We start from the raw sequence: 47,028 nt of genomic DNA, 5'->3' as shown, positions 1-47,028 counted from the left end.
TCCGGCACGCCGTCAACAGGTTTTAACACACTGCCTAACCTGCCTGCGCCGCGAAAACCCCCTGCCATCCAGGGCCTCCCGCTTCCCCGTGCCCCGCTGGGCGGAACACGAAAGAGCGGAATTCTAGTCGCCGCTATCAGGACTTGCAAGCAATATTTTGACAAGCGTATTAACGGTGCTTGAAAACCGGTTTGCGCTTCTCCACGAATGCGGCCATTCCCTCCTTCTGATCTTCGGTAGCGAAGAGCGAATGGAACAGGCGACGCTCGAAATGCACGCCCTCCGCGAGCGTCGTTTCATAGGCGCGGTTGACCGACTCCTTGACCATCATCACTGCCGGTAACGGGAATTCGGCAATAGTCGCGGCTGCAGCGACCGCTTCGTCAAGCAGCGACGCGGCCGGAATCACGCGCGAAACCAGTCCGGCACGCTCGGCCTCGGCTGCGTCCATAAAACGGGCCGTCAAGCAGAGATCCATCGCCTTTGCTTTCGACACCGCGCGCGGCAATCGCTGCGTGCCGCCCGCGCCCGGCATGATGCCGAGCTTGATTTCCGGCTGACCGAACTTCGCCGTGTCGGCAGCAAAAATGATGTCGCACATCATCGCGAGCTCGCAGCCGCCGCCTAGCGCGAAGCCCGCCACCGCAGCAATGATCGGCTTACGGATCGAACGCACCGCTTCCCAGTTGCGCGTGATGTAGTCGCCTTTGTAGACGTCCATATAGGTATAGGTCGCCATCATGCCGATGTCGGCCCCCGCCGCGAACGCCTTCTCGCTACCGGTCACGACAATCGCGCCGATCGCCTCATCGGCATCGAACTCGCGCAACGCGGTGCCCAGTTCGTCCATCAACGCATCGTTTAGCGCGTTCAGTGCCTTCGGACGATTCAATGTGATCAACCCGACCCGTCCTCGCGCCTCAACCAGAATGTTTTCGTAAGCCATGCCGCCTCCAGAGGGTTAATTTGCACGCGAAAAACGCTTCGCGCGGCTCTCTTAATAATGCTACCATTCACAAACCAACCGGTCGGTCAATTATTCGACGGGTTTTCCCCCAACGTATAGCCAAGCCCTCCCTGCCATGAAACATCCGCTATTTGCAAAGCACGAAGACACGCTGCACAAGGCGCTCGCCGCACTCGAAACGCGTGGCTACTGGAGCCCGTTCGTCGAGATTCCCAGTCCGAAAGTGTACGGGGAAACAGCGAACGCGGACAGCGAAGCCGCGTTCAAAGCGCTGCTCAATACGACTTTCGCGCTGGACCAGCCGTCGACCGGAGAAACGGTCGGCGCCGAAGTCTCACCGTTTGGTTTTCCGCTAGGCATGCGTTATCCCAAAGCCACCCCGGACGCGTTGATCGCAGTGGCCGCCGCTGCGCAGCGCGACTGGCGCACGGCCGGCCCGCAAGCGTGGGTCGGCGTATGCCTCGAAATCCTCGCGCGCCTGAATCGCGCCAGCTTCGAGATTGGCTATAGCGTGATGCACACCACCGGCCAGGCGTTCATGATGGCGTTTCAGGCCGGCGGCCCGCATGCGCAGGATCGCGCGCTCGAAGCCGTGGCTTACGCATGGGACCAGTTGCGCCGCGTTCCCGCCGACGCGCACTGGGAAAAACCGCAAGGCAAGAACCCGCCGCTCGCCATGCACAAGCGCTATACCGTCGTGCCGCGCGGCACCGGTCTCGTGCTGGGGTGCTGCACATTCCCGACCTGGAACGGCTACCCGGGCCTTTTCGCCGATCTGGCCACCGGCAACACCGTCATCGTCAAGCCGCATCCGGGCGCGATTCTGCCGCTCGCATTGACCGTGCGCATCGCGCGTGAGGTTTTGCGCGAGGCAGGCTTCGATCCGAACGTTGTCACACTGCTTGCCACTGACCCGAACGACGGCTCCCTCGTCCAGAACCTCGCCCTGCGTCCGGAAATCAAGCTGATCGACTTCACCGGCAGCACCCAGAACGGCACCTGGCTCGAGCGCAACGCGCATCAGGCTCAGGTCTACACCGAAAAAGCCGGCGTCAACCAGATCGTGATCGACTCGGTCGACGACATCAAGGCCGCCGCGCGCAACATCGCCTTTTCTCTCGCGCTGTACTCGGGCCAGATGTGCACCGCGCCGCAAAACATCTATGTGCCGCGCAACGGCATCCGCACGGCCGACGGCGCGCTCGGTTTCGACGACGTCGCCCAGGCGCTTGCCGGCGCCGTGCAAAAGCTCGTTGCCGACCCTGCCCGTGCTGTCGAACTGCTCGGATCGATCCAGAACGATGGCGTCGCGCAGCGCATTGACGAAGCCGCGAAACTCGGCCGCATTCTCGTCGAGAGCCAGACGCTCGAGCATCCGTCCTTCCCGGGCGCTCGCGTGCGTACCCCGCTCGTGCTGCAACTCGACGCCGCGACCGACCACGCGCAGTTCACCCGTGAATGGTTCGGACCGATCTCGTTCGTGATCGCAACGGATTCGACCGCGCAGTCGCTCGATCTCGCCGGTGCCATCGCCGCCGAACACGGCGCACTGACACTATCGGTCTACAGCACGGACGCAGCCGTACTCGACCGCGCACACGAAGCGTCGATTCGTGGCGGCGTCGCGCTCTCGATCAATCTGACCGGTGGCGTGTTCGTCAATCAATCCGCGGCCTTCTCCGATTTCCACGGCACCGGCGCCAACCCGGCCGCCAATGCCGCGCTGGCCGATGCGGCGTTTGTCGCCAATCGCTTTCGCGTCGTTCAAAGCCGTGCCCATGTTGAACCGAAAACGGCGCCGGCGGTAGCTGGCTGAATGGCGTAGGACAACGCACGATTCCTATGCCTTCTGGCCGAATGGACCGGGTCGCGCGCGCTCACTAACATGAGACAGCAGGCCGACATTGCGCGCCGCCGCATTGCCCGGCTCTCGCTAACCGCGTGCTGTGCCCATCGGTCAATGAGATTTCGAGGAGATACCCAATGTCATATGAAGCGATCCGGCTGGACGTCGACACATCGAGCCGCGTAGCCACCATTACGCTGAACCGCCCGGACAAGCTCAACAGCTTTACGCGCGCGATGCATCGGGAACTGAGCGACGCGCTCGATCGGGTCGCAACGTCAGGCGCCCGGGCGCTCGTGCTGACCGGGGCGGGCCGCGGCTTCTGCGCCGGCCAGGATCTCGCCGATCTCGACTTCACGCCAGGCGCCATGACCGACCTGGGCGACCTGATCGACGAACATTTCAACCCGTTGATTCGCCGTCTGCAGGCGTTGCCGATTCCGGTCGTCGCGGCGGTCAACGGCACAGCCGCCGGCGCGGGTGCCAACCTCGCGCTCGCCTGCGACCTCGTGCTCGCGGCGCGCTCCGCGAGCTTCATCCAGGCGTTCGTGAAGATCGGCCTCGTGCCCGACTCGGGCGGTACATGGTTTCTGCCGCAGCGCGTCGGCATGGCACGCGCGTTGGGGCTCGCTCTCACCAGCGACAAACTCGGCGCCGAGAAAGCCGAGAGCTGGGGCTTGATCTGGCAAGCGGTCGACGACGCGGATCTCGCCAGCACCGCGGCGAAACTCGCGTCGCAGCTCGCTCAGCAACCGACGCGCGCAATCGCCGCAATCAAACAGGCCATGCGAGCAAGCACGACGCAAACGCTCGACCAGCAGCTCGACCTCGAACGCGATCTGCAACGCGAACTCGGCGCCTCGCACGATTACGCGGAAGGTGTGCAGGCGTTCATCGAAAAGCGCGCGCCGCGCTTCGAGGGGCGCTGACATGACCGCTCATCAAACCCGCCGCCCCGACCAGATGACACCCGACGAACTTGCCCGCGCGACCGCCGCCGCGATGTACGAGAACGATGCCTGCAGCCGCGCGCTCGGGCTCGAAATTCTCGAAGTCCGTCCAGGCTATGCGCGGCTGCGCATGGCCATACGCGACGATTTCTTGAACGGCCATCAGATCTGCCATGGCGGCCTGATCTTCACACTTGCCGATTCGACGTTCGCGTTCGCCTGCAACACGTACAACATCAATACGGTCGCGGCTGGCTGCTCGATCGAGTTTCTGCGGCCGGTGTACGGCGGCGACGCGCTAGTGGCGGAAGCGGTCGAGCAGACACTGAGCGGGCGCACCGGTATCTACGACATCCGCGTGACGAATCGAGCCGGCGAAACCGTCGCGATGTTTCGCGGCAAGTCGGCGCAAATCAAAGGCAATCTGATTCCGACCGGCGACTAGACAAGCACACGAACCGCAGGCCCAGGCAGTACCTCAGGCGACGCCCTCCCAAAGACAACAGATCGCCGCGGATTTCTGGCGCGCAAGCGCGCCGCACATCAGACTCAGGCATTGAGGCAGCAAGGAGACATTCGATGACCACCGCTCTTCCGATCGATCCGATCGAGACCGCCAGCCGCGACGAACTCGTCGCGCTTCAACTTGAACGGCTCAAATGGTCGCTGAACCATGCGTACGAGAACTCGCCGGTCTATCGGCGCAAGTTCGACGAAGCCGGTGTTCATCCGGGCGAAGTGACATCCCTCGCTGACCTCGCCCGCTTTCCGTTCACGACGAAGCAGGATCTGCGCGACAGCTATCCGTTCGGGATGTTCGCCGTGCCGCAGGAGCGGATTTCGCGCATCCACGCGTCGTCGGGCACGACGGGCAAGCCGACCGTGGTGGGCTATACCGCGCGCGACATCGATACATGGGCCAATCTCGTCGCACGATCGATCCGCGCCGCCGGCGCGAAGCGCGGAGACAAAGTACACATAAGCTACGGCTATGGCCTTTTCACAGGCGGCCTCGGCGCGCACTACGGCGCCGAGCGCGCCGGGCTCACCGTGATCCCGTTCGGCGGCGGTCAAACCGAGAAACAGGTGCAGTTGATCCAGGACTTCCGGCCCGACATCATCATGGTGACACCGAGCTACATGCTCTCGATTGCGGACGAACTCGAACGTCAGGGCATCGATCCGGCCAACTGCTCGCTGCGCCTCGGCATCTTCGGCGCGGAACCGTGGACCAACGACATGCGCCAGGCCATCGAAAAACGCATGGGCATCGACGCGGTCGATATTTACGGGCTGTCCGAAGTGATGGGCCCGGGCGTCGCGTCGGAGTGCGTCGAAACCAAAGACGGCCCGACCATCTGGGAAGATCATTTCTACCCGGAAATTATCGATCCCGAAACCGGCGCAGTGCTGCCCGACGGCGAACTCGGCGAACTCGTGTTTACCTCGCTCACGAAGGAAGCGCTGCCGATCATCCGCTATCGCACGCGCGATCTCACGCGCCTGCTGCCGGGCAGCGCACGCACGATGCGGCGCATGGAGAAGATCACCGGCCGCTCTGACGACATGATGATCGTGCGCGGCGTGAACGTATTCCCGACGCAAATCGAAGAACTGCTGCTCCGCCAGCACGCGCTCGCGCCGCACTACCAGATCGTGCTCACGAAGGAAGGTCCGCTCGACGTATTGACGCTGAATGTCGAGCCGTGCCCGGAAAGCGCGCCAGACACCACCGCGCTAACCACAGCGAAAAACGCGCTCGCTTATGACATCAAGGCCTTGATCGGCGTCAGCGCGGTAGTGAATGTGCTTGCCGTGAACGGGATCGAGCGTTCGGTCGGCAAGGCACGGCGCGTAGTGGATAAACGCAAAGCGGGGCTTTGATCCCTGCGCGGGGCGAGGACCGCTCGCGCCACCTCACGAATTCGGCAGCAACAGCCACATCCGGCCGCCCTGCTTCATCTTGCCGGCCAGATCGCCTGCGTCGTCGCCGAGCCCCCAGAAGTAATCGGCGCGCACGCCGCCCTTGATCGCGCTGCCCGTGTCCTGTGCGAACACGAGGCGGTTCATCGGCGAGTTCGTGAGCGGACGCGTGGTTTGCAGAAACACGGGCGTACCCAACGGAATCGCGCTCGGATCCACCGCGATCGAGCGCTCCGGCGTCAACGGCACGCCGAGCGCGCCGATCGGACCATCGGCACCGCCGCTCGGCGCGCTTTCCGCAGACGGCATCTCGCGGAAAAACACGAAGCGCGGGTTCGTATCGAGCAAGGCCTCGACGCGCGTCGGGTTCGCGCGCGCCCATGCCTTGATGCCCTGCATCGTCGCCTGCGCCGGCGTGACCTCGCCATGATCGAGCAGCCAACGCCCGATCGACTTGTACGGCTGGTTGTTAGTGCCGCCGAAACCGACGCGCATCACGCTGCCGTCTTCCATCACGACACGTCCGGAGCCCTGCACCTGCAGGAAGAATGCTTCGATCGGGTCGTCGACCCAGACAAGCTCATTGCCGTTGAGCACGCCCGAGCGCTCGAGCTGCGCGCGCGCCGGCAACGGCGCGCCCGCGCGATAGCCGGCGGGCCAGCGGTACAGTGCGGTCTGATACACGCCGTGCCGCGTGCGCGAACCGCGCAGCAAGGGCTCGTAATAGCCGGTGACGAGACCGTCGAGCGTGCCGTCGTTATTGGCGAGCTGGAACGGCGTGAAATAGGCTTCGAAGAAAGCCCGCGCGCTCGTGACGTCGAGGTCGTCGATCTGCGAGGCGGCCGCGCATGCACGGGACCAGCTCGGCTGACGTGCGAGCCGCACGCAGTTTTGCCGCAACGCGGCGGTCGCGCCGATCAGCGAGTCATCCTGCCAGCCCGGCACCTGCTGCCACGCGACCGCGGTCAATCGCGCCGAAGCAATCTGACCGGGAATGATCGCCGCACCGCTCGGCGGCGATGGCCGGATCGCGCCGCCGCCACCGCAGGACGCGAGCAATACCGCGACTGAAAGCGCACCGAGCCAGGCGCCGGCGCGGCGGACAAAACGCATACAATGTTCGTTCTTGATGGAAACCGCCATGTCTGATCTGTTCGACGAATACCCGATGCTCATCTTCGCGCTGGAATCGCTTGTCGCGCTTTTCCTGCTCATCTTTATCGTTGTATGGACGTCGTCCGGCAAAAAGAAAACGACGCGCGCCAGGTCAGCGGAACAACCCAAGCAGCAAAAACCGCAGTGACGCGCAGTAACCGTCGTGGGGTTATCCAGCCGGCCGCGCGCTGAAGCACGCATCGGCCACTCGCCTGCCGCCGGTCACAACGCCTCACCCGCTTCACTCTTCATCCCGCCACGCACGCCACTTCGCGCCCGCACGAAGTCAGTAAAGACAGCGCGCCTTGGCAGCGGTTCAATGCAAGGTACGCGGCATGCGCAACACGAACTCCGGCACGGGCGCATCGAAGCGCTCGCCGTCCTCGGCCACGCAGAAGTAATCTCCGCGCATGGTGCCGACCGGCGTCGCGATAACGGCCCAACTCGTGTACTCGAAATGCTCGCCCGGCTTGAGCAACGGCTGATGGCCGACCACGCCCAAGCCTTTGACTTCCTGCACGGTGTTGTCGCTGTCGGTAATCACCCAATGACGCGCGATCAGTTGCGCGGGTACCTGGCCGGTATTACGGATAGTCAGCGTGTAGGCAAATGCGTACTGGCGGCGCTCCGGGTCGGATTCTTCGGGCAGGTATTGCACCTGCGCCGAGACGCTGAATTCATACTGGCTCATCCTGATTCCGGTCTGATAAACGGCTGTGAAAAACGCGGGAAGGCCCGAACGCCAATGGTTTGCGGGGGCATCGGCGATGCGGCGCTCATGGATTGGCATTCTGCTTGATGCGCGGCACGCCCGCAACCGGGTACACCCTTTGGCCAGGAGTGTTCAAGACGCTGGGGCGTGGCACGCTTCGGAGCCTCACTTCATTCAGAACCTCACTTCGGGGCCCGCTTTCCGACGTCCAGTTTCCTGCCGCCAGGTTTTTCCGCCATAGCTTTCAAAGCGCTTATGCCGCACAGCTCTTTCCCATCGCTTCTTCATCGCTGCTTCGCCGCTCCGTTTCTTCCCGCTCCCGGCGCGGTCCACGGTCACAGTCCACCTCTTCCGCCAAGCCCCGAACAAACCGGCACGACCCGCCGAGGCCCACGCCCCGGCACCACCACGCAAAACGGTAAAATGGCGCTTTCCCGCTTGCATCCGCCCCTTGCCATGACGCAATTCCGCATCGCCCCCAGCATTCTGTCCGCCGATTTCGCCCGCCTCGGCGAAGAAGTCCGCAACGTCGTCGCGGCCGGCGCCGACTGGATTCACTTCGACGTGATGGACAACCACTACGTGCCGAACCTGACCATCGGCCCACTCGTCTGCGAAGCGATCCGCCCGCACGTCGACGTGCCGATCGACGTGCACCTGATGGTGCGTCCCGTCGACCGCATCGTGCCGGACTTCGCGAAAGCCGGCGCGAACCTGATCAGCTTCCACCCGGAAGGCTCGGACCACATCGACCGCACGCTCTCGCTGATCCGCGACCACGGCTGCAAGGCCGGCCTCGTGTTCAACCCGGCCACGTCGCTGAGCTATCTCGATCACGTCATGGACAAGGTCGACCTCGTGCTGATCATGTCGGTGAACCCGGGCTTCGGCGGCCAGGCGTTCATTCCCGAGGCGCTCAACAAGCTGCGCGAGGCGCGCAGGCGCATCGACGCATACGAGGAGCGCACCGGCCGCGAGATTCATCTCGAAGTGGACGGCGGCGTGAAGGTCGACAACATCGCGGAAATCGCGGCGGCCGGCGCGGACACGTTCGTGGCCGGCTCGGCGATCTTCGGCCAGCCCGATCACAAGGTGGTGATCGACAAGATGCGCGCGGCCCTCGCCGCCGTGCAGCACTAACGCCCAGCCTTAACACCCGACATCCGGACCCGCGCCCCATGACCGCTCCGTTCCCCGCCCCGACTTTCACCGGCCCGCGCCTCGCAGCCGCGATCATCGACCTCGACGGCACGATGATCGATACCGCCGACGACTTCACCGCCGGCCTGAACGGCATGCTCGCCCAACTCGACGCAGCGGAAACCTCGCGCGAGGAAGTGGCCGGCTATGTCGGCAAGGGTTCGGAGCATCTGATCCGCAGCGTGCTCGCGCCGCGCTTCGAAGCGGACCACGCGCAGGAGCGCTTCGAAGAGGCGCTCGCGATCTATCAGGCCGAATACGCGAAGATCAACGGCCTGCACACGCGGCTTTATCCCGACGTCGAAGCCGGCCTGCACGCCATGCGCGAGGCCGGCCTCAAGCTCGCGTGCGTGACGAACAAGCCGCACCGCTTCGCGCTCGAACTGCTGCAACAGTACGGGCTCGCGCCGTATTTCAGGGTCGTGCTCGGCGGCGACAGTCTCGCGAAAAAGAAGCCCGACCCGTTGCCGATGCTCACCGCCGCCGCGCAACTCGGTGTCGAGCCGCAAGCCACCGTCGCGATCGGCGACTCGGAAAACGACGCGCTGGCGGGCCGTGCGGCCGGCATGGCCACGCTCACCGTGCCCTACGGCTACAACCATGGCCAAGCTATACAAACGATAAAATCCGATGGTATAGTTGCCTCGCTGCTCGACGCCGCCAAGGCAATCGCAGCACACCAATCCACGACTTGAACAGTCCTTCATCCTCATGTTTCTGAATAAAAAACGGAGTCTGATTAGCATCGACCGGGGAGCCTGGCCCTGGCGTCGCTGGTCGCGCTAACCTCGCCTGAGGTACGCTGAAGATCGTCTTCGGCAACCGTTTTTTACTTCGCTGCGCTCACGCGCTTTTTCCATCGCTCTGTTTCGCTGCTGCATCGGCTGATTCGGCCCGCGCGTACCCGCAAAGTACCGCGACGGACCGGTCAACGTTCGCATGCGTCGATGGGAAACTCGCGCCGGTCGGTATCATCGGGTCGAAACCGTCGACTCGCGTCCCGGCCAGAAGCGCCTGGCCTCGCTTTGCCCGACACTCGCTGCCGCCGGATCACCGTACAGGATCGGAACATGACCGAACTCGAATTCCAGTCCCTCGCCAACGAGGGTTTCAACCGCATTCCGCTGATCGCCGAAGCGCTCGCCGACCTCGAAACACCGCTCTCGCTCTACCTGAAGCTCGCGCAGAGCGAGCGCAACGGCGCGAACTCGTTCCTGCTCGAATCGGTGGTGGGCGGCGAACGCTTCGGCCGCTATTCGTTCATCGGACTGCCGGCGCGCATGTTGCTGCGCACGCGCAACGGCGTCACGGAAGTGGTGCGCGACGGCAAGGTGATCGAGACGCACGACGGCGATCCGCTCGCCTTCATCCAGCAGTTCCAGGCGCGCTTCAAGGTCGCGCAACGCCCGGGGCTGCCGCGCTTCACGGGCGGTCTGGCCGGCTATTTCGGCTATGACGCCGTGCGCTACATCGAGAAAAAGCTCGCGCACAGCGCACCGAAAGACGACCTCAATCTGCCCGATATCCAGTTGCTGCTGACCGAGGAAGTCGCGGTGATCGACAACCTCGCGGGCAAGCTCTACCTCGTGGTCTACGCCGATCCGACGCAGGCCGAGGCGTACACGAAAGCGAAGCACCGTCTGCGCGAGTTGCGCCAGCGTCTGCGCGCGAGCGTGCAGCCGCCCGTCATTTCGTCGAGCGTGCGCACCGAGATCTATCGCGAATTCGCCAAGGACGACTACCTCGCCGCCGTGCGCAAGGCGAAGGAATACATCGCCGCCGGCGAACTGATGCAGGTGCAGGTCGGCCAGCGCCTGACCAAGCCGTACCGCGACAACCCGCTGTCGCTGTATCGCGCGCTGCGCTCGCTGAATCCGTCGCCGTACATGTATTACTACAACTTCGGCGACTTCCACGTGGTCGGCGCGTCGCCGGAAATTCTCGTGCGCCAGGAAAAGCGCGGCGAGGACCGCCTCGTCACGATCCGCCCGCTCGCCGGCACGCGGCCGCGCGGCAACACGCCCGAGCGCGATGCGCAACTCGCGACCGAGCTGCTCAACGATCCGAAGGAAATCGCCGAACACGTGATGCTGATCGACCTCGCGCGCAACGACGTGGGCCGCATCGCGCAGATCGGCTCGGTCGTCGTGACCGACAAGATGGTGATCGAAAAGTACTCGCACGTGCAGCACATCGTCAGTTCGGTCGAAGGCAAGCTCAAGCCCGACATGACCAATTTCGACGTGCTGCGCGCCACGTTCCCAGCCGGCACGCTGTCGGGCGCGCCGAAGGTCCGCGCGATGGAGCTGATCGACGAGCTCGAACCCATCAAGCGCGGCCTGTACGGCGGTGCGGTCGGCTATCTGTCGTTCACGGGCGAGATGGATCTCGCCATCACGATCCGCACCGGCGTGATCGCGAACGGCAATCTGTACGTGCAGGCGGCCGCGGGCGTGGTCGCCGATTCGGTGCCCGAATCCGAATGGCAGGAGACCGAGAACAAGGCGCGCGCGGTGATGCGCGCGGCCGAACAGGTGCAGGACGGCCTCGATAGCGACCTCTGAGCCAGGCACGCGATACGGCTCATGATCGACAACGCGCGCAATGCGATGGCGCCGATCATGAGCGTGATCGGGCTATCAGAAGCTCCTTTTGCGGGCCATCGTGCGCGCACTCGTACGCGTCGCGCTCCATTGGGCCGGCCCTCGGAAATGGCGTGCGCCCCTTATCGTGCCCGGGTTATGGCACATAGCGCTCGCTCGTGAGCCTGGCGCAACAGCAACAACGACAACAACGGACCACCGCCACCCGCCATCTCCCGGTGCCCTCGATCATGCCCCCCATTGGCCGTATTCGCTGTCCGCGCGTCCCAGCGCATTGCCGAACCATTCGGCGAGAAAGTCGATAAACGCCACCACCTTCGCCGATACGTTGAGCCGTTCGCCATACACCGCGTACACGTCCGCGACCGGCAACGACCATTCCGGCAACACGACACTCAACGCGCCCGAGCGCAAATGCGGGTACACGTCCCACTCGGAGCGCATCAATATCCCGTGACCGTCCAGCGCCCAGACGAGCGCGGTCTCGCCGTCATTGGTACTCAACGCGCCACGCACCTTGACCGTCTCCTGCTTGCGGCCGCGGCTCAGATGCCACGTACCGTAAGCCGCGTCGTTCTCGCGTAGCACGATGCACTTGTGCGCCTGCAGGTCGCGCGGCGTATCCGGCACGCCGGCCCTCTCGATGTAGGCCGGCGACGCGCACAGCAAACGCCGGTTCGGCGCGATCTTGCGCGCGACGAGCCGCGAATCGGGAATCTCGCCGAACCAGATGCCGACGTCATAGGCTTCGTCAGCGAGGCGGATCGAGCGATCGGTCAGCGTCAATTGCACTTCCACTTCCGCATAGCGCCGCGCGAACTCGGAGACCGCCGGCGCGATATGACGCCGCCCGAAACCGAATGTCGCGTTCACGCGCAACAGGCCTTTCGGAATCGCCCGCGCGCTCGACACCATCCGGTCGAGCTCTTCGAGTTCGACCAGCAGCCGCGCGCCATGCGACAGATACAGTTCGCCCTCCTGAGTCACGCTGATGCGCCGGGTGGTGCGATTCAGAAGCCGCACGCCGAGGCGCGCTTCCATTCGCGCGAGCCGCGCGGTAACCGCGGGCGGCGTGACGCCGAGTTCGCGAGCCAGCGCCGACAGATTGCCGTGTTTGACCAGCTGCACGAAAAACGCAAGATCCGAAATGGAATCCACTGGCGGGCCTATCTATAAATTTAACTTAAAAATAGATTAAAGAAAAACGCATTATATGCATTAACCATCTCTGTAGACTGTTTCGCATAGAAACGTTGCCCGTTTTCGCCGCCCTTCGCGGACGCGTCATCGGGCCCTCACACCATCGGAGGAGATGTGCCGAGCACGCTGTATCAGAAGCTCGTCGAGTCGCACACGGTCGCGAAACTCGACGCCCAGCACGTCCTGCTTTATGCGGACCTGCACATCATGAACGAATACACCAGCCCGCAGGCTTTCAACGGCCTCGTCGAGCGCGGCATCGGCGTCCTGCGGCCGGAGCAGCAGATGGGCGTGGTCGATCATGTGATTCCGACGCGCCCCGATCCGGTCGGCAAACGCGTGATCGCGATCGACGCCGCCGCGCGCCAGGCCGCGAATTTCACGCGCAACTGCACGAAATACGGCATCAAGCTGTTCGACGTCAACGATCCGCTGCAAGGCATCGAGCACGTCGTCGCGCCCGAATCGGGCCTGATCCGCCCCGGCATGGTCGTGCTGTGCGGCGATAGCCACACGACCACTTACGGCGCATTCGGCGCGCTGGGCTTCGGCATCGGCACGTCGGAAATCGAGCATGTACTGGCGACACAAACGCTGTCGTACCGTCTCGCGAGCACGATGCGCATCCAGATCAACGGCAGCCGGCCGGCCGGCACGACCGCGAAGGACCTCGTGCTGTGCGTGATCGCGAAAATCAGCGCGCAAGGAGCGCGCGGCTATGCGGTCGAATACACCGGCGAGGCGATCCGCGCGCTGTCGATCGAAGCGCGCATGACCCTGTGCAACATGACCGTCGAGGCCGGCGCTCGCGCCGTGCTGATCGAGCCGGACGACACGACCTTCGCGTATCTGCGCGCGCATCGCGGCAATCTGGGCGAAGCGCAAATGGAAGCGGCGATCGCGGCATGGCGCACGCTGCGCACGGACCCCGGCGCGCAGTTCGACGCCGACCTCGCCATCGACGCCGCCGACGTCGCGCCCTACGTCACCTGGGGCACGAGCCCCGACCAGGCGATCCCCGTCGATGGCCTGATTCCCGCGCCCGAAGACAGCGCCGATCACGTCGTGAGCGCGGCGACCGCGCGCGCACTGGACTACATCGGCCTCGCACCGGGTTCGAGCATCGAGGGCACGCCGATCGATCGCGTGTTCATCGGCTCGTGCACCAACGGCCGCATCGAAGACCTGCGCGCGGTCGCGGCGATGCTGCGCGACGGCATGCACGTCGCCCCCACCGTGCGCGCGATGATCGTGCCGGGCTCCGGCGCCGTGCGCGCGCAAGCGGAACAGGAAGGGCTGTCGGATACCTTCATCAAGGCCGGCTTCGAATGGCGCCAACCCGGCTGCTCGATGTGCCTCGCGATGAACGACGACGTGCTGCGCCCCGGCGAGCGCTGCGCCTCGACCACCAATCGCAATTTCGAAGGCCGTCAGGGACGCGACAGCCGCACGCATCTGATGAGCCCGGCAATGGCCGCCGCCGCCGCGATCACCGGACGCATCACCGACATCCGCAAATGGGAGCACCACGATGCCTGATTTCTCGCGCATGGACGGCGTGGCCGCACCGCTGCCGATCGCCAATCTCGACACCGATCAGATCATGCCGAAGCAGTTCCTGCTCGGCACCGACAAGTCCGGCCTCGCCGCCGGCCTGCTGTACGACCTGCGCTTCCTGCCGGACGGCAGCCGGCGCGACGACTTCGTGCTGAACACGCCGGCCTATGCGGGCGCGAAAGTGCTGGTCGGCGGCGCCAACTTCGGCTGCGGATCGAGCCGCGAGCACGCGGTATGGGGGCTGCTGCAAAGCGGCATCGAAGCGGTGCTCGCGCCGAGCTACGGCGAAATCTTCTACTACAACGCGGCGAACAACCGGCTGCTCGCGATCATCCTGAAGCCGGAAGAGATCGACGAGATCAGCGCTGAAATTTCGAACCCGGCGGCGAACCGTCTGTCGATCGACGTTGCCGCGCAAACGGTGCGCACCGCGTCGGGCCGCACGTATTCGTTCCGGATGGACGAGCGGCACCGGCAGATGTTCCTTGAAGGTCTCGACGTGCTCGGCGCATCGCTGAAGATGCTGCCGCACATCGAAGCATTCGAAGCGCGGCATCGCGCGGAAAACCCCTGGGCGCGCGTGCTGCCGCTGCCTGCCGGCGCGGCCTGATCGAGCCCGCGCGGCGCTGCTGCATTGCCCACTTCTCTCAACTACAACCGATATGGAGAACCCCCACATGAAACCGCTGATCGGCCTGATGCTCGGCGACGTCACCGGGATCGGCCCGGAACTGGTCGTCAAACTGCTGTCGCTTCCCGAAACCCGTGAAAAAGCGAACGTCGTGATCATCGGCGACGAGCGTGTGCTCGAACTCGGCATGAAAGACGCCGGCCAGCGCATTCCGTACGTGAAGATCGCGAACGTGAAGGACGCGGTGCACGACGCGGCGGAGATTCCGCTGATCGATCTGCACAACGTCGACCCGGCGCTGTACCCGCGCGGCGAGTTGAATGCCGAATCGGGCCGCCTCACCGGCGAGACGCTCAAGTACATGACGGACCTCGCGCTCGCGGGCGAACTCGACGGCATCTGCTTCGCGCCGCTCAACAAGGCGGCCCTGCATCGCGGCGGCTGGAACTATCACGACGAACATCAGATGTTCGCCGCCTGGACGAAGCACGAAGGCTACTTCGGCGAAGTCAACATCATTCCGCAGTTCTCGACCTTCCGCGTAACCTCGCACGTCGCGCTGCGCAAGGCCGTCGACATGGTGAAGCCCGACCGCATCGAAGGCGCGCTCACGCTCGCGCACGACACGATGCGCGCGTTCGGCAAGACCGCGCCGCGCATCGGCGTCGCGGCGCTCAATCCGCACGGCGGCGAAAACGGCCTGTTCGGCGACGAGGAAATCACGATCATTCGCCCGACCCTCGAAGCGCTGCGCGCGAAAGGTCTCGCGAGCGAAGGTCCGTTCCCGTCCGACACCGTGTTCATCAAGGCGCGCCGCGGCGATTTCGACGCGGTGGTGATCATGTATCACGACCAGGGGCAGATCGCGACGAAGCTGCTCGGCTTCTCGCAAGGCGTCACGCTGACGGGCGGCCTGAAGACCGTTTATGCGACGCCGGCGCATGGCGTGGCGTACGACATCGTCGGCACCGGCACCGCGGATGTCGGCGCGACCGCCGCCGCATTCGACGTCGCGACGCGCACCGCGGTCGCCCGCAAGAGCGCACGCGCGGCGCTCGCGCACTGAAGCACACGCACCACGATCGCATCGAAAGCCCGCCGCGCCGCCTGGAGACGGCGCGCGCGGCGGACCCGCAATAACCTGCTTACGCATTGCCATAGAGGTCAGTCATGCCCATGTTTGAGAATTTCACCAAAACGACGATCAAAACGAGCGGCGCCGAGATTGTGACGGTCAAGGGCGGCGAAGGCCCGCCGCTGCTGCTGATGCACGGCAACCCGTTCAATCACCTGTCCTGGCACAAGATCGCGCCGCGCCTCGCGAAAGAGTTCACGGTGGTCTGCACCGACCTGCGCGGCTACGGCGACAGCTCGAAGCCGCCCGGCGGCGGCGATCACTCGGACTACTCGTTCCGCGCGATGGCGCAGGACCAGGTCGAAGTGATGGCGGCGCTCGGCTTCGACAAGTTCTATGCGGCGGGCCACGACCGCGGCGCGCGCGTGCTGCACCGCATGTGTCTCGACCATGAATCGACGGTGCTCAAGGCGGCCTTCGTGGACATGCTGCCGCAACACCATCTGCTCAACAACGTGACGCGCCAGTGGGGCAAGTTCTCGTGGCACTGGTTCTTCATGATTCAGGACTATCCGACGCCGGAAAAGATGATGGGCGCGGACCCCGAATTCTTCATCCGCCGCAAGCTGTCGAAGACCGACCAGGGCACGAGCTTCTTCGGCCCGGAAGCGCTCGCGGACTACATCCGCTGCATCAGGAATCCGGACGTGATCCACGCGATGTGCGAGGACTACCGCGCGACCTTCGGCATCGACCTCGACATGGATACCGCCGACTTCGACGCGGGGCGCCGTGTCACCACGCCGTCGATGATCCTGTGGGGCGCGAAAGGCGGCGTCGGACGCAATCACAACGCGGCCGAAGTGTGGAGCCGCTACGCGACGAACATCGTGCGAACCGCAACCGTGCCGTCGGGCCACTATCTGCAGGAAGAATGCCCCGACGAGACCTACGAAGAGCTGAGCAGCTTCTTCCGCCAGTAAATCCCGTGCCATGACCGCCGCGCGCGCGGGCTCCGCTGGTCAGAGAGCCGCGCGCGGCGCGATCGCGCCGTAAAACAATGAATGGAGGAAGACATGTCCCCTTCGCAGCCTACGCGAAGCAGGGCAAGGATCACGTTCGTCCTGCTTTGCATCATGGCGTTCATCATGTACGTCGACCGCACCAATATGTCGGTCGCCGCCCCCGTGATGAGCAAGGAACTCGGTTTTAGCAACACCCATCTCGGCTTCATCTTCTCCGCCTTCGCCCTCGCCTACAGCTGCTTCATGATTCCGGGCGGCTGGCACAGCGACCGTATCGGCTCCCGCAAAGGCCTGTTGCTGTACGGCTCGCTGTGGGCAATCGCGACGATCGCCACCGGGGTCGTCGGCAGTCTGTACGCGCTGGTCGCCGCGCGCTTCTTCGTCGGCGTGGGCGAAGCGCCGATTTACCCGACCGCCGCGCGGATGATCGCCCGCGTGATTCCGGAAGAGCGCCGCGGCGCCGCGCAAGGCGTCATGCACGCGACCGGCCGCATCGCGAACGCGCTTGCTCCGCTGATCGTCACCGGCCTGATCGTCACGTTCTCGTGGCGGCTCACGTTCATCATTCTCGGCGCGGTCACGCTCGTTTACATGATCGTGATGTATATCGGGCTCAACGAGGCGAAGCGGCATGGCGCAACCCCGGGCGACACCGCGGCCGCGACTGCGGCTCCGGCGCGCAAGCCGATCAACTGGCCGGACATGATCCGCCGCGTATGGCCCGCGACTGCCGCGTGCTTCTGCCATGGCTGGGTCTTGTGGTTCTTCCTCAACTGGATTCCGACGCTCTTCTCGCAACGCTACGGCATGAAGCTCTCGCACAACGCGATCTTCTCCACGCTCGTGCTGCTCGGCGGCTCGCTCGGCACGGCGGTCGGCGGGATGATGACCGACTGGCGCCTCAAGCGCACCGGCAACCGGCTGCGCGCACGCCGCGAAGTCATCATTTTCGGCTTTCTCTCGTCGATCGTTTGCCTGATTCCGCTTCTGCTCACCCGCGATATCACCGTCAGTTCGATCTGCCTCGGGCTCGCCTTCTTCTGCTCGGAACTCGCCGATTCGCCGCTGTGGGTGGTCGGCACCGAGGTTTCTCGCGAACACTCGGCCACGTCGAGCGCATGCACGTTCACCGGCATGGCGTTGGCCGGTGCCGTCTCGCCCATCGTCGTCGGCCTGCTGCTCGACGTGTCGCACGGCAGATGGGTCGTTGCCTTCGCCGCCTCGATCGTCGTGCTGCTGCTCGGTCCGCTTTTCACGTTCTGGATCAAGCTCGACGACGAACCCTCCGCGGCCACCGACCACGCCGACATTCAGGCCATGACATCCCGGCCGGACGTTTCGCACGCCGCGTCGCGCTAACGCGCGGCACGGGAATCCTCAACGCGAACACCACCCGCCGGGTTCGCTGATTCCACACGGCGCGGGCCCGAACCGGCAGCGAACGGCACGCGCCGCACCGCACTACCGAAACGGTGTATCGCCGTTTCGGTAGTGCCAGGTACAACTATCTATCCACCGAAAATCGATCCGTCCCGCCATCAGCTCGGGCGAGCCGGCTATCGACCCCATAAGGAGAACAAGAATGCGTCATCAAGGGATCTTCACCGGAATAAAACCGCTTTTTCTGGGAGCGCTTCTGGCATCGCTGAGCGCGGGTGCCCATGCGCAGTCGAGCGTGACGCTGTATGGCATCGCGGACGCCGGCGTGGAATTTCTCACCGGTGTCCCCAATAGCTCGGGCAAAGCGTCGAATCTGCTGCACATGGAGTCGGGCGGCGTCAAAAGCAGCCGGATCGGACTCAGGGGCGTGGAAGATCTCGGCGGCGGTCTGAAGGCGATCTTCACGCTCGAGGGCGGCATCGACATTACCACGGGCAAGTCGCAGCAAGGCGGACGGCTGTTCGGCCGGCAGGCGTTCGTCGGCCTGAGCAGCCGCTACGGGGCGCTCACCTTCGGCCGGCAGAAGGTGCCGATGTATGACTTCTCGGTACGTTACGACCCGCTCAACTACACCGTCTACGGCCTGAAGCAGACCGACGCGCAATTCGCGGGCAGAGCCGACAACTCGGTCAAATACCAGGGCAGTTTCGGCTCGATCCACTATGAGGCGCTGTATAGCACCGGATACGACTCGACGATTGCGAACGGCAGCCAGGTGCCGGGCGAATTCAAGGTCGGGCGGGAAATCGGCGCCGCCGTCGAATATGCGGCCGGCCCATTCGCGGCGATGGTGGTCTACGACCTGCGCAACGGCACTTCTATCGCCACACAATCCGGCAAGGAGCAGCATCTCGCGGCGGCCGCGACCTACCGGATCGGCAAGGCCAAGGGTTTTGTCGGCTACCGGTGGTTGAGCAGCACCTTACCGCTCGATGCGAGCACGCAGGGTCATGCGAACGAGTTCTGGACCGGCCTCGAATATCGCGTGTCCGGCCCGCTCACGCTTGCCGGCGCCGTCTTCTGGACCGACATTACTTCGGCGGGACAGCGGCCGCTGTATCTGGCCGCGACCGCGAAATATCAGTTGTCGAAACGCACGGCACTGTATTCCGAACTCGGCTACGTGAAAAACAGCCATGGCTCGAACCTCGGCCTGAACGGCTACGACACCGACGTCGTCGCGGGCCACAACCAGACCGGCGTGATGATGGGCGTCGTCCATTACTTCTGAGAGCGGCACCGAAACGAGCGAATGCCCAAGCCCCCGGCTCGGGCATTCGTGGCAAGCCCTTGGTCACACCGTTTTCCCGTCGCTTCTTCCTACAGATCTTTCCTCAGTTCTTTCTTCCGTAGACGGCATTGCGCAGCGCCCGTATTCCTGCTGTTAGAATGCTGCTCATGCGACACAGCGCTCGATTCCCCTCCGTTCTCCTGCTCTTTGGTTGGCGTTAAGCCAGCCAACCTTCCTTTGCGGCCCCACCGCGGGCATCCGCGTAACCCCGTGCGACCGGGGCGACAGCGCGGCAAATTTATCCAGGCCCCCAATCCACAGGGGAAAACCCCGGTTCTCTCAGGAATCCAGGAGCAATCATGCTGCTCATGATCGACAACTACGACTCGTTTACCTACAACCTGGTGCAGTACTTCGGCGAACTCGGCGAAGACGTGCGCACCTACCGCAACGACGAAATCACGCTCGACGACATCGCGAAACTCAACCCCGAGCGCATCTGCCTGTCGCCGGGACCGAGCAATCCGCAACACGCGGGCATCACCCTCGACGTACTGCGCGAATTCGCCGGCAAGACGCCGATTCTCGGCGTGTGCCTCGGCCATCAGGCGATCGGCGAGGCGTTCGGCGGGCGCGTCGTGCGCGCGCAGACCATCATGCACGGCAAGGTCAGCACGATCGAAACCGACTGCAGGGGCGTATTCGCAGACCTGCCGAAGCACTTCACGGTGACGCGCTACCACTCGCTCGCAATCGAACGTGAATCGCTGCCCGACTGCCTCGAAGTATCGGCATGGACCGAAGACGGCGAAATCATGGGCGTGCGCCACAAGGAACTCGCCGTGGAAGGCGTGCAGTTCCACCCGGAGTCGATCCTCTCCGAACACGGCCACGCGCTGCTCGAAAACTTCGTCAAGCAGTCGAAGCTCGCCGCCGCCGGCAAGACACCGGGTCACGCCGCGTCCGGTCACGCCTGACACACAAAGAGAGGAGACCATGTCTATTACGCCCCAGGAAGCCTTGCAGCGGACCATCGAGCACCGCGAGATTTTTCACGACGAAATGCTGCACCTGATGCGCCTCATCATGCGCGGCGAACTCTCGCCCGTGATGTCGGCGGCGATCATCACCGGCCTGCGCGTCAAAAAAGAGACCATCGGCGAAATCACCGCGGCCGCCACGGTGATGCGTGAATTTGCCCGGCACGTCGAGGTGCAGGACAACTCGAACTTCGTCGATATCGTCGGCACCGGCGGCGACGGCGCGCATACGTTCAACATTTCCACCGCGACGATGTTCGTCTCGGCCGCGGCCGGCGCGAAGATCGCGAAGCACGGCAATCGCGGCGTGTCGAGCAAGTCGGGCAGCGCCGACGTGCTCGAAGCGCTCGGCGTCAACATCGATCTGCAACCGGAGCAGGTCGCCGCGTCGATCACGGAAACGGGCATGGGCTTCATGTTCGCGCCGAACCATCATCCGGCCATGAAGAACGTCGCGCCGGTGCGCCGCGAACTCGGCGTGCGCACGATCTTCAACATTCTCGGCCCGCTCACCAATCCGGCCGGCGCGCCGAACCAGTTGATGGGCGTGTTTCACGCGGACCTCGTCGGCATTCAGGTGCGCGTGATGGAGCGTCTCGGCGCAAAACATGTGCTGGTCGTGTATGGTATGGACGGCATGGACGAAGTCTCGCTCGGCGGGGCCACGCTGGTCGGCGAGTTGCGCGACGGCGAGGTCCGCGAATACGAGATCCATCCGGAAGACTTCGGCATGCAGATGGTGTCGAACCGCACGCTCAAGGTCGCCGACGCGAGCGAATCGAAAGTCATGCTGCTCGAAGCGCTCGACAACAAGCCCGGCGTCGCGCGCGAAATCGTCACGCTGAACGCGGGCACGGCGCTCTATTCAGCGAATGTGGCGGCATCGATCGCGGACGGCATCCAGCTTGCGCGCGAGGCGATCGCGAGCGGCAAGGCGCGCGCGAAGGTCGACGAACTCGTGCGCTTTACCCAGCAATTCAGGCAGTAATCACGTAGGGAAATATTGATGAGTGACATCCTCAACCGCATCATCGCGGTCAAACGCGAAGAAATTCGGGCGGCCGAACAAAGTGCGCCGCTCGAAGCACTGCGGCTCGAAGCCTCGTCGCGCGACGTCCGCGACTTCGTCGGCGCGTTGCGTGCCAAGCACGCGGCGGGTCTCGCCGCGGTGATCTCCGAGGTCAAGAAAGCCAGCCCGTCGAAGGGCGTGCTGCGCGAGCACTTCGTGCCGGCCGACATCGCGCGCTCGTACGAGAAGCACGGCGCGGCGTGTCTGTCGGTGCTGACCGACGTGCAGTTCTTCCAGGGCAGCGCCGCGTATCTGCAGCAGGCGCGCGCGGCATGCAATCTGCCGGTGCTGCGCAAGGACTTCATCGTCGATCCGTACCAGATCGTCGAAGCGCGCGCGATGGGCGCCGACGCGATCCTGCTGATCGCCGCCGCGCTCGACACCGCGCAGATGCAGGACTTCGAAGCGCTCGCGCATTCGCTCGGCCTCGCGGTGCTCGTCGAAGTGCACGACAACCACGAACTGAAGGAAGCGCTCACGCTGAAGACGCCGCTGATCGGCATCAACAACCGCAATCTGCGCACGTTCGAAACCTCGCTCGACACGACGCTCGGCATGCTCGACGCGATTCCGGACGACCGCATCGTCGTGACCGAATCGGGCATCCTGTCGCGCGAGGACGTGGAGCGCATGCGCGCGCGGGACGTGCATACGTTCCTCGTCGGCGAGGCGTTCATGCGCGCGGACGAGCCTGGCGTGGCGCTTGAGCAGATGTTTTCCTGAGCGTTGCCGTCTCGAAGTATCGACGTCGACGTATCAACGTATCGGCCGCGCATAAACGCTCGCCACAAGGACACGCATCATGGGCATGGAACGCGAAATCAAGCTGGCGCTGCCGCCCGCGCAGGTGCAGGCGGCGACGCAGTGGTTTGTCGCACGCGCCGGCAAGGACGGTCAGGCGATCAGGCTCGTGAACCTTTACTTCGACACGCCGCAGTTGACGCTGGCGTCGTCGAAGAGCGCGCTGCGTTTGCGGCAGACGCCGGACGGCTGGCTGCAAACCTTCAAGACGGTCGGCCACGCGACGAACGGTTTGCATAGCCGGCACGAATGGGAATTGCCGGTGGCCGATGCGAAGCTCGACATCGACGCGTTGCTGCGCGTCTGCGACGAGCCGGCTGCTGCGGCGGCGTTGCAGCAGGCGGCGCCGTCGCTGATCGAGTTGTTCCGCACCAATTTCACGCGCACGCTGTGGCTGCTCGAAGTGGACGGCGCGCGGATCGAGGCGGCGATCGATCAGGGCGACGTGCTCGCGGAAGTCGGCGGTGAGACGCGTCGCGCGCCGATCTCCGAAATCGAACTCGAACTGAAATCCGGCGACGAAGCGGCGCTTCACACGCTCGCGGCGGAACTCGGTCAACACATTGCCGGCCTCGCGCCGGACGATATCAGCAAGGCGCAGCGCGGCTACCAGTTGCGGGCCGGCTGAATGACGCCGACGCGGCGGCGCGAGTCAGTGCTTTAGGCGCTTTAGGCGCTGCTCGCGGTCGAACGCCGTGCACTCATGGCAATCACGGCCAGCCCCGGCAACCGGATTCCCGGCCACGCAATCCCCGCTCCGCCGCACCTTGAGCTAGCCACCGTTTGCTGCGACACTTCCCCGCCATGACATCCGCGTCCCGTACCCGCTCCAATCCATCGCAGGCTTCGCTGTTCGGCGATGCTGAGGCCGCGCCCCCGACGCCGGCCATGCCCGCCACCGCACCGCAACAGCCGGCCGACCCCACTGCCCCGCCCACGCTCGAAGCCCAGTTCGAGGCCCTGCCCGCCGCGTGGCACGCGCATCTGAAGCCGTTCATCGACAGCAACGCCTACGCGCCATTGTGCCGTTTCGTCGACGGCGAGCGCGCCGCCGGCAAAACGATCTACCCGGCCGACGTGTTTCGCGCGCTGCGCCTGACGAGCCCCGATGAAGTCAAAGTCGTGATCCTCGGCCAGGACCCGTATCACGGCGAAGACCGTGGCACGCCGCAGGCGCACGGGCTCGCGTTCTCGGTCGCGCCGCACGTGCGCCCGCCGCCGTCGCTGCGCAACATCTTCAAGGAAATCGCCGCGAGTCTCGGCCATGAAACGCCGCAGCACGGCTGTCTCGACAGTTGGGCCAAACAGGGCGTGCTGCTGCTGAACACCGTGCTGACCGTCGAGCGCGACAGCGCCGCGAGCCATGCGAAACGCGGCTGGGAGAAATGCACCGACACGCTGATCCACGAACTCGCGACACGCCACGACGGTCTCGTGTTCATGCTGTGGGGCGCGCATGCGCAGGCCAAGCGCGCGCTGCTCGGCGGCAAGTCGCATTGCGTGCTCGAGGCGCCGCATCCGTCGCCGCTGTCGGCGCATCGCGGCTTTCTCGGCTGCGGGCACTTCGCGACGGCGAACGAGTATCTCGTGAAGCACGGCCGCGAACCGATCGACTGGCGCCTGCCGGACGAAGCGCAGATGCTTGCCTGACTGAACACCCGGTAACCGGCGCGCAGAACCGGTCGCACTGCCAGAAAACAAAAACGCCACGGATGGAGAACCCCATCCGTGGCGTTTTTTCGTTTCACCACCGGCGCCGCGATCAAGCGGCACCACACGGCGCAACGAGATGACTCAGACTGCGGCGATCGCTTCGCGCGCGTTGCTCAGCGCGGCGCTGGCTGCGTCCGGGCCCAGGTTCAGACCTTCGGCGTAGATGAAGTTCACGTCGGTCATGCCGAGGAAGCCGAGGAAGCTCTTCAGGTACGGCGTTTGGCTGTCGTTCGGCGTGCCGATGTACTTGCCGCCGCGTGCCGACACGACGTGCACCTTCTTGCCCGTCACGAGGCCGACCGGGCCGTTCTCGGTGTAGCGGAACGTGATGCCGGCGCGGGCGATGAAGTCGAAGTACGTCTTCAGTTGCGACGAGATGCCGAAGTTGTACATCGGTGCGCCGATCACGACGATGTCGGCGGCTTGCAGTTCGGCGATCAGCGCTTCGCTGCGCGCGGCGATCTCAGCTTGCTCCGGCGTGCGCTGCTCGGCCGGCGTGAAGAACGCGCCAAGCACGGCGTCGTCGAGGTGCGGCAGCGGTTCGGCTTGCAGGTTACGGACGACGACTTGCGCGCCCGGGTTCGATTGTTGCAGCTTCGCGGTCAGCTCGTTGACGAGCATCGTCGAGTTCGCGCCTTGCGAGCGGGCTGCCGAGTTGATTTGCAGGATCGTGGTCATGGTTGACTCCAGTAGGGGGCGCGCTGTGTTGCGCGAGTGGAGCCATTGTGTTTTTTTACCGGTCCGCGAAAAAGCTATCCGGCAGCGAAGGATTGTTGCATTGATAGAACAATCCCCGCCCTCAGCCGTCAATCAATAACGTTAGGCATGACGCTCAGCTTGCAAGCCAGCGTTCGCGAGCGCGGCGCGTGGCGGCCCGCTTGTCGGTGACCGCGAGCTTGTAGCGTGCCACTTCGGGACCGTCGAGCCGCACCTGCGTGACGCGCAGCTCGTCGCGGCGGAATGCGTGGAGCTCGACCTTCGCGCCCGGCTGATAGCGCGCGAGCAGCGCGTCGATATTGCCGCCGGTCACGCGCAGGCCGTCGAGCGCGATCAGCACGTCGCCGGCGGAAAGCCCGGCCTTCTGCGCGGCGCTGCCCTCGTGCACGGCCGCCAGCGTGCAATCTGCGCCGCCGCGCAGACGCACGCCGAGCGACGGCTTGCCATTGCGGTCGAAGTCAGGCGCGAGCGCCACGCCGAACGGCGCGAGCAATTCGGCAAGCGGCAAATCGCGCGTGCCGTACACGGCCTCGGCGAACAGCCCGCCGAGCTGCACGCCGGTCGCTTCCGCGAAAATCACCTCGATCTCGTCTTCCGCGACGCCGGCCGGCTTGCCGCGATAGAAATCGCGACCGAAGCGCTGCCACAGGAGACGCATCACGTCGTCGAGCGATTTGCGGTTGCCCGTTTGCGCGCGGATCGCAAGATCGAACGAGAGCGCGACGAGCGAGCCCTTCGTGTAATAGCTGACGATCGCGTTCGGCGCGTTCTCGTCCTGCCGGTAGTACTTGACCCACGAGTCGAACGAACTTTCGGCGACGCTCTGCTTCAGACGGCCGCTGCCGCGCTGCACGCCGCCGATCACCTTGCCGAGCAGCCCGAAATAGTCGTCCTGCGAAATCACGCCGCTGCGCACGAGGATCAGATCGTCGTAGTACGAGGTGAAGCCCTCGAACAGCCACAGCAGCGAGGTGTAGTTTTCGACGCTCAGGTCGTACGGCGCGAATGCGGCCGGCTTGATGCGCTTCACGTTCCAGGTGTGGAAATACTCGTGGCTGCACAGGCCGAGGTAGGTCCGGTAGCCCTCGCTCATCGCCTCGCGGCCCTGCACCGGCAGATCGGTGCGATTGCAGATCAGCGCCGTCGAGGCACGATGTTCGAGCCCGCCGTAGCCGTCGGTCACGGCCTGCGTCATGAACACGTAGCGCTCGACCGGCGCCTTCTTCGACTTCGGTTCGAACAGCGCGATCTGCGCCTCGCAGATGCGCTTCAGGTCCGCGCACAGCCGCTCCATGTCGAGCCCGATCACGCGCCCGCCGATCACGACGTCGTGCGGCACGCCATGCGCCTTGAACGTCGCGAGCGCGAACGTGCCAAGTGTCACGGGATGGTCGATCAGTTCGTCATAGTTCTGCGCGCGGTACTCGCCGAAGCCGTAGCGCTTCGTGGCGCGCGCTTCCGGCAGCGCGGTCGCGACGCGCCAGTTACGGTACGCCTCGCCTTGGGGCTTCTGAATCTCGACCACGCATGGCGCGTCCTCATGGCCGAGCGGCGAGAGGAACACGCTCGTGCCGTTGAAAAAGCCGGTCGTATCGTCCAGATGCGCGGCGCGCACCGACAGGTCCCATGCGTACACCTCGTAGCGCAGCGTCAGCGCGCCCTTTACCGGCGCGGCCTGCCACGTGTGCTTGTCGATCTTGTCGATGCGCACCTTGCGGCCTGCCTCGTTCACCGCGCGCAGCGTGACGATGTTGCGCGCGAACTCGCGCACCATGTAGCTGCCCGGAATCCATACCGGCAGCATGAAACGCTGCCCAACCGGATCGGGGTCGGCAACGGTCACGGTAACTTCGAACAGATGGGCGGCGGGGTGACTCGGAACGATGGTGTAGCGGATCGGCTTCATCGGCAGCGGTGGGCAAATTGGAATGGGGGAGTCGAAAACGGGGCGGCCTGGGATAACCCGAGATGGCGCCCCTTGATGCGAAAGAAGGCGCTTCCCGCGCCTTCTTTCCGATGATTGTGCGGGGCTCAGTGCACCGCGGAGAGTTCCCGGTCGAGCCGGTCGGCCGGCACGGCGCCGGGCAGGCGGCGACCGTCGGCGAGGAACACCGTGGGCGTGCCGTCCACGTTCATGGCATGACCGAGCGCGAGGTTCTTGTCGATCGCGGCGGTGTCGCAGGTGCCGGCGGCGGTCGGCGCCTGATGGTTCTGCATCCACGATTCCCAGGCCTTCGCGCGATCGGCCGAGCACCAGATCGACTTCGACTTGACGGCCGAGTCCGGCGACAGCACCGGGTACAGGAACGTGTAGACCGTGACGTTATCGATCGACTTCAGCGAGGTTTCGAGCTGCTTGCAGTACGGGCAGTTCGGATCGGAGAACACGGCCATCTTGCGCGAGCCGTTGCCGCGCACGACCTTCACGGCATTCGCGAACGGCAGGCTCGCGAAGTCGATGCGGTTGGTTTCCGACAGCCGCGCTTCGGTCAGATTCTTGCGGGTCTTCGCGTCGACCATGTCGCCGAGCATCAGGTAGTCGCCGTTGGCGTCGCTATAGATGATCTGCGTGCCGAGGTTGACTTCGTACAGCCCGGCGATCGGCGACTTCGTGATGCTCTTGATCGTCACGTCGTTCAGGCGCGTTTGCAGCGTCGCCTTGAGCTTGTCGGTGGTCTGGTCGGCCTGGGCCGAGCAGCCGAGCGTGGCGGCGGCGATCGCGAGTGCGGCGGCGGCCATGCGGAAGGTCGTTTTCATGCTGGAGTCCTGAGTTCAGTCGCGCATCGAGCGCATTTTTTCACGTTCCGGCTGCGCTTTTCAGGCGCACATTGGGTCAGACCGCAAGGCGGCGATCCGCTCATGATACCCGCCCCGACCGCCGCTTATCGGCCATCGGCCATCGGTTCTCCGCACGGCGGCGGCCCCGCGCGCCGTGCCTCATCCAAGCGCGGCCGACACGAGCCAGCGCTTGACGAACGGCTGGGCACCGACGAACGCCATACCCGTATTGCGCACGACCCGCGCGAGCGGGCCCGGTATCGAGAAGAGTTTTTGCAGACCGTCGGTGGCGATCATCAGCGCGCGGATGTCTTCGCGGCGCGAACGTTCGTAGCGGCGCAGCAGCACCATGTCGCCGAGGTCGCGAAACGCCTCCTTGCCGGCAACCGTGCTCGCGAGCGCCGCGACGTCGCGCAGGCCGAGGTTCATGCCCTGCCCCGCGAGCGGGTGGATCAGATGCGCGGCATCGCCGACCAGCGCGACGCGCGGCGCGACGAGCCGGTCCACGGTTTGCAGCGCGAGCGGGAAGCCTTGCGCGGGCGTCACGCAGTCGAGCGCGCCGAACTGGCCGCCGCTCACCTGCTCCACTTCGGCGGCGAGCCGCTCGGGATCGAGCGCAAGCAGCTGCTCCGCGTGCCCGGTACGCGCCGACCAGACCAGCGACACATGGCCGTCCGGCATCGGCAGCAGCGCGATGATCTCCCCATCGCGGAACCATTGGTAGGCGGTTTCGCCGTGCGGCTTCGCGGCCTTGAAATTGGCGACCACGCCGGTCTGCTTGTAGTCGCGCCGCACCATCTTCGAGCCGATCTGCGCGCGCACCCACGAATGCGCGCCGTCCGCGCCGACCACGAGGTCGGCTTCGAGCACGCTGCCGTTGGCGAGGCCGACGCTCGCGCTGTCGGCGCTGAAATCGAGCGCCTGCGCGCGCGTGTCGATCCACGTGAGATTGGGCTGGAAGCGCAGCGCGGCGTCGAGCGCGCGCTCGATCACCGACGATTCGACGATCCACGCCAGTTGCGGCACCGAAGCCTGGAACGCGGAGAAGTGCAGCTCGGCGTGCGCGTCGCCGTACACGCGCATGTCGTAGACGGGCCCGAGCCGCGCCGGATCGAGCGCCTGCCAGACCCGCAGCCGTTCGAGCAGGGCCTGCGAACTCGACGACAACGCGTAGACCCGCGAGTCGAAGGCCGCGCCGGCAGGTGGCGCCGCGCAAGGCTGCGCGAGCAGCGCGACGCGCAGCCCGCCTTGCGTGAGCGCGAGCGCCGCGGTCTTGCCGACGAGCCCGCCGCCGATCACGGCGGCATCAAAGGTCTGGTGGTGTGCGTTCATGCGCGCATTATAGCCGCGGGGTTGCGGGCCTTCCGCCCCCATCGGACCCGCTCGGCCCTAGTGCGGCGCGCTCGCCGCAAGCGCCGCGTTGGCCTCGCGGATGCGCATGAAATCCGGATCGGACGACAGGATGCGCCACGCGGCCGCTTCGAGCTGGGCCTTGCGATCGCGTTGATCGCCGCGCACCGCGCAGTCGGGGAACACGCGGTCGTACACGTGCCAGAGCGAATCGAAGTCATTCCTGTCGGCGAACTGCGCGATGCTTGCCCGATCTTCCTGACTCAGGCGGCCCGTCAGGCATTCGATCGTCTGCCGGTCCGTGGTGGCCTGGGCTTCGTCGAAATTCGGCGAGACCCATGTCGCGACCCCGCCCACGATCAGCGCCACGACGACGCCGGTTCCGACCCATCCGATGATTCGCACGTTCTTCCCCCGAAAAGTGGGCTCTGACGGCCCTGATTTAACGATTTTACAGTGGATATGACGAAATGCATCACAGCGGAAAGCCCATCCGGACGGGTTACAATTGCGCTTTCCGTGAAAACTCGCACCCAATCGTCGAGCCAACGCCCCGATTCGGTGACTTGTCCGCTCCGCTGAGCCTGCCGCGCCACGCCCCGCGCGAAGGCTTGCCGAATCCGCGCACAGCGTCGAGCGCCTCACGCAACCTACTGATTCACTGAAGGATTTCCATGAGCCTCAAATGCGGCATCGTCGGCTTGCCTAACGTCGGCAAGTCCACCCTGTTCAACGCGCTGACCAAGGCGGGCATCGCCGCCGAAAACTATCCGTTCTGTACGATCGAGCCGAACGTCGGCGTGGTCGAAGTGCCGGACGCGCGCCTGAAGGCGCTCGCCGAAATCGTCAAGCCCGAGCGCATTCTGCCGGCCGTGGTCGAATTCGTCGACATCGCCGGTCTCGTGGCCGGTGCGAGCAAGGGCGAAGGGCTCGGCAACCAGTTCCTCGCGAACATCCGCGAAACCGACGCGATCACGCACGTGGTGCGCTGCTTCGAGGACGACAACGTGATTCACGTCGCGAACAAGGTCGATCCGCTGTCGGACATCGAAGTCATCAACACCGAACTCGCGCTCGCCGACCTCGGCACCGTCGAAAAGGCACTTGCGCGCTATTCCAAGGCGGCCAAGTCGGGCAACGACAAGGAAGCGGTCAAGCTCGCCGCGGTGCTCGAGAAGGTCCGCGTGCAGCTCGACCAGGCCAAGCCGGTCCGCGCGCTCGCCCTGACCGACGAGGAACAGGCCACGCTCAAGCCGTTCTGCCTGATCACCGCGAAGCCGACCATGTACGTTGCCAACGTGAAGGAAAACGGCTTCGAGAACAATCCGCACCTCGACGCGGTCACGAAGTTCGCCGCGGCCGAAGGCGCGCCGGTCGTGGCCGTGTGCGCGGCGGTCGAAGCGGAAATCGCCGACCTCGACGAAGCCGACATGGAAGTGTTCCTCGCCGACATGGGCATGGAAGAGCCGGGCCTGAACCGCGTGATCCGCGCGGGCTTCAAGCTGCTCGGCCTGCAAACCTACTTCACGGCCGGCGTGAAGGAAGTGCGCGCGTGGACAATCCATATCGGCGATACGGCGCCGAAGGCGGCCGGCGCGATCCACACTGACTTCGAACGCGGCTTCATCCGCGCGCAGACGATCGGCTTCGACGACTACATCGCCTACAAGGGCGAGCAAGGCGCGAAGGAAGCCGGCAAGATGCGCGCGGAAGGCAAGGAGTACGTCGTGCATGATGGGGACGTGATGAACTTTTTGTTCAACGTCTAAGCCACTTCACGCGCAGCATAAGCACCTGCGACTGCAATCAGGTCCGTGTCGAATCTCGGAACAGTCGCCCCTAACAGTCGCAGGGCATCACATATAATCACCAGCCGCTAAGAAATCGTTCGTTCGATCCTCGCTTTCCATGACCAAGAATATTGCAGACAACCCGGCACATAGGCTGCACGAGATTCTGAAACAGTGCAAAGAAACCGCGGCTGGGGAAAATTGCCGGTCAGTGTGGCGAAAAATTCTCAGGACCGAGGATGAAGGCGAACTGCTTGCTCGCATCGCGAAACTACTCTACCTCTCGCGAGAGGTCGTTGATATCGTCAACGATTCGTTTTCGAAGCATCTGCAATCCATCCAGACGCTTCACCTGCAACTGAAGACGGGCATCACCCAGCAGAATCTGAACGGGCAGTGGGCCAGCTTCATTTCGCACGTACACGACCATTCGATAGTGTCTCTCGGATTCACCGCATCGTTGCTGGAGGAGCGGGAGAAGCTTCAGGCAGTTGACATCAGCAGCCTTAGCGATCAGCGAGACAAGCTGGTGGAGCTCCGCAAGGAAATTGTCTCGTCCAATGAACTACCGGACGACGTCAAGCTCACTATCGTCCGTTACCTGGGCCGCTTGATTGAGTGCCTGGACGAATATTTCATCACGGGTATATTTCCTGTGCTTGACGCAACGAACACCGCCATCGGCAACGTTGCATTTGATGAGGCCTACGGTCGAGTCCTGCAAGACACCGCACTGGGGCAGAAAGTCGCGAGCGCGTTGGCCAATGTGGCGAACTCCGTGACAATCGCCACCGGCATGTTGCAACTGGCAGAGCCTGTCGCACACCTGCTAAAACTGCTTCCTGGCAATATCTAGAATGCGAGCGCGCAAAGCACGCGCGCTTTTCCATCGCGGCATGAGCTTTCCGAAAAGCCTGCTCCAAAGCCCGCCCCAAGCGGGCTTTTTCATTGCCGCCGCCTTTCGCCGCATCCCCCATCCCCCGCCCACCACCTCGCCCCGCCTGTTTCCGTTTCCTGACAGCCGGTGTTACATTGCGGCTTCCGGCCCCCGCCAGAAGCGCTTCCACGCCGCCTGGCCGCCGACGCCGGAATGTCATCGAAGCCAAATAGAATCGCGCGATTCGCGTCCGCGCCCGTCCGCATACCGTCATGGAATCGGAGTCAGCGTCAAAGCGCTGACCCCGATCGACACAGGAGACAAATCGATGAATTGCAAGCCGTTGCTCCGTTCACTTTCCGTCGCCGCCGTGTTAAGCGTCGGCCTCAGCCAGGCGGCCCACGCCGCGACCGAAATCCAGTTCTGGCATGCCATGGAAGCCGCGCTGGGCGAACGTCTGAACGACATCGCGAACGACTTCAACAAATCGCAGAGCGACTACAAGATCGTGCCCGTCTTCAAGGGCTCCTACGACCAGACCCTCGCCGCCGGCATCGCCGCCTATCGCAGCGGCAACGCGCCGGCCATCCTGCAGGTCTACGAAGTCGGCACCGCGACGATGATGCAGGCGAAGAAAGCCATCGTCCCGGTCACGCAGGTCTTCAAGGACGCCGGCGTGCCGCTCGACCAGAAAGCCTTCGTGCCGACCATCGCGAGCTATTACAGCGACTCGAAAACCGGCGAGCTGATCTCGATGCCGTTCAACAGCTCGACGCCAGTGCTCTACTACAACAAGGATGCGTTCAAGAAGGCCGGGCTCGATCCGAACCAGCCGCCGAAGACCTGGACCGAACTGCACGCCGACGCGCAGAAGCTGAAGGCCTCGGGCATGTCGTGCGGCTACTCGTCGGGCTGGCAAAGCTGGATTCAGCTCGAGAACTACAGCGCGTGGCATGCGGCGCCGTTCGCCTCGCGCAACAACGGCTTCGACGGCATGGACGCGCAGCTCGAATTCAACAAGCCGCTGCAGGTCGCGCACATCCAGTTCCTACAGAACATGGCGAAGGACGGCTCGTTCACCTATGTCGGCCGCAAGGACGAACCCGTGTCGAAGTTCTATAGCGGCGACTGCGGCATCATTACGAACTCGTCGGGCTCGCTCGCCACGATCAAGAAATACGCGAAGTTCAACTTCGGCACCGGCATGATGCCGTACGACGAGAGCGTGAAGGGCGCGCCGCAGAACGCGATCATCGGCGGGGCGAGCCTGTGGGTGCTGTCGGGCAAGGACCCGGCCGTCTACAAGGGCGTCGCGAAGTTCCTCGCGTATCTGGCCACACCGCAAGTCGCCGCGAAGTGGCATCAGGACACCGGCTATCTGCCGATCACCACCGCCGCCTACGATCTGACGCGCCAGCAGGGCTTCTACGAGAAGAACCCCGGCAGCGACACCGCGATCCGCCAGATGATGAACAAGCCGCCGCTGCCGTTCACGAAGGGCCTGCGTCTGGGCAACATGCCGCAGATCCGCACCGTGATCGACGAGGAACTCGAACAGGTGTGGGCAGGCAAGAAGACGCCGCAACAGGCGCTCGACTCGTCCGTCGCGCGCGGCGACGATCTGCTGCGCCGCTTCGAAAAGGCCGGCAACTAGACCGGGCATCGCCCGCGGGCGGGTTGCGATGCCGCTGCGCCGCAACCCGCCGCCATTGCAGCCCCCTTGGGAATCCCGATGGAAAAGCGCTCTTACTTCGGCACCAGCGCGCTGCCCTACCTGCTCGTCGCGCCGCAGTTGCTCATCACGCTGGTGTTCTTCCTGTGGCCCGCAGGCGTTGCGCTCTGGCAATCGACGCAAAGCCAGGACGCGTTCGGCACGTCGAGCGAGTTCGTCGGCCTCGCGAACTTCAAACAGCTTTTCGCCGATCCGCTGTATCTGGCCTCGTTCAACACGACGATCGTGTTCTGCACGCTCGTCACCGTGTCGGGCCTCGTGATCTCGCTGCTGCTCGCGGTCTGCGCCGATCGCGTGACGCGCGGCAAAAAGGCCTATCAGACGCTGCTGATCTGGCCGTACGCGGTCGCGCCCGCGATCGCCGCGGTGCTGTGGTCGTTCCTGTTCAACCCGAGCATCGGCCTCGTCACCTATGCGCTCGCGAAATACGGCGTCGTGTGGAATCACGCGCTCAATCCCGGCCAGGCGATGTTCCTCGTCGTGCTCGCCTCGGTGTGGCAGCAGGTCAGTTATAACTTCCTGTTCTTCTACGCGGGCCTGCAGGCGATTCCGCGCTCGCTGATCGAAGCGGCCGCGATCGACGGCGCCGGTCCCGTGCGGCGCTTCTTCGGCATCGCGTTGCCGCTGCTGTCGCCGACCACGTTCTTTCTGCTCGTCATCAACATCACCTACGCGTTCTTCGACACCTTCCCCGTGATCGACGCGGCGACCGGCGGCGGCCCCGGCCAGGCGACCCGCACGCTGATCTACAAGATCTTCGCCGAAGGCTTCCAGGGGCTCGACATCGGCAGCTCGGGCGCGCAGTCGGTCGTGCTGATGGTCATCGTCGTGGCGCTGACCGTCGTGCAATTCCGCTTCATCGAACGCAGGGTTCAATACTCATGATCGAGAACCGCCGCGGTTTCGACCTGTTCTGCCACGCGGTGCTGATCGTCGGCGTCGTGCTGGTGGTGTTTCCGGTCTACGTCGCGTTCTGCGCGGCGACCATGAGCGAGCACGAAGTGTTCACGGTGCCGCTGTCGCTCGTGCCGGGCACGCATCTGTTCGAGAACATCGTCACGATCTGGACGCAGGGCACCGGCAACGCGGCCGCGCCGTTCAACCGCATGCTGCTCAACAGCCTCGTGATGGCGCTCGTGATCGCGATCGGCAAGATCGCCGTGTCGATGATCTCCGCGTACGCGATCGTCTATTTCCGCTTTCCGTTTCGCACTGCCGCGTTCTGGCTGATTTTCGTCACGCTGATGCTGCCGGTCGAAGTGCGCATTTTCCCGACCGTGCAGGTCGTGTCGTCGATGCATCTGAGCAATACGTACACCGGCCTGACGCTGCCGCTGATCGCCTCGGCGACCGCGACGTTCCTGTTCCGCCAGTTCTTCAAGACGCTGCCGGACGAGCTGATGGAAGCCGCGCGCATCGACGGCGCGGGCGCGCTGCGTTTCTTCTGGGACGTTGTGCTGCCGCTGTCGCGCACCACGATGGCCGCGCTCTTCGTGATCACCTTCATCTACGGCTGGAACCAGTATCTGTGGCCGATCCTGATCACGAGCCAGCAGTCGCTGATGACCGCCGTGATCGGCATCAAGGGCATGATCGCCTCGGGCGATACCGCGACCGAATGGCATCTGGTGATGACGGCCACGCTGCTCGCGATGCTGCCGCCGCTCGTCGTCGTGCTGACGATGCAGCGCTGGTTCGTGCGCGGCCTCGTCGATTCGGAGAAATGATCGACACGGCGCGGCACGGCGGGCCGCGCCGCGAGGCGTCGTTATGCGCCGCATAGAAAACCCCCGCGCGCCGCCCGTCGAACGGCGCAGAAAGGCAACGCGCGGCAAGCAACTCAAAGGCTGGAATAGCATGGCTGCACTGACTCTGCAAGGCGTGAAGAAAACCTACGACGGCAAACAGTTCGTGTTGCACGGCATCGACGTCGACGTGGCCGACGGCGAATTCGTCGTGATGGTCGGCCCGTCCGGCTGCGGCAAATCGACGTTGCTGCGCATGGTCGCGGGGCTCGAGCGCATCTCCGACGGCCGCATTTCGATCGCCGGCAAGGTCGTCAACGAACTGGAGCCGAAGGACCGCAACATCGCGATGGTGTTCCAGAACTACGCGCTCTATCCGCATATGAGCGTGGCCGAGAACATGGGCTATGCGCTGAAGATCGCCGGCGTCGATCGTGCGCAGATCGCGAAACGCGTCGAAGCCGCCGCGCAGATTCTCGAACTCGGCGCGCTGCTGCAACGCAAGCCGCGCGAACTGTCGGGCGGGCAACGGCAGCGCGTCGCGATGGGCCGCGCGATCGTGCGCGAGCCGGCCGTGTTTCTGTTCGACGAGCCGCTGTCGAATCTCGACGCGCGTCTGCGTGTGCAGATGCGCCTCGAAATCCAGCGTCTGCATGCGCGGCTCAAGACCACGAGCCTGTACGTGACGCACGATCAGATCGAAGCGATGACGCTGGCGCAGCGCGTGATCGTGATGAACAAGGGCCACGCCGAGCAGATCGGCGCGCCGACCGAAGTCTACGAGCGGCCGGCCACGGTGTTCGTCGCGAGCTTCATCGGCTCGCCGGGGATGAACCTGCTCGACGGCCGCGTCTCCGACGACGGCGCGACCTTCGAGGTCGCCGGCAACGGTCCGAAGCTGCCGCTCGCGGGCGTGCCGTCGATCGGCCGCGAAGTGGCAACGGGCCGCGAGTGGACGCTCGGCATTCGCCCCGAGCACATGAGCCCGGGTACGGCCGACGCGCCGACCGCGCCGCTCACGGTCGAATCCTGCGAACTGCTCGGCGCGGACAATCTCGCGCACGGCCGTTGGGGCAAGCACGACGTGACTGCGCGGCTGCCGCATGCGCATCGTCCGGCAGCGGGCGAGACGCTGCAGGTCGTGCTGCCCGCGCAGCATCTGCACTTCTTCGATCCGCAGACCGGACGGCGCGCGAACTGAGCGATGTCGGGATGCCATGACGGCGTCCAGCGGCTCGCGCCGCCGCCGGAACAAAGAACGAACAACAACGCATCACCACGCTTCGGGGAATCATGAAAAGCCTCGCCCTCCGGGCCCTCCGCCCGTATGCGGTGATTGCCGCTGCGCTGCTGTTGAGCGCAGCGCAGGCATTCGCCTACGTCGCGCCGGGCACGAATCCCGACGAATCGAACCTCAGCAACCACCACACCTATACGAATCGCGACGGCAACACCGTGCATGCGCCGGCCCGTTCGCTATCGGGCAGGGCGCCCGAAGGCGCGACCGCGCGTTGCCGCGACGGCAGCTACAGTTTTAGCCAGCATCGCAGAGGCACCTGCTCGCGGCACGGCGGCGTCGCGCAATGGCTCTGAGAATCGGCGGAACGGCGCGCGAGATGGCGTACAAGACGGCGTGCAAGACGCTGCCCGGCCCGCCGCGCGAACCGGTCTGCCACTGGAATTCCCGCTGCCTTGCCAGCCCCGCCGCGAAGTACAATGCCACCTGAACCACACGCCGCGCGCGGCAGCGTCGTCCGAGTCCGGCGCCGCGCCGGCCGGCGCCGGGTGTTCCGCCCGGCCCTCACACCGATTACCCATCCACCCTCGACTGCCCGCCCCTCGCGCGGCCGGCGTCGTTAACGTCTACTGCAAGCAAATGGCCCAATACGTTTTCACCATGAACCGGGTCGGCAAGATCGTGCCGCCCAAGCGCCAGATCCTCAAGGACATCTCGCTGTCGTTCTTTCCCGGCGCGAAGATCGGCCTGCTCGGCCTGAACGGCTCGGGCAAGTCGACGCTGATCCGCATCATGGCCGGCGTCGACACCGAGATCGAGGGCGAAGCCACGCCGATGCCGAACCTGAACATCGGCTACCTGCCGCAGGAGCCGCAGCTCGATCCGCAGAAGACCGTGCGTGAAGCGGTCGAGGAAGGTCTCGGCGACGTCTTCAACGCGCAGAAGAAGCTCGACGAAATCTACGCGGCCTACGCCGAACCGGATGCCGACTTCGACGCGCTCGCCGCCGAGCAGGCGAAGTACGAGGCGATTCTCGCGACGAGCGACGGCAGCGCCGAGCAGCAGATCGAAATCGCCGCCGACGCGCTGCGCCTGCCCGCGTGGGACGCGAAGATCGAACATCTGTCGGGCGGCGAAAAGCGCCGCGTCGCGCTGTGCAAGCTGCTGCTCGAAAAGCCGGACATGCTGCTGCTCGACGAGCCGACCAACCACCTCGACGCGGAATCGGTCGAATGGCTCGAGCAGTTCCTCACGCGTTTCCCGGGCACCGTGGTCGCCGTCACCCACGACCGCTACTTCCTCGACAACGCCGCCGAGTGGATTCTCGAACTCGACCGCGGCCACGGCATTCCGTGGAAGGGCAACTACAGCAGCTGGCTCGATCAGAAGGAAGCGCGCCTGAAGCAGGAAGAAGCGTCGGAATCGGCGCGTCAGAAGGCGATCAAGAAGGAACTCGAATGGGTGCGCCAGAACCCGAAGGGCCGTCAGGCGAAGTCGAAGGCGCGTATTGCCCGCTTCGAGGAACTGAACAGCCAGGAATACCAGAAGCGCAACGAGACGCAGGAAATCTTCATTCCGGTCGGCGACCGTCTCGGCAATGAAGTGATCGAGTTCAAGAACGTCAGCAAGTCGTATGGCGACCGACTGCTGCTCGATAACGTCAGCTTCAAGATTCCGGCCGGCGCGATCGTCGGCATCATCGGTCCGAACGGCGCCGGCAAGTCGACGCTGTTCCGCATGCTGACGGGCCGTGAGCAGCCGGATTCGGGCGAGATCGTCCAGGGCCCGACCGTCAAGCTCGCCTACGTGGACCAGAGCCGCGACGCGCTCGACGGCTCGAAGACCGTGTTCGAGGAAATCTCGGGCGGCGCCGACGTGCTGACGGTCGGCCGCTACGAAACGCCGTCGCGCGCGTATATCGGCCGCTTCAACTTCAAGGGCGGCGACCAGCAGAAGGTCGTCGGCAATCTGTCGGGCGGCGAGCGCGGCCGTCTGCATCTGGCGAAGACGCTGATCGCGGGCGGCAACGTGCTGCTGCTCGACGAACCGTCGAACGACCTCGACGTCGAAACGCTGCGCGCGCTCGAAGACGCGCTGCTCGAATTCGCGGGCTCGGTGCTCGTGATCTCGCACGACCGCTGGTTCCTCGACCGCATCGCGACGCACATCCTCGCGTTCGAAGGCGATTCGCAAATCACCTTCTTCGACGGCAACTACCAGGAGTACGAAGCGGACAAACGCGCGCGCCTCGGCGAAGAAGCCGCGCGGCCGAAGCGTCTGCGCTACAAGCCGATCTCGCGCTGAGCGGACGGCGGGTGGGTGACGTGACGTGAGGTGACGTGGCGTGGCATGGCCCGTCCGGCGAACGCCGGATAGGGTTGCCGGCGCGGCACGGGCATTGCTGGCACAGATGCGGTGACGGCGATCGTTCGCCAAGTCGGCGTCATACCGGCATCACGCCGGTTCATGCGGGGCTCATGCCGCATGACGCCAGCACGACGCCGGCACCACGCCAGTTGCCCGCGCCCCGGTCCATGCGCCCAGCGTGCGCATGGACCGTTCACAGCCATACCGCGCCGCGCGGTGACGAGGAGACAAGCATGGCGATGTCGAAGGGCAAGCGCTGGATCGTCATCGTGGGCGGCACGCTGCTGGCATTGATGCTCGTCGCAATCGGCGTGCTGCTGTTCGCGCAACAGGAAGTCAGAACTCGCATCAACGCGGCGCTCGGCCCGCTCGGCAGCGTCGAACGCATCGACGTCTGCCTCACCTCGGTTCACCTCTCCCACGTTCTGCTGAAGGCACCGCCCGGCTGGCCCGCCGGCGAGCCGCTGCGCGCCGACGACATCACCATCACGCCCGATCTGCGCGATCTGCTCGCGCGGCGCATGCATATCCGCGAAGTGGTCGTGCGCGGCTTCGACCTCGCCGTGCTGCGCACGAAGGACGGCTCGCTCAGGCTACTGCCGAATCTGCGCGAATCGCTGAACCGTGGCAATCCACCCGGCAACGGCGCCGGGCCGTCGACTCCGCGCGAGAAGCAGGTCGATCACATCCGCTTCGAGCAGGGCAACTTCCATTTCTACGACATGACCGTCGGGCCGCCACCGTTCAGGGTGACGGTCAGCAACGCCCATGCGAGCGTCGACAATCTGCATCTGCCGTCGCTCAACGAGCCGACCAGCGTGAGCGTGCGGGGCTCGCTCAAAGGTCCGGTGCATACGGGCACGGTCACGTTCGACGGCTGGATCAGGATCGCAAGCCGCGATTCGCAGACCACGAGCAGGCTGCAAGGCGTCGATATCGCGCTGCTCGATCCGTATCTGCTGAAGAAGGCCGGCGCGCGTGCCCAGGTGACGGGCGGCACGATCGACCTGACGGTGGAATCGACGGTGCGCGACTATCGCCTGCATGCGCCCGGCAGCGTGACGGTGCGCAATCTGCAACTCGCGGAAAGCGACAATCCGCTCGACACCTTCATGTCGATTCCGACGCGCGCCGCCGTCGCCGCGCTGAAGTCGCACAACGGCAACGTCTCGCTGCATTTCGTGCTCGATGGCGATTTGCGCGATCCGAAGTTCTCGGTGCGCGAAGGCCTGCTCGCGCGCATCGGCGCCGGGTTCGCGCAGGCCCTCGGCGTGAGCGTCGAGGGTGTCGCGAAGGGCGCGGGCGAGACCGTGAAGGGGCTCGGGAATGCGTTGAAGAACCTGTTGGGGCAGTAGGCCCGCACGTCCGGCTCAGACCGGCAGCCCCAGCCCGCGCAGCTTCGCGCCGGTTTGCGCGGCGCTCGTGTGATGCACGCCGTGCCAGCCGAGCGCGCTCGCGGCTTCGGCGTTCTTGAGGTTGTCGTCGATAAAGACCAGTTCGGCGGGTTCGATGCCGGGCAGTTGCGCGTCGATGCGCCGGCGCATTTCCGCGAAGATTGCCGGGTCGGGCTTCACGAGCTTCACCCGCCCCGACACGACGATGTCGCGAAACCGCCGCAGCACCGGGTAGTGCTCCCATGCGTACGGAAAAGTCTCGGCCGACCAGTTGGTGAGGCCGAAGAGCGGCACGTTGGCGGCTTCGAGCGTTTCCATCAGCGCGACGCCGTCTGCGAGCACGCCCGCCACCATCTCGTGCCAGCGCTCGTAGAACGCGCGGATCAGCGGCGCGTGACCGGGAAACCTGGCGATCAGTTCAGCCGTCGCCTCGGCGATCGGCTGGCCGCTGTCCTGGCGAATCACCCAGTCCATCGAGCAGACGTGCGTGAGAAACCAGCGGCGCTCGGCTTCGTCGGGAATCAGCTCGCGGTACAGGTACTCGGGACTCCAGTCGATCAGCACGCCGCCGAAATCGAACACCACTGCCTTGATCGCCATGCAGGCTCCTCGCTCGGGTCTTGCTTGAGTCTTGCTCGGGTCTCGCTACGTTCAGATCGGCTGCGTGCGCAGTTCGAGCCACGCTTTCGCGTCGCCCGTCACATGCGGCGACAGGCGCGCGCGCACCGTCTCGTGATACGCGTTGAGCCACGCGCGCTCGTCGTCGCGCAGCAGCGCGAGTTCGATGCAGCGCGTGTCGATCGGGCACAGCGTCAGCGTTTCGAACTTGAGGAAATCGCCGAATTCGGTTTTTTCGGCGGCCACGTTCAGCACAAGATTTTCGATCCGCACGCCCCACTTGCCCGACCGGTAGAGACCCGGCTCGTTCGACGTAATCATGCCCTCTTCCATCGCGGTCCACGGCTCGGCGGGCGCGTAGTGCGAGATCACCTGCGGACCTTCGTGCACGTTCAGGAAATAGCCGACGCCGTGGCCAGTGCCGTGGCCGTAGTCCGCACCCGCTTCCCAGATCGGCGCGCGCGCGATCGCGTCGAGCATCGGCGAGCGGATGCCGCGCGGGAATTGCGCGCGCGACAACGCGATCATGCCTTTGAGCACGATCGTGAAATCGCGCCGCTGTGCCTCGCTCGGCGTGCCGATCGGCACCACGCGCGTGATGTCGGTCGTGCCGCTCAGGTACTGGCCACCCGAGTCGATCAGCAGCAGGCCGTCGCCCTCGATCACCGCGTGCGACGCCTCGGTCGCGCGATAGTGCGGCATCGCGCCGTTCGCGTTGAAACCGGCGATCGTCGAAAAGCTCAGCGACACGAAACCGGGACGGCGCGCGCGGGCGGCCGTCAGGCGTTCGTCGATGGTCAGCTCGGTGATGCGCTCGCGGCCCAATGCGCTTTCGAACCACGCGAAAAATTCGGCGAGCGCGGCGCCGTCCTGTTCCATCGTCGCGCGTACGTGGGCGGCATCGGCGGCGGTCTTGCACGACTTCAGGAACGTGGACGGGTTGACCGCCTCGACCACCGTCACCGACGATGGCACCGCCTGCAGCGAGCCGTACGTGATGCGGCGCGGGTCGATCAGCAGCGTGCTGCCGGCCGGCAGCACGGCGAGCGCGGCCGCGGCATTCGCATAGGGCTCGACGCCGATGCCGTCGCGCGCGAGCACCTCGGCGAGCGCCGGCGAAACCTTGCCGTCGGCGATGAACAGCGACACGCGATCCGTGCCGATCAGCGCATGCGCGACGAACACCGGGTTGTAGCTGACGTCGGCGCCGCGCAGATTCAGCAGCCACGCGAGATCGTCGAGCGTCGAGATGAAGTGCCACTGCGCGCCTTTGTCGGCCATCGCGCGGCGCACCTGCGCGAGCTTCTCCGCGCGCGCGACGCCCGCTTGCGGCGCGGCGTGCTCGAACACGGCGTCGGCCGGCAGCGACGGACGCTGCGCCCAGATCGCGTCGAACAGATCGGCGTCGGTGCGCAGTTGCACGCCCCGCGCGCTCAGCGCCGCGCTCAACGCGCGCGCCGCGGCCACGCCGAGCACCGCGCCGTCCACGCCGACCGTGGCGCCGCTCGCGACGTTCTGCGCAAGCCATTCGAAATGCGGCGAGGTCTGCTGGCCGCCCGTCATCTTCATCAGCTCGACGCCGGTGCCGGCCAGTTGTGCGCTCGCCTGCTCCCAGTAGCGGCTGTCGGTCCAGACGCCCGCGAAATCAGCAGTCACGATCAGCGTGCCGGCCGAACCGGTGAAGCCCGACAGCCACTGGCGGCCCTGCCAGCGCCCCGGCAGATATTCGGACAGGTGCGGGTCCGCGGACGGCACGAGGTAAGCGGCGAGGCCTTCGCGCGCCATCGCGGCGCGCAGGCTCGCAAGGCGCTCGGGAATGGAAGAGGTTTCGGGGAGTCGAGCGTTCATGGTGTTACCTGCAAAGATTCATCGATGGATTGATCGGCGCGGCTATGGGTGCGTTCATCGGCGCACTCGTCAGCACATTCATCGGCGGCGGGTCCGGTCCGCAAAGAGGCCGACCGTCACGCCGACGGCAATGAGCGCAACGGCGGTGCACACCGGCCATTCGAGCATATCGCCGTCATGGAAGAAGCCTGTCACGTTGCCGGCCATGCGCGCGACGCTCGTGCCGAGCACGCCGGCCAGCAGCGCGATCCACCAGCGGACACGGCTCGAGCGGCGCAGCGGATGCAGCCACCAGCCCGCGAGGCCGACCGCCACGCCGAGTACGAGGATACCTGGCCACCCCATCAGGAACAGGCTCCTGAACGGGATTCCGAATGGGCTTCCAGACGCGCTTCGAAACAACCGTCGCAGCGCGCTTCAAAGCAGTATTCAAAACGGGCCTGAAGGCGGCCTTCCTGGCGAGACAAAATTATTTTCGGATTTATCTGATAGGCGAAAGTAGCTGACAAAGCTAGCATTTTTGCCTCATTAACTATAGAAGTTCAGCACGGCGCTTTCCGCATAGCGGTTGAGTTTAGGGGTCGGGGTTTGGTTAGGCAAGTTGTCAGCGTGACGAAAAAATCGGACTCCCCGCCGCTGCCAGGCTGACGCCGCGCCATGCGCATCGCCCTTATCGAACCGGACGTGCAACACGCCAAACTGGTCGACCGGCTCATCTTCGCCGGCGGCCATGTGTGCCAGCACTTCACCACCAGCGCCAAGTTCCTGCAGCGCGCCCGCGACGAATACTTCGACCTTCTGATCACCGAAAGCTGGGCCGGCGACCATTGCGCCGAGGACGTGATCCCGCGCGCACGCTCGATCCTGCCGGGCCTGCCCATCATGATGATGATCACCGAGCCGCGCGAAAGCCAGATCGTCGCCGCGCTGCACGCCGGCGCCGACGACTGCCTGAGCAAGCCGGTGCGCGGCCCCGAAATGCTGGCGCGCGTCGAGGCGCTGCAACGCCGCGCGGGCCTGCGGCGGCCGGCGAACCGGCGGCGCAACGTCATCGGCGGCTATGCGTTCGACGCCGCCAGCTTTACCGTGACCTTCCGCGATCTGAGCGTCATCCTGACGCCCAAGGAATTCCGTCTCGCCCTGCTGCTGTTCAGCAACCTCGCGCGCCCGGTGCCGCGCGCGCACATCCTCGAAACCGTGTGGACACGGAGCCGCGACGTCAAGTCGCGCACCGTCGACACGCATGCGTCGCGGGTACGCACCAAGCTGCAGTTGCGCCCCGAACTGGGCTATTCGCTGGTGCCGGTCTATGGTTACGGCTACCAGCTCGACCCGGTTCCGCTGGAAAACGCGGCCGACGCGGGCTGACGCATGCGGGGTATGCGGCGTGCAGAATGTGAAAATCGAGGAAACGCTATAATATGCAGCTGAACGATAGCTCCCCAAAATGCAGCTTCTAACGATCGGAATCAACCATCACACTGCGCCTGTCGCCTTGCGCGAACGCGTGGCGTTTCCGCTCGAACAGATCAAGCCCGCCCTCGACACCTTCAAGGGCATCTGGCTGGGCCGCATGGCGCCCAATGCGCCGGAAGCGGCGATCCTGTCCACCTGCAATCGCACCGAACTCTATTGCGTCACCGACGACCTCGCCGCGCGCGAGGCCGCGATCCAGTGGCTGTCGAAATACCACAACCTGCCGATCGACGAACTCGCGCCGCACGTCTACGCACTGCCGCAGTCCGAAGCGGTGCGGCATGCGTTCCGCGTCGCGTCGGGGCTCGACTCGATGGTGCTCGGCGAAACGCAGATCGTCGGACAGATGAAAGACGCGGTGCGCACCGCGTCCGAAGCCGGCGCGCTCGGCACCTATCTGAACCAGTTGTTCCAGCGCACTTTCGCCGTCGCGAAGGAAGTGCGCAGCACGACCGAAATCGGCGCGCAGTCGGTGTCGATGGCTGCCGCCGCGGTGCGGCTCGCGCAGCGCATTTTCGACAAGATCGCGAATCAGCGCGTGCTGTTCATCGGTGCGGGCGAAATGATCGAGCTGTGCGCGACGCACTTCGCCGCCCAGCATCCGCGCGAGCTCGTCGTCGCGAACCGCACCGCCGAGCGCGGCATGCGGCTCGCCGAGCGCTTCAACGGCCGGGCGATTCCGCTGTCGGAACTGCCGGCGCGCATGCACGAATTCGACATCATCGTGTCGTGCACGGCGTCCACGCTGCCGATCATTGGCCTCGGCGCGGTCGAACGCGCCGTGAAAGCGCGCCGCCACCGTCCGATCTTCATGGTCGACCTCGCCGTGCCGCGCGACATCGAACCCGAAGCCGGCCAGCTCGAAGACGTGTTCCTCTACACCGTCGACGACCTCGGCGCGATCGTCCGCGAAGGCAATGCGTCGCGGCAAGCCGCGGTCGCGCAGGCCGAGTCGATCATCGAAACGCGCGTGCAGAACTTCATGCAGTGGCTCGACGCACGCAGCATCGTGCCGGTGATCCGCCACATGCACACGCAGGCCGACGCGCTGCGCCGCGTGGAAGTCGAGCGCGCGCAGAAAATGCTCGCGCGCGGTGACGACCCGGCCGCCGTGCTCGAAGCGCTGTCGCAAGCGCTCACCAACAAGCTGATCCACGGTCCGACGCACGCGCTCAATCGCGCGAGCAGCGACAACCGCGACACGCTCATCGAGCTGATGAGCGGCTTCTACAAACATTCCGGCTCCTCGGAGCGTTAGCGGCGCTCGCCGCATCGTGCGCGCCACACAGCATGTGGCTCGCCACGCGTCTCCGTCCCGGGCCTTCGCCCGCCCCTGGCAGCCTTCCTTTCCGGAGCCCGCTCCGCTACCCGTCCGATGAAAACGAGCATGCAACGCAAGCTCGACCAGCTCACCACTCGGCTGGCCGAACTGAACGACCTGTTGAGCCGCGCCGACATTACCTCGAACCTCGACCAATACCGCAAGCTCACGCGCGAACACGCGGAGCTGGGGCCGGTCGTCGAGCAATACGCGCTGTGGCGCCAGGCGCAGAACGACGCGGCCACCGCGCAGGAACTGCTCGCCGATGCCTCGATGCGCGATTTCGCCGAAGAGGAAATCCGCGCCGCGCGCGAGCGCATGGAGACACTCGGCGTCGAGTTGCAGAAAATGCTGCTGCCGAAAGACCCGAACGACGACCGCAACATCTTCCTCGAAATCCGCGCGGGCACCGGAGGCGACGAATCCGCGCTGTTCGCGGGCGACCTCTTGCGCATGTATCTGCGCTTTGCCGAACGCAATCGCTGGCAGGTCGAGATGATGTCGGCGAGCGAGTCGGACCTCGGCGGCTACAAGGAAGTGATCGTGCGGATCGCCGGCGAGGCCGCGTATTCGAAGCTCAAGTTCGAGTCGGGCGGACATCGCGTGCAACGCGTGCCGGCCACCGAAACGCAGGGCCGCATCCATACGTCGGCCTGCACGGTCGCGGTGATGCCCGAGGCGGACGAGATCGGCGAAGTCGAAATCAATCCGGCCGATCTGCGCATCGACACGTTCCGCGCGTCGGGCGCGGGCGGCCAGCACATCAACAAGACCGACTCGGCGGTGCGCGTCACGCACTTGCCGACCGGCATCGTCGTCGAATGTCAGGACGACCGCTCTCAGCACAAGAACAAGGACCGCGCGCTGAAGGTGCTCGCCGCGCGCATCAAGGACAAGCAGGCCAACGAGCAGCAGGCGAAGGAAGCGGCCACGCGCAAGAACCTGATCGGCTCGGGCGACCGCTCGGAGCGGATTCGCACCTACAACTTCCCGCAGGGACGCCTCACCGATCACCGCATCAACCTGACGCTGTATCGCCTCGATGCGATCATGGACGGCGATCTCGGCGAACTGATCGCGGCGCTCGTCAGCGAGCATCAGGCCGAGCTGCTGGCCTCGCTCGGCGACGCGGACTGACGCCGCGCCGGCCCGAATGACTGAATGAAGCCTCGACGATGAGCGACGCCCCCTCGCCTCCCCTCACGCCGCCCGCCACGGCTGGCGCGTTGTTGCGCGCGTCGCCGCTGCCGCGGCTCGAAGCGCGGATTCTGCTCACGCACGTGCTCGGCTGGCGGCAAACGCAGCTGATTACGCGCGGCGACGAAGCGCTCGATCCCGCGAGCGTCGAGCGTTACCGCGTGCTCGAAGCGCGCCGCGCGGCCGGCGAGCCGGTCGCGCAACTGGTCGGCACGCGCGAGTTTTTCGGGCTCGAATTCGCCGTCACGCCGCACGTGCTGATCCCGCGTCCCGAAACCGAACTGCTGGTCGAAACCACGCTCGCGGCGCTGGAACACCGGTCGCGGCCGTGCGTGCTCGATCTCGGCACCGGCACCGGCGCAATCGCGGTGGCGCTCGCGGCAACGCGGCCCGACGCGCGGCTCTGGGCGCTCGACCGCTCCGCCGACGCGCTCGCAGTGGCC

45 protein-coding genes (1 of these 45 only partly in view) are annotated in these 47,028 nt (G+C 65.0%); 33 read left to right on the top strand and 12 right to left on the bottom strand.

What is annotated here, in order from left to right; translation table 11 throughout:
• Window positions 1-169: 169 nt before the first annotated feature.
• A complete protein-coding gene (locus tag F3J20_RS18795; RefSeq protein ID WP_167045854.1) occupies window positions 170-946 on the bottom strand; it encodes an enoyl-CoA hydratase in 777 nt (258 codons plus the stop codon).
• 136 nt (window positions 947-1,082) lie between these two features.
• On the opposite strand from F3J20_RS18795, the gene paaN reads away from it, so the two are divergent.
• The 4 genes from paaN to paaK all read left to right on the top strand — a co-directional run bounded on the left by paaN (window position 1,083) and on the right by paaK (window position 5,647).
• Entirely contained in the window at window positions 1,083-2,783 is a 1,701-nt protein-coding gene (paaN, locus tag F3J20_RS18790; RefSeq protein WP_167284174.1) for a phenylacetic acid degradation protein PaaN, read from the top strand.
• A gap of 167 nt (window positions 2,784-2,950) precedes the next feature.
• A complete protein-coding gene (gene paaG / locus F3J20_RS18785; RefSeq protein WP_167284173.1) occupies window positions 2,951-3,742 on the top strand; it encodes a 2-(1,2-epoxy-1,2-dihydrophenyl)acetyl-CoA isomerase PaaG in 792 nt (263 codons plus the stop codon).
• Window position 3,743: 1 nt separating this feature from the next.
• Window positions 3,744-4,208 (top strand): hydroxyphenylacetyl-CoA thioesterase PaaI, encoded by a 465-nt coding sequence (gene paaI, locus F3J20_RS18780; RefSeq protein WP_167045845.1) that lies wholly within the window; start codon window positions 3,744-3,746, stop codon window positions 4,206-4,208.
• A gap of 134 nt (window positions 4,209-4,342) precedes the next feature.
• Window positions 4,343-5,647, top strand: a complete 1,305-nt coding sequence (gene paaK / locus F3J20_RS18775; RefSeq protein WP_167284172.1) for a phenylacetate--CoA ligase PaaK — start codon at window positions 4,343-4,345, stop codon at window positions 5,645-5,647.
• Between the two features lie 33 nt (window positions 5,648-5,680).
• On the opposite strand, the gene F3J20_RS18770 is transcribed toward paaK, so the two are convergent.
• Window positions 5,681-6,799, bottom strand: a complete 1,119-nt coding sequence (locus tag F3J20_RS18770) for an MltA domain-containing protein (RefSeq protein ID WP_167045826.1) — start codon at window positions 6,797-6,799, stop codon at window positions 5,681-5,683.
• Between the two features lie 28 nt (window positions 6,800-6,827).
• Here F3J20_RS18770 and F3J20_RS18765 point away from each other — a divergent pair, with 28 nt between their 5' ends.
• Window positions 6,828-6,989 (top strand): hypothetical protein, encoded by a 162-nt coding sequence (locus F3J20_RS18765; protein ID WP_167045823.1) that lies wholly within the window; start codon window positions 6,828-6,830, stop codon window positions 6,987-6,989.
• Between the two features lie 168 nt (window positions 6,990-7,157).
• On the opposite strand, the gene apaG is transcribed toward F3J20_RS18765, so the two are convergent.
• The gene (gene apaG, locus F3J20_RS18760; RefSeq protein ID WP_167045820.1) at window positions 7,158-7,532 is read right to left on the bottom strand and encodes a Co2+/Mg2+ efflux protein ApaG; all 375 of its coding nucleotides are present in this window, start codon (window positions 7,530-7,532) and stop codon (window positions 7,158-7,160) included.
• Window positions 7,533-7,976: 444 nt separating this feature from the next.
• On the opposite strand from apaG, the gene rpe reads away from it, so the two are divergent.
• The 3 genes from rpe (at window position 7,977) to trpE (ending at window position 11,317) form a co-directional block, all read left to right on the top strand.
• A complete protein-coding gene (gene rpe, locus F3J20_RS18755; protein ID WP_240159128.1) occupies window positions 7,977-8,693 on the top strand; it encodes a ribulose-phosphate 3-epimerase in 717 nt (238 codons plus the stop codon).
• Between the two features lie 38 nt (window positions 8,694-8,731).
• Window positions 8,732-9,448 (top strand): phosphoglycolate phosphatase, encoded by a 717-nt coding sequence (locus F3J20_RS18750; RefSeq protein ID WP_167045817.1) that lies wholly within the window; start codon window positions 8,732-8,734, stop codon window positions 9,446-9,448.
• A 375-nt stretch (window positions 9,449-9,823) separates the two neighbouring features.
• Window positions 9,824-11,317 carry an anthranilate synthase component I gene (gene trpE, locus F3J20_RS18745; protein ID WP_167284171.1) on the top strand — a complete coding sequence of 498 codons (1,494 nt, stop codon included), beginning with the start codon at window positions 9,824-9,826 and terminating at the stop codon, window positions 11,315-11,317.
• Window positions 11,318-11,584: 267 nt separating this feature from the next.
• Here trpE and F3J20_RS18740 read toward each other — a convergent pair whose 3' ends face one another.
• A complete protein-coding gene (locus tag F3J20_RS18740) occupies window positions 11,585-12,514 on the bottom strand; it encodes a LysR family transcriptional regulator (RefSeq protein WP_167045810.1) in 930 nt (309 codons plus the stop codon).
• A 156-nt stretch (window positions 12,515-12,670) separates the two neighbouring features.
• On the opposite strand from F3J20_RS18740, the gene leuC reads away from it, so the two are divergent.
• From leuC to F3J20_RS18685, 11 genes are all read left to right on the top strand, one after another.
• Entirely contained in the window at window positions 12,671-14,095 is a 1,425-nt protein-coding gene (gene leuC / locus F3J20_RS18735; RefSeq protein ID WP_167284170.1) for a 3-isopropylmalate dehydratase large subunit, read from the top strand.
• A complete protein-coding gene (gene leuD, locus F3J20_RS18730; RefSeq protein WP_167284169.1) occupies window positions 14,088-14,723 on the top strand; it encodes a 3-isopropylmalate dehydratase small subunit in 636 nt (211 codons plus the stop codon). The genes leuC and leuD overlap by 8 nt, the downstream gene beginning before the upstream one ends.
• Before the next feature lie 67 nt (window positions 14,724-14,790).
• On the top strand, window positions 14,791-15,810 hold the full coding sequence (locus tag F3J20_RS18725) for a 4-hydroxythreonine-4-phosphate dehydrogenase PdxA (protein ID WP_167045802.1): 1,020 nt from the start codon (window positions 14,791-14,793) through the stop codon (window positions 15,808-15,810).
• 110 nt (window positions 15,811-15,920) lie between these two features.
• Window positions 15,921-16,802: an alpha/beta hydrolase gene (locus tag F3J20_RS18720; RefSeq protein WP_167045800.1), complete on the top strand. Its 882-nt coding sequence runs from the start codon at window positions 15,921-15,923 to the stop codon at window positions 16,800-16,802.
• A gap of 93 nt (window positions 16,803-16,895) precedes the next feature.
• Window positions 16,896-18,203, top strand: coding sequence for an MFS transporter (locus F3J20_RS18715; RefSeq protein ID WP_167284168.1), 1,308 nt, complete (start codon window positions 16,896-16,898; stop codon window positions 18,201-18,203).
• Window positions 18,204-18,426: 223 nt separating this feature from the next.
• On the top strand, window positions 18,427-19,515 hold the full coding sequence (locus tag F3J20_RS18710) for a porin (RefSeq protein WP_167045794.1): 1,089 nt from the start codon (window positions 18,427-18,429) through the stop codon (window positions 19,513-19,515).
• 359 nt (window positions 19,516-19,874) lie between these two features.
• The gene (locus F3J20_RS18705; protein ID WP_167284167.1) at window positions 19,875-20,492 is read left to right on the top strand and encodes an aminodeoxychorismate/anthranilate synthase component II; all 618 of its coding nucleotides are present in this window, start codon (window positions 19,875-19,877) and stop codon (window positions 20,490-20,492) included.
• A 19-nt stretch (window positions 20,493-20,511) separates the two neighbouring features.
• Complete coding sequence (trpD, locus tag F3J20_RS18700; protein ID WP_167045788.1) at window positions 20,512-21,543, top strand: anthranilate phosphoribosyltransferase; 1,032 nt, start codon at window positions 20,512-20,514, stop codon at window positions 21,541-21,543.
• An 18-nt stretch (window positions 21,544-21,561) separates the two neighbouring features.
• Entirely contained in the window at window positions 21,562-22,347 is a 786-nt protein-coding gene (gene trpC / locus F3J20_RS18695) for an indole-3-glycerol phosphate synthase TrpC (RefSeq protein WP_167045784.1), read from the top strand.
• A 79-nt stretch (window positions 22,348-22,426) separates the two neighbouring features.
• The gene (locus F3J20_RS18690) at window positions 22,427-23,053 is read left to right on the top strand and encodes a CYTH domain-containing protein (protein ID WP_167284166.1); all 627 of its coding nucleotides are present in this window, start codon (window positions 22,427-22,429) and stop codon (window positions 23,051-23,053) included.
• A gap of 176 nt (window positions 23,054-23,229) precedes the next feature.
• Window positions 23,230-24,075: a uracil-DNA glycosylase gene (locus tag F3J20_RS18685; RefSeq protein WP_167284165.1), complete on the top strand. Its 846-nt coding sequence runs from the start codon at window positions 23,230-23,232 to the stop codon at window positions 24,073-24,075.
• 144 nt (window positions 24,076-24,219) lie between these two features.
• On the opposite strand, the gene F3J20_RS18680 is transcribed toward F3J20_RS18685, so the two are convergent.
• From F3J20_RS18680 to F3J20_RS18660, 5 genes are all read right to left on the bottom strand, one after another.
• Window positions 24,220-24,816 carry an NAD(P)H-dependent oxidoreductase gene (locus F3J20_RS18680; RefSeq protein WP_167045775.1) on the bottom strand — a complete coding sequence of 199 codons (597 nt, stop codon included), beginning with the start codon at window positions 24,814-24,816 and terminating at the stop codon, window positions 24,220-24,222.
• A 154-nt stretch (window positions 24,817-24,970) separates the two neighbouring features.
• Window positions 24,971-26,761 carry a PDZ domain-containing protein gene (locus F3J20_RS18675; RefSeq protein ID WP_167284164.1) on the bottom strand — a complete coding sequence of 597 codons (1,791 nt, stop codon included), beginning with the start codon at window positions 26,759-26,761 and terminating at the stop codon, window positions 24,971-24,973.
• Window positions 26,762-26,886: 125 nt separating this feature from the next.
• Complete coding sequence (locus tag F3J20_RS18670; protein ID WP_167045769.1) at window positions 26,887-27,612, bottom strand: DsbC family protein; 726 nt, start codon at window positions 27,610-27,612, stop codon at window positions 26,887-26,889.
• 180 nt (window positions 27,613-27,792) lie between these two features.
• On the bottom strand, window positions 27,793-28,965 hold the full coding sequence (locus F3J20_RS18665) for a UbiH/UbiF family hydroxylase (RefSeq protein ID WP_167284163.1): 1,173 nt from the start codon (window positions 28,963-28,965) through the stop codon (window positions 27,793-27,795).
• A 57-nt stretch (window positions 28,966-29,022) separates the two neighbouring features.
• Window positions 29,023-29,388 (bottom strand): hypothetical protein, encoded by a 366-nt coding sequence (locus F3J20_RS18660; RefSeq protein ID WP_345889900.1) that lies wholly within the window; start codon window positions 29,386-29,388, stop codon window positions 29,023-29,025.
• A 269-nt stretch (window positions 29,389-29,657) separates the two neighbouring features.
• Here F3J20_RS18660 and ychF point away from each other — a divergent pair, with 269 nt between their 5' ends.
• From ychF to F3J20_RS18610, 10 genes are all read left to right on the top strand, one after another.
• Entirely contained in the window at window positions 29,658-30,752 is a 1,095-nt protein-coding gene (gene ychF, locus F3J20_RS18655; RefSeq protein ID WP_167284162.1) for a redox-regulated ATPase YchF, read from the top strand.
• 139 nt (window positions 30,753-30,891) lie between these two features.
• Window positions 30,892-31,629: a hypothetical protein gene (locus F3J20_RS18650; RefSeq protein WP_167284161.1), complete on the top strand. Its 738-nt coding sequence runs from the start codon at window positions 30,892-30,894 to the stop codon at window positions 31,627-31,629.
• 349 nt (window positions 31,630-31,978) lie between these two features.
• Window positions 31,979-33,304 carry a sn-glycerol-3-phosphate ABC transporter substrate-binding protein UgpB gene (ugpB, locus tag F3J20_RS18645; protein WP_167284160.1) on the top strand — a complete coding sequence of 442 codons (1,326 nt, stop codon included), beginning with the start codon at window positions 31,979-31,981 and terminating at the stop codon, window positions 33,302-33,304.
• Between the two features lie 78 nt (window positions 33,305-33,382).
• Complete coding sequence (gene ugpA / locus F3J20_RS18640; protein ID WP_167045755.1) at window positions 33,383-34,267, top strand: sn-glycerol-3-phosphate ABC transporter permease UgpA; 885 nt, start codon at window positions 33,383-33,385, stop codon at window positions 34,265-34,267.
• Window positions 34,264-35,109 carry a sn-glycerol-3-phosphate ABC transporter permease UgpE gene (gene ugpE / locus F3J20_RS18635; protein ID WP_167045752.1) on the top strand — a complete coding sequence of 282 codons (846 nt, stop codon included), beginning with the start codon at window positions 34,264-34,266 and terminating at the stop codon, window positions 35,107-35,109. The genes ugpA and ugpE overlap by 4 nt, the downstream gene beginning before the upstream one ends.
• Before the next feature lie 130 nt (window positions 35,110-35,239).
• The gene (locus F3J20_RS18630; RefSeq protein ID WP_167284159.1) at window positions 35,240-36,328 is read left to right on the top strand and encodes a sn-glycerol-3-phosphate import ATP-binding protein UgpC; all 1,089 of its coding nucleotides are present in this window, start codon (window positions 35,240-35,242) and stop codon (window positions 36,326-36,328) included.
• Window positions 36,329-36,420: 92 nt separating this feature from the next.
• Window positions 36,421-36,720 carry a DUF3761 domain-containing protein gene (locus F3J20_RS18625; protein ID WP_167284158.1) on the top strand — a complete coding sequence of 100 codons (300 nt, stop codon included), beginning with the start codon at window positions 36,421-36,423 and terminating at the stop codon, window positions 36,718-36,720.
• Entirely contained in the window at window positions 36,711-36,854 is a 144-nt protein-coding gene (locus F3J20_RS18620; RefSeq protein WP_167284157.1) for a hypothetical protein, read from the top strand. The genes F3J20_RS18625 and F3J20_RS18620 overlap by 10 nt, the downstream gene beginning before the upstream one ends.
• Before the next feature lie 149 nt (window positions 36,855-37,003).
• Window positions 37,004-38,668, top strand: a complete 1,665-nt coding sequence (ettA, locus tag F3J20_RS18615; RefSeq protein WP_167045743.1) for an energy-dependent translational throttle protein EttA — start codon at window positions 37,004-37,006, stop codon at window positions 38,666-38,668.
• Between the two features lie 296 nt (window positions 38,669-38,964).
• On the top strand, window positions 38,965-40,086 hold the full coding sequence (locus tag F3J20_RS18610; RefSeq protein WP_167284156.1) for a DUF748 domain-containing protein: 1,122 nt from the start codon (window positions 38,965-38,967) through the stop codon (window positions 40,084-40,086).
• Window positions 40,087-40,101: 15 nt separating this feature from the next.
• Here F3J20_RS18610 and F3J20_RS18605 read toward each other — a convergent pair whose 3' ends face one another.
• The 3 genes from F3J20_RS18605 to F3J20_RS18595 form a co-directional block, all read right to left on the bottom strand.
• Window positions 40,102-40,725 carry an HAD family phosphatase gene (locus F3J20_RS18605; RefSeq protein WP_167284155.1) on the bottom strand — a complete coding sequence of 208 codons (624 nt, stop codon included), beginning with the start codon at window positions 40,723-40,725 and terminating at the stop codon, window positions 40,102-40,104.
• 51 nt (window positions 40,726-40,776) lie between these two features.
• The gene (locus F3J20_RS18600; protein ID WP_167284154.1) at window positions 40,777-42,591 is read right to left on the bottom strand and encodes an aminopeptidase P family protein; all 1,815 of its coding nucleotides are present in this window, start codon (window positions 42,589-42,591) and stop codon (window positions 40,777-40,779) included.
• 78 nt (window positions 42,592-42,669) lie between these two features.
• The gene (locus tag F3J20_RS18595; protein ID WP_167284153.1) at window positions 42,670-42,936 is read right to left on the bottom strand and encodes a hypothetical protein; all 267 of its coding nucleotides are present in this window, start codon (window positions 42,934-42,936) and stop codon (window positions 42,670-42,672) included.
• Window positions 42,937-43,248: 312 nt separating this feature from the next.
• Between F3J20_RS18595 and F3J20_RS18590 the strand changes: the two genes are divergently transcribed.
• From F3J20_RS18590 to prmC, 4 genes are all read left to right on the top strand, one after another.
• Window positions 43,249-43,959 (top strand): response regulator transcription factor, encoded by a 711-nt coding sequence (locus tag F3J20_RS18590; protein WP_167045725.1) that lies wholly within the window; start codon window positions 43,249-43,251, stop codon window positions 43,957-43,959.
• A gap of 79 nt (window positions 43,960-44,038) precedes the next feature.
• Window positions 44,039-45,325 carry a glutamyl-tRNA reductase gene (gene hemA / locus F3J20_RS18585; protein ID WP_167045721.1) on the top strand — a complete coding sequence of 429 codons (1,287 nt, stop codon included), beginning with the start codon at window positions 44,039-44,041 and terminating at the stop codon, window positions 45,323-45,325.
• 117 nt (window positions 45,326-45,442) lie between these two features.
• A complete protein-coding gene (gene prfA, locus F3J20_RS18580; RefSeq protein ID WP_167045718.1) occupies window positions 45,443-46,525 on the top strand; it encodes a peptide chain release factor 1 in 1,083 nt (360 codons plus the stop codon).
• Window positions 46,526-46,563: 38 nt separating this feature from the next.
• On the top strand, window positions 46,564-47,028 hold the 5' portion of the coding sequence (gene prmC, locus F3J20_RS18575; RefSeq protein WP_167284152.1) for a peptide chain release factor N(5)-glutamine methyltransferase. It continues 414 nt past the right edge of the window; only the first 465 of its 879 coding nucleotides appear in the window; the start codon lies at window positions 46,564-46,566; its stop codon lies off the right edge, out of view.

The organism is Paraburkholderia sp. Cy-641 (genome assembly GCF_011752945.1).
Taxonomy (GTDB): Bacteria; Pseudomonadota; Gammaproteobacteria; order Burkholderiales; family Burkholderiaceae; genus Paraburkholderia.
This window is presented reverse-complemented; position numbering and strand designations above follow the sequence as displayed.

Bases quoted from the DNA above. Each gene is read 5' to 3' on its own strand.
- F3J20_RS18795 (WP_167045854.1), bottom strand. From the start codon at position 946: ATGGCTTACGAAAACATTCTGGTTGAGGCGCGAGGACGGGTCGGGTTG.
- paaN (WP_167284174.1), top strand. From the start codon at position 1,083: ATGAAACATCCGCTATTTGCAAAGCACGAAGACACGCTGCACAAGGCG.
- paaG (WP_167284173.1), top strand. From the start codon at position 2,951: ATGTCATATGAAGCGATCCGGCTGGACGTCGACACATCGAGCCGCGTA.
- paaI (WP_167045845.1), top strand. From the start codon at position 3,744: ATGACCGCTCATCAAACCCGCCGCCCCGACCAGATGACACCCGACGAA.
- paaK (WP_167284172.1), top strand. From the start codon at position 4,343: ATGACCACCGCTCTTCCGATCGATCCGATCGAGACCGCCAGCCGCGAC.
- F3J20_RS18770 (WP_167045826.1), bottom strand. From the start codon at position 6,799: ATGCGTTTTGTCCGCCGCGCCGGCGCCTGGCTCGGTGCGCTTTCAGTC.
- F3J20_RS18765 (WP_167045823.1), top strand. From the start codon at position 6,828: ATGTCTGATCTGTTCGACGAATACCCGATGCTCATCTTCGCGCTGGAA.
- apaG (WP_167045820.1), bottom strand. From the start codon at position 7,532: ATGAGCCAGTATGAATTCAGCGTCTCGGCGCAGGTGCAATACCTGCCC.
- rpe (WP_240159128.1), top strand. From the start codon at position 7,977: ATGGCGCTTTCCCGCTTGCATCCGCCCCTTGCCATGACGCAATTCCGC.
- F3J20_RS18750 (WP_167045817.1), top strand. From the start codon at position 8,732: ATGACCGCTCCGTTCCCCGCCCCGACTTTCACCGGCCCGCGCCTCGCA.
- trpE (WP_167284171.1), top strand. From the start codon at position 9,824: ATGACCGAACTCGAATTCCAGTCCCTCGCCAACGAGGGTTTCAACCGC.
- leuD (WP_167284169.1), top strand. From the start codon at position 14,088: ATGCCTGATTTCTCGCGCATGGACGGCGTGGCCGCACCGCTGCCGATC.
- F3J20_RS18725 (WP_167045802.1), top strand. From the start codon at position 14,791: ATGAAACCGCTGATCGGCCTGATGCTCGGCGACGTCACCGGGATCGGC.
- F3J20_RS18720 (WP_167045800.1), top strand. From the start codon at position 15,921: ATGTTTGAGAATTTCACCAAAACGACGATCAAAACGAGCGGCGCCGAG.
- F3J20_RS18715 (WP_167284168.1), top strand. From the start codon at position 16,896: ATGTCCCCTTCGCAGCCTACGCGAAGCAGGGCAAGGATCACGTTCGTC.
- F3J20_RS18710 (WP_167045794.1), top strand. From the start codon at position 18,427: ATGCGTCATCAAGGGATCTTCACCGGAATAAAACCGCTTTTTCTGGGA.
- F3J20_RS18705 (WP_167284167.1), top strand. From the start codon at position 19,875: ATGCTGCTCATGATCGACAACTACGACTCGTTTACCTACAACCTGGTG.
- trpD (WP_167045788.1), top strand. From the start codon at position 20,512: ATGTCTATTACGCCCCAGGAAGCCTTGCAGCGGACCATCGAGCACCGC.
- trpC (WP_167045784.1), top strand. From the start codon at position 21,562: ATGAGTGACATCCTCAACCGCATCATCGCGGTCAAACGCGAAGAAATT.
- F3J20_RS18690 (WP_167284166.1), top strand. From the start codon at position 22,427: ATGGGCATGGAACGCGAAATCAAGCTGGCGCTGCCGCCCGCGCAGGTG.
- F3J20_RS18685 (WP_167284165.1), top strand. From the start codon at position 23,230: ATGACATCCGCGTCCCGTACCCGCTCCAATCCATCGCAGGCTTCGCTG.
- F3J20_RS18680 (WP_167045775.1), bottom strand. From the start codon at position 24,816: ATGACCACGATCCTGCAAATCAACTCGGCAGCCCGCTCGCAAGGCGCG.
- F3J20_RS18675 (WP_167284164.1), bottom strand. From the start codon at position 26,761: ATGAAGCCGATCCGCTACACCATCGTTCCGAGTCACCCCGCCGCCCAT.
- F3J20_RS18670 (WP_167045769.1), bottom strand. From the start codon at position 27,612: ATGAAAACGACCTTCCGCATGGCCGCCGCCGCACTCGCGATCGCCGCC.
- F3J20_RS18665 (WP_167284163.1), bottom strand. From the start codon at position 28,965: ATGAACGCACACCACCAGACCTTTGATGCCGCCGTGATCGGCGGCGGG.
- ychF (WP_167284162.1), top strand. From the start codon at position 29,658: ATGAGCCTCAAATGCGGCATCGTCGGCTTGCCTAACGTCGGCAAGTCC.
- F3J20_RS18650 (WP_167284161.1), top strand. From the start codon at position 30,892: ATGACCAAGAATATTGCAGACAACCCGGCACATAGGCTGCACGAGATT.
- ugpB (WP_167284160.1), top strand. From the start codon at position 31,979: ATGAATTGCAAGCCGTTGCTCCGTTCACTTTCCGTCGCCGCCGTGTTA.
- ugpA (WP_167045755.1), top strand. From the start codon at position 33,383: ATGGAAAAGCGCTCTTACTTCGGCACCAGCGCGCTGCCCTACCTGCTC.
- ugpE (WP_167045752.1), top strand. From the start codon at position 34,264: ATGATCGAGAACCGCCGCGGTTTCGACCTGTTCTGCCACGCGGTGCTG.
- F3J20_RS18630 (WP_167284159.1), top strand. From the start codon at position 35,240: ATGGCTGCACTGACTCTGCAAGGCGTGAAGAAAACCTACGACGGCAAA.
- F3J20_RS18625 (WP_167284158.1), top strand. From the start codon at position 36,421: ATGAAAAGCCTCGCCCTCCGGGCCCTCCGCCCGTATGCGGTGATTGCC.
- F3J20_RS18620 (WP_167284157.1), top strand. From the start codon at position 36,711: ATGGCTCTGAGAATCGGCGGAACGGCGCGCGAGATGGCGTACAAGACG.
- ettA (WP_167045743.1), top strand. From the start codon at position 37,004: ATGGCCCAATACGTTTTCACCATGAACCGGGTCGGCAAGATCGTGCCG.
- F3J20_RS18610 (WP_167284156.1), top strand. From the start codon at position 38,965: ATGGCGATGTCGAAGGGCAAGCGCTGGATCGTCATCGTGGGCGGCACG.
- F3J20_RS18605 (WP_167284155.1), bottom strand. From the start codon at position 40,725: ATGGCGATCAAGGCAGTGGTGTTCGATTTCGGCGGCGTGCTGATCGAC.
- F3J20_RS18600 (WP_167284154.1), bottom strand. From the start codon at position 42,591: ATGAACGCTCGACTCCCCGAAACCTCTTCCATTCCCGAGCGCCTTGCG.
- F3J20_RS18595 (WP_167284153.1), bottom strand. From the start codon at position 42,936: ATGGGGTGGCCAGGTATCCTCGTACTCGGCGTGGCGGTCGGCCTCGCG.
- F3J20_RS18590 (WP_167045725.1), top strand. From the start codon at position 43,249: ATGCGCATCGCCCTTATCGAACCGGACGTGCAACACGCCAAACTGGTC.
- hemA (WP_167045721.1), top strand. From the start codon at position 44,039: ATGCAGCTTCTAACGATCGGAATCAACCATCACACTGCGCCTGTCGCC.
- prfA (WP_167045718.1), top strand. From the start codon at position 45,443: ATGAAAACGAGCATGCAACGCAAGCTCGACCAGCTCACCACTCGGCTG.